This is a genomic window from Streptomyces sp. NPDC048057 (genome assembly GCF_040653095.1).
Taxonomy (GTDB): Bacteria; Actinomycetota; Actinomycetes; order Streptomycetales; family Streptomycetaceae; genus Streptomyces.
Window position 1 is genome coordinate 1 of record NZ_JBEZNF010000017.1, and the last position, 57,671, is coordinate 57,671.

Below are 57,671 nucleotides of genomic sequence, written 5' to 3' on the forward strand. Positions count from 1 at the left end.
CGCACGGAGCTGGGGCTGAGCTCGGTGGAGACCACCGAACTGCAGCTCGCCCTCAAGCAACGGTTCGGCGTGACGGTCGATCTGTGGGATGCAGGCCATCGGCGCGGGACCCTTCCCCATGTGGCCGGGCCTTCGCGGAGTGCTCAGAGCCGTTTCCTGAGCCAGCCCACTGACGGGCGCTCCACGTAACGGTGCACCAGCCAGGAGAGCAACAGCAGGACACCGATGGTCGTGAGCAGGGTCGCCCAGGGGCCCAGCGGTCCGTACAGCTTCCTGATCACGGCCCAGCCTAGCTCCTCGTGCAGCAGGTACAGCGGGTAGACCAGCGCCCCTGCAGGGGTCAGCCAGCGCCAGTTCACCCGGTCCAGCCTGCGCAGCGCGATGGCGAGGACGAGGAGATAGAAGCTGGTGACCAGGGCGAGGGCGACCCAGGGGTCGCGGTCGAAGCCACGGTTGTCCCGCAGGTTGACGGCGTGCTCCATCAGGTCGCTCTGCATGATCAGCCAGCTTCCGCCGAGCAACAGCCACAGCTTCAGATCAGGTCCGAAGCGGTACATCAGATACATGGCGATGCCCGCGACGAACAGTGCGGTGCTCATGGCGGGGGCGATGGTCGACATGATGGGCAGCCCGGTGGACTTCTGCTGGGCGAAGACCGAGAACAGCAGCCAGGACCAGGCGAAGACGTACACCCGCTGGTAGTTGACCTCCTTCCACAGGACGACGAGGAAGACCAGGTAGAAGCAGAGTTCGATCCACAGCGTCCAGTACGAGCCCACGACGTGCACGGCGTCCATGGGCACCTGGAACATGGTCAGGTTGGTCAGTGAATCGCTGATGGTGGGCGTGGCGCGATCGGTGCCGGGGCCGAGTCGCCACACGAGGAGGCCGACTACCACGGAGAACCAGTAGGCGGGGAAGAGCCGCAGGAAGCGGGCCTTGACGAACTGGCCCGGGGTGCGGTTCCACGCCGAGAGGCAGATGACGAAGCCGCTGATGATGAAGAACAGCTGGACCCCGTAGGAACCGTACTTGGTCACAGGGAACAGCTCGGGGAACAGATACCGGGGGTTCTCCCCCCAGTTGACGTCGGTGGCTTTGTCGATGCCGGTGAAGTGGAACAGGAGAACCGCCAGGGCGGCTATGACGCGGAGCCCGTCGAGGGCGTAGAGCCGGGCGGGACTCTCCCTGGTCTGGCGGTGGGGCTCCGGCGTTTTCGCAGGTGTCGCCGGGGCGGGTTCCGGGACGGTGTGGTGAGCGTCCGTGCCGGGTGTCCGTATTTCGCTAGGAGGCATGTCTGCTGCCATTTCGGGGCTGTGTGAGGACAGGGAGCTGCTGCGCGGGCGGTGGACCCAGGGACCGCGGGACCGAGACGTGGTCGAATGGGATCGCGGCGGCGGGGCCTGCCCCGCCGCCGGGCGGGCCCTTCACCCGGTGCGCTCGGCCAGCTCGCCGTCCTTCTCCTCGTACACCTCGCCCGTCTGCGGGCACTCCCAGACGCCCGGCTCGCCGTCCCGCTCCACCAAGCGCACGCCCGCGCGTCCGACCCAGCCGACCCGGCGGGCGGGCACGCCGACGACGAGGGCGAAGTCCGGCACGTCCTTGGTGACCACGGCGCCCGCGGCGACCATCGCCCAGCGGCCGATCTCCAGCGGGGCCACGCAGACCGAGCGCGCGCCGATGGACGCGCCATCAGCGATCTTCACGCCGACGGCCTCCCAGTCCCCGCCTCGCTTCTGCTGGAACCCGGGGTCGACCGAGCGGGGGTTGTGGTCGTTGGTGAGGACCACAGCGGGGCCGATGAAGACACCGTCACCGAGTTCCGCCGGCTCGTACACGAGGGCGTAGTTCTGCAGCTTGCAGTTATCACCCATACGGACACCCGTGCCCACGTATGCACCCCGCCCGATGACACAGCCCTCGCCGAGGCGGGCGTCCTCGCGGATCTGCGCGAGTTCCCAGACGCTGCTGCCCGCGCCGATCTCGGCGCTGCCGGCGACCTGGGCGGTGGGCTGGACCCTGTAGTTCACGTGAAGCCTTCCGGGTAGGGGACGGTGGCCGGGGCGCGCGGACGGCGCCCGCGCGCCCCGCGAGCATACGTCCCAGCCCCTGAGGTACCCCCACTCCGAGGTCGGCGGCCCCGGGGGCGCTCCACGGCAGCTCCCATGGGCGCAGGGGCCCGGTTTGACCCCTCCCATGGGCGCCCCGTAACCTTGACCGTCGGCGTGTCTGTACGCACGCCAGCTCCTGAGCACCTTCCTCCGGTGGCCGGCCCGGCCGCCGCCCGGAGAGGCCGCTCATCCATTCCGGACGGTCGCGGGCCCCGGCCCGTGCGAACGGCTGGCATCAGGGGCTTCCGTTCCGAGCGAGAGTGAGTTCCGCGTGTACGCCATCGTGCGCAGCGGTGGTCGCCAGCACAAGGTTGCTGTCGGCGACATCGTCGAGGTTGACAAGATTTCCACCGCCCTGGTTGGCGACACGGTAGAGCTCTCTACCCTGCTCGTTGTCGACGGCGACGCCGTGACCAGCGACCCGTGGGTGCTGGCCGGCATCAAGGTCCAGGCCGAGGTCGTGGACCACCACAAGGGCGCCAAGATCGACATCCTGCGCTACAAGAACAAGACCGGTTACCGCCGTCGCCAGGGCCACCGCCAGCAGTACACGGCGATCAAGGTCACCAGCATCCCCACGGCTGCGAAGTAAGGGACTGAGGAGAGATGGCACACAAGAAGGGCGCATCGTCCACCCGGAACGGTCGCGACTCCAACGCTCAGCGGCTCGGCGTGAAGCGCTTCGGCGGTCAGGTCGTCAACGCCGGTGAGATCCTGGTCCGCCAGCGCGGCACCCACTTCCACCCCGGCAAGGGCGTCGGCCGCGGCGGCGACGACACCCTGTTCGCGCTGCAGCCCGGTGCGGTCGAGTTCGGCCGTTTCCGTGGCCGCAAGGTCGTGAACATCGTTCCGGTCGCCTGATTCGATCCTTCTGATCGACGCGATCTTCGACGCGTTCCACGCGATCGATCTGATCGAGGCGCCGTAACACGGTTCTCTTCGCGAGGGCGGACCTCACTTCCCTTACCGGACCCGGGCATCCCGGAACCGTAGGGGAAGCGGGTCCGCCCTTCGCGTGTTACGAGTAAGCAGATCCCGGCAGTGAGCGGTGTGACCGCCCCTGCCCCCGAAACCGGCAGTGACCCTGGAGGACATCCCATGACCACCTTCGTGGACCGCGTCGAGCTGCACGTCGCCGCGGGTAACGGAGGCCACGGCTGTGCCTCCGTTCACCGTGAGAAGTTCAAGCCGCTCGGCGGACCCGACGGCGGCAACGGCGGACGCGGCGGCGACGTGATCCTCGTCGTCGACCAGTCCGTGACGACGCTGCTCGACTACCACCACAGCCCGCACCGCAAGGCCACCAACGGCCAGCCGGGCGAGGGCGGCAACCGCTCCGGCAAGGACGGCCAGGACCTGGTCCTGCCGGTGCCGGACGGCACGGTCGTGCTGGACGGGCAGGGCAACGTCCTGGCCGACCTCGTCGGCCACGGCACCACCTTCGTCGCCGGCCAGGGCGGTCGCGGCGGCCTCGGCAACGCGGCGCTCTCCTCCGCCCGCCGCAAGGCCCCCGGCTTCGCGCTGCTCGGCGAGCCCGGTGAGAGCCGTGACGTGGTCATGGAGCTGAAGACCGTCGCGGACGTGGCCCTCGTCGGCTACCCCTCCGCAGGGAAGTCCTCGCTGATCTCGGTGCTCTCCGCGGCCAAGCCGAAGATCGCGGACTACCCCTTCACCACGCTCGTGCCGAACCTCGGCGTGGTCACCGCCGGCTCCACCGTCTACACCGTCGCCGACGTCCCCGGACTGATCCCCGGCGCCAGCCGCGGCAAGGGCCTCGGCCTGGAGTTCCTGCGGCACGTGGAGCGCTGTTCCGTGCTCGTGCACGTCCTGGACACGGCGACGCTGGAGTCGGACCGCGACCCGCTCTCCGACCTCGACGTCATCGAGGAGGAGCTGCGGCAGTACGGCGGTCTGGACGACCGGCCGCGCCTGGTCGTGCTCAACAAGATCGACATCCCGGACGGCCAGGACCTCGCCGACCTGGTCCGCGCCGACCTCGAAGCCCGGGGCTACCAGGTCTTCGAGGTGTCCGCGGTGGCCCGCACGGGGCTCAAGGAGCTGTCGTACGCGCTCGCGGGCATCGTCGCAAAGGCGCGCGCCGCCAAGCCCCAGGAGGAGGCGACCCGGATCGTCATCCGTCCGAAGGCCGTCGACGACGCCGGCTTCACGGTCACCCGCGAGGACGGGGACCTGTACCGGGTGCGCGGCGAGAAGCCGGAGCGCTGGGTGCGCCAGACCGACTTCAGCAACGACGAGGCCGTCGGCTACCTCGCGGACCGGCTCGCCCGCCTCGGGGTGGAGGAGGAGCTGATGAAGGCCGGGGCCCGCGCGGGTGACGGCGTCGCCATCGGCCCCGAGGAGAACGCGGTCGTCTTCGACTGGGAGCCCACCGTCATGGCGGGCGCCGAGATGCTCGGCCGGCGCGGCGAGGACCACCGCTTCGACGCCCCGCGCCCGTCCGCGCAGCGGCGCCGGGACCGGGACGCGGAGCGGGACGACGCCCAGCGCGCCTACGACGACTTCGACCCCTTCCAGTAGCCAGTAGGCTGCGCGGGCAGCCGCGACGCCCGGTGGGCGCGCGGCGACCGTCGGTGAACACCCCGGGTCGGACGGCGACAGTCCGGCCCGGGGCGCATCGGGTACCGAGCCCGTTTCGTGACCGACGGGTGAAAGTTCCCGACCCGGAACGGAAACTCTCGGTGTCCGAAGAGCGTCTTACTATCAGGTCTCAAATCGTCGGCGGACGTTGTGATTCCGGGGTGCCGGCCGTGAGACAGTGCCGCTTCACCGCCCCAGGAAACCGAACGGAGCCTTGATGAAGATCTCCTTCCTCATACACACGGTCTACGGCATCGGCGGCACCATCCGCACCACGGTGAACCTCGCCGAGGAGCTGGCCGTCCGGCATGAGGTGGAGATCGTCTCGGCGTTCCGGCACCGCGACGTCCCGTTGTTCCCGATCGACCCGCGCGTCAAGCTCTCGTACCTGGTCGACACCCGCCCCAAGTCCCCGACGTACGAGAAGGGGCACCCGGACCACCAGAAGCCGGCCGAGCACTTCCCCCGGCACGAGGCCCGCTACAAGGAGTACAGCAAGCTCACCGACGAGCGGGTGCGCGCCCACTACGCCGAGTCGGACGCCGACGTCGTCATCGGCACCCGCCCCGGCCTCGTCGCCTACCTCGCCCAGTTCGCCCCTCAGAACGCGGTGCTCATCGGCCAGGAGCACATGACGTTCAACCACCACAAGGCGGCGCTGAAGGAGGAGCTGCGCCCGCACCTGGAGACGATGGACGCCTTCGTGACCGTCTCCGAGGGCGACGCCGCGGTGTGGCGCGAGCAGATGCCGCTGCCGGACACCCGACTGCTCTGCATTCCCAACAGCGTCCCCGGGCCCCTCCTCGCCCCCGCCGACCTCTCGCAGAAGCTGATCGTCGCGGCCGGCCGGCTCTCCAAGGAGAAGCAGTACGACGTGCTGCTGAAGGCCTTCGCCAAGGTCGTCGCCGTCCACCCCGACTGGTCCCTGCGGATCTGCGGCTGGGGCCCGGACCGGGACCGGATCCGCCGCGTGCTGCACCGGCTGCGGCTGCACGACAGCGTCCAGCTCATGGGTCCGCGCTCGCCGATCGAGCCCGAGTGGGTCAAGGGCTCCATCGCGGTCTCCACCTCCCGCCAGGAGTCCTTCGGCATGACGCTCGTCGAGGCGATGCGCTGCGGGCTGCCCCTGATCAGCACCGACTGCGACTACGGGCCCCGCGAGATCGTCAAGGACGGCGAGGACGGCCTGCTGGTCCCCGTCGGTGACGTCGCCGCCCTCGCCGCGTCCATGGTGAAGCTGATCGAGGACGAGTCGCTGCGCCGCACCATGGCCGAGGCCGCCCTGCGCAACTCCCGCCGTTACGACCCCGCCGCCGTCGCCAAGCAGTACGCGGACCTCTTCGCCGAACTCGGCGCCGGCTCCGCCCAGCGCAGCCGCTCCTTCCTCTCCTCGACCTCAGCTCTCCCCTCCCCGGAACCGTCCCCGACCCCGGTCGCGGACTGCGTCGCCGAGGCGGACGGCTCCCTGACCGTGACCGTCGTCTCCCCCGAGGCCGCCGCGCTCAAGCACCCCGGGCTCCAGCTGGTGTGGACGCACGACGGGGGAGCGGCCGAGGAGCGGGCGTACCCCCTCGCGCCGAACGGCACCTCCGTCGTCCCCGTCGGCGAGGACTTCGCGGACGGCGTGTGGACGTGCCACACCGACAGCCCCCTCACCGGCCGCCGCACCGAGGTCATCGCCCGCTCCGTCGACCAGCGCGGCGCGATGAACGTCGCCGAGCGGATGCGCACGGACTGCGGCGTGCGCCACCTCGTTCCGTACCGCCAGCAGTTCGAGCACCGGCTGGTGCTGCGCTCCTGGGTGCGCCCGGTGCACGTGGAGTCCGGTGACGTCACGGTCCTGGAGCGCCGGCTGAGCACCGTCGTCGAGCGCCGGCTGGCGCTCACCGGGCGGATCGTCGGCCCCGTCGAGCCCTCCGGCGAGCCCACCCTGGTGCTGCGCCGCGCGGGCACCGGCAGACCCTCGGCCACCGCGGACGCGGCTGCACCGGACGCCACCGACGCCTCGGGCGACGAGATCACCTTCCACGGCACCCGCGAGGGCACCCGCGGCTTCTCCGCCGTCATCGACTGCGAGTCCGTCGCCGCCCTCCAGCGCAGTGGCGACGAGCAGTGGGAGCTGTGGCTGCGCTTCGCCCCGGACCACGAGCCCGTGCAGGTCGCCAGGCTCCTTGACGACGTAGTCCAGAAGAGTGATGTCCGCGTCTACCCCGAGGTGCTGGTGCACAAGCAGCGCCCCCTGCTCTTCGCCCGTCGGGTGATCCGCCGGCTGCGGCGGCAGGACCAGCGACTGGTCAAGCTGCGACTCGCCTTCGACGACACGAACCGCCTCCTGATGAGGGTGCAGGACCGATGACCGGCCCCGCCCTCCGCCACTCCCATCGTCACTCTCCGTGCGCCCCGGCTCCACGAGCCCTCCACGAAAATGACGGCGCAGTTGTACACAGTGTGAAATCACAGTGTCTTCATAGTGTTTGTCGGGCCGTACTCACCTTGCGAGACGGTCACGCAGAGTGCGACCATCGCCCCGTTCCCCACTTCCTCCTAGGTAGGTCTCCCTGTGTCCGCACCGCGTGAAGCCAAGCCCCGTACCACGGCAGTCGTGCTCGCGGGTGGCACCGGCCAAAGAGTGGGACTCGCGATCCCGAAGCAGCTGCTGAAGATCGCGGGCAAGGCGGTCATCGAGCACACGCTGACGACCTTCGAGCAGGCCGACTCCGTCGACGAGGTCATCGTCCTGATGGCGCCCGGCTTCGTGCCGGACGTCGAGCGGATCGTCGCCAAGGCCGGCCTCACCAAGGTCCGCCGGGTCATCGAGGGCGGCGCGACCCGCAACGAGACCACCCGGCGCGCCATCGCCGCCCTCGGCGAGGGCCTCGCCGACGGCGAGGACCCGAACGTGCTCTTCCACGACGCCGTCCGTCCGCTGCTGTCCCAGCGGGTCATCCAGGACTGCGTCGACGCGCTCGACCGCTTCCAGGCCGTGGACGTCGCGATCCCGTCCGCGGACACCATCATCGTCACCCGCACCCACGGCGAGGACGGCGAGTTCATCACCGACGTGCCGGACCGTTCCCGGCTCCGCCGCGGCCAGACCCCGCAGGCGTTCAAGCTGTCCACCATCCGCCGGGCGTACGAGGTCGCCGCCGGCGACCCCAACTTCCAGGCCACCGACGACTGCTCCGTGGTGCTGAAGTACCTGCCGGACGTGCCGATCCACGTCGTCGCCGGCGACGAGTACAACATGAAGGTCACCCAGCCGGTCGACGTCTTCATCGCCGACAAGCTCTTCCAGCTCGCCTCCACCGCCGCCCCCGCCCAGGCCGACGAGGCCGCCTACCGGGAGCTGCTCGACGGCCGCACACTCGTCGTCTTCGGCGGCTCGTACGGCATCGGCGCCGACATCGCCGCACTGGCCGAGAAGTACGGCGCCAAGGTGTACGCCCTCGGCCGCTCCACCACCGGCACCCACGTGGAGAACCCGGAGCACGTCGACGACGCCCTCTCCCGCGCCTACGCCGAGACCGGTCGCATCGACCACGTCATCAACACCGCGGGCGTCCTGCGCATCGGCAAGCTGGCCGAGACCGACAACAGCACCATCCTGGAAGCCCTCCAGGTCAACTACCTGGCCCCGGTCCAGATCGCCCGCGCCTCCTACAAGTACCTGGCGGAGACCAAGGGGCAGCTGCTCCTGTACACCTCCTCCAGCTACACCCGCGGTCGCGCCGAGTACAGCCTGTACTCCTCCACCAAGGCCGCCATGGTGAACCTCACCCAGGCCCTCGCCGACGAGTGGGCCGCCGACGGCATCCGGGTCAACTGCGTCAACCCCGAGCGCACCGCGACCCCGATGCGCACCAAGGCGTTCGGCACCGAGCCGGCGGGCAGCCTGCTCTCCTCCGAGGCGGTCGCCCGGAGCTCGCTCGACGTCCTGCTGTCGGACCTGACCGGGCACGTCATCGACGTGCGCCAGCAGGACCCGACCCGCGGTGCGAGCGAGGCGTCCGGCTTCGAGCAGGCGCTCGCCGCGGTCCTCGACCGCGAGGGGGACATGTGACGCCTTACGACCCGGGGTGCGATAGGGAGCGGCGTCGCGGCGTCCGGCACGGCCACTCCCGGCGTTGCCGGAACGCCCCAGGGCCTGTCGGCGCCTTGCGATCGACCGCACCAGACGCCGCTCCTTACTCCACTCCCTATCGCACCCCGGGTCGTTAACCGCGTCCCCCGCCACCCCCGTCCTCCGCCTCATTTGCTTGTGCTCGTGTGAGATCGACCCGCACCGTTTGGAGCAGGTTCCCCGTGATTTCGACCGTCATTCGTTTGGTACGCGTCGGCAGCAAGTCCGAGTTGGTCGCAGCCCTCCTCATCGGACTCGGCTACCCCGCCGCCCTGCTCGGAGCGCTCCTGCCGAGCGTCCCGGTCTTCGTGGGCGCGGCCGCCGTGACCTACGCGGCGGACGCTTACCTGCACCACAGAGGCAGTTATCTGATCAACCGCCTCAACAAGGTCCGGGTCGGCCTCCCGATCCGCTTCCTGCTGCGCCAGCTCCTGGTCGTGCTGCTGCTCGCCCGCGAAGGGCTCGCCGAGACCTCGCTCTTCTACACCGCGGTCGCCGGCTTCCTCGTCTTCTACGGCCTCCAGGCCCCGCACGGCGCGCTGACGACCCTGATCAGGCTGCGCCGCACCCTGCCGGTCGTCACCCGCAACGTGGACCTGCACGGCGTACGGATCCCGGACGCCCCGCCGCGGCTGCTGATGCGCCGCTCCGCGGAGAAGATGCTCCACCTCGACCTGCCCGCCATGGTCGGCGTCCTGGTCGCCGCCGCCACCGGCACGTACCTCGTCGGATACGCCGGCGTCGCCCTCAGCGTCGCCTTCGGACTGCTCTACACCGCGGTCCTGGTGCCCTGTCTGCGCAACCGCCGCGTGCCGCCCGCCGCCACCGTGCTCAAGGCCGTCAACACCTGGCTGCGCGAGTACCGCCCCACCGTCGTCCTGTACTTCTCCGGCGGCAGCGAGTCCGCGTACCAGGTCAACATGTGGCTGGAGACCATGGAGCAGGTCGACGGCCGCCCGCTGATCCTGATGCGCGAGCGCGACCTGGTGCCCAAGCTGAACGTGACCACCGTGCCGGTGCTCTGCGTCCCCGGCGGCACCCACACCATGAACCTGGACCTGTCCACGGTCCGCGTCGCGCTCTACCCCGCCAACGTCGGCAAGAACATCCACATGCTGCGCCAGCCCGGCATGAAGCACGTCTTCATCGGCCACGGCGACAGCGACAAGCTCGCCAGCGTCAACCCGTTCAGCAAGGCGTACGACGAGGTGTGGACGGCCGGCCGCGCCGGCCGCGACCGGTACGCCCTCGCGGACGTCGGCGTGCGGGACGAGGACCTCGTCGAGGTCGGACGCCCCCAGCTCGCCCCCATCCAGACCTGGACGGGCACCCCGAAGAACCCCGTCCCGACCGTCCTGTACGCCCCCACCTGGGAGGGCTGGGACGACAACCCGGGCAACACCTCCCTGCTGCTCGCCGGCGAGAACATCGTCCGCCGGCTGCTGACCGCGGAGCAGCCGGTCCGCCTCGTCTACAAGCCGCACCCCTTCACCGGCATCCGCAAGAAGGAGGCCAAGGCCGTCCACGAGCGCATCGTGGCCATGGTGAAGAAGGCCGCGGCCGAGCGCGGCACCGACCCGCGCTGGGCCGCCGAGGTCGCCGCGTCCGCGTCGGACCGGGAGAAGGCGCGCACCGAGCTGTCCGCCGTCGAGGCGGAGCTGGCCGCGCTGACCAAGCCGGGGCGCGCCGGCGGCGACGAGGCCGAGCAGTCCCGCGTCTCGCTGGCCGACCCGGTGAAGCTGGCGCGCATCGCGGCGCTGCGGTCCGCGTGGAACGACGCGTACTGGCGCTCGGTCGGCTGGTGGGAGCATCGGATCGTGACCGGCCCCGAGCCGCGGCTGTACGACTGCTTCAACGAGGCCGACGCCATGGTCTCCGACATCTCCAGCGTCGTCTCCGACTTCATGGCCAGCGGCAAGCCCTACGCCGTGACGGACTCCGCGGGCGTCGGCACCGAGGAGTTCCAGCAGCAGAACACCGCGGCGCGGGCCGCGGTCGTCCTCACCAACGGCGCGCAGGACCTGGACAAGCTGCTGGCCGCGGTCGCCTCCCCGGGGCGGGACTCCCAGGCGGGCGCCCGGCGCGAGCTGAAGCAGTACCTCCTCGGGCCGGACCGCCCCACCTCGATGGAGCGCTTCAACGCGGCCGTACGGACGCTCCAGACCGTCGCCGAGGCCCGCAACCGGCGGGTGGAACAGCGCATCGGCGAGCAGGCGGGCGCACCGCTGCTGCCGGGCACCGCCGCCCGCGCGCCCCGCGACACCGGCGCCGAACGCGGCGAGGGCGCCGAGGGCGCCGAGGGCAGCGACACCGACGAGAACAACGGCGCGGAGGCGCGGCTGGCGCGCTGAGGCGCGGTCGTACGGATGTGCCCGGGGCCCGTGGGGAGTCACTCTCCACGGGCCCCGGGCGTTCCCGTGCGCGTCCGGCCGCGGTGCCCTGCCGTGCCCTGCCGTGTCCAGCGGATGAAATGCCGGGGCGCCGAGGTCGCGGCCTGGCATAGATTCGGGCTGTGACAGTGGCAAGACAGCAGGTAGTGCAGGCCCGCAGGATCGTCGTCAAGGTCGGTTCGTCCTCCCTGACCACCGCGTCGGGCGGACTCGACGCCGACCGGGTGGACGCCCTCGTCGACGTCCTCGCCAAGGTCCGCAGCGGTGGGGAGAAGGAGATCGTGCTGGTCTCCTCCGGGGCGATCGCCGCCGGGCTCGCCCCGCTCGGCCTCGCCCGCCGCCCCAAGGACCTCGCCCGACAGCAGGCCGCCGCCAGCGTCGGCCAGGGGCTGCTGGTGGCCCGGTACACCGCGTCCTTCGCGCGGTACGGCGTACGCGTCGGCCAGGTGCTGCTCACCGGCGACGACACCAGCCGCCGGGCCCACTACCGCAACGCCTACCGGACCCTGGACCAGCTCCTGGCCATGGGCGCGGTCCCGGTGATCAACGAGAACGACACCGTGGCCACGGACGAGATCCGGTTCGGCGACAACGACCGGCTCGCGGCCCTCGTCGCCCACCTCGTCCGTGCCGACCTGCTCGTCCTGCTGTCGGACGTGGACGGGCTCTACGACGGGGACCCGGCGAAGCCGGGCGCGACCCGGGTGGACGAGGTGCGCGGCCCCGCCGACATCGCGCACGTCCAGATCGGCAGCGCGGGCCGGGCGGGCGTCGGCACGGGCGGCATGGTCACCAAGGTGGAGGCGGCCCGGATCGCCACCGCCGCCGGGGTGCCCGTCGTCCTCACCTCCGCGGTCAGCGTCGCCGACGCCCTCGCCGGCCGCGCCACCGGCACGTACTTCCACCGCACCGGCCGGCGCTCCGCCGACCGGCTGCTGTGGCTCGCCCACGCCTCCACGCCGCGGGGCGCCCTGGTCCTGGACGACGGCGCGGTGCGGGCGGTCGTGGAGGGCCGCAAGTCGCTGCTGCCGGCCGGGATCGCGGCCGTCGAGGGCGAGTTCACCGCGGGGGACCCGGTGGAGCTGCGCGACGCGGCGGGCCGTCCCGTGGCCCGCGGGCTCGTCAACTTCGACGCCAAGGAGCTTCCCCGACTCCTCGGCCGTTCCACCCGCGACCTCGCACAGGAACTCGGTCCGGCATACGAGAGAGAGGTCGTACACAGGGACGATCTGGTCGTCCTGCACCCCTGAATCGGCTGAAACTGCCGTCAACCAACAGGGACCTTTACTAAAACCGCCCCACGTCCCGTCCGGGACTGGTCAACTTTGTTGGGGGGTCGGACGGGGGTCCCGCCGCGCGCCGGGGCGCGGCCAGGGCAGGGCACCAGGACACATGCAAACAGGAGGCCGCTGGTGACACGAGCGCGCCCAGGGGACTTGTCCCGAGGGAACGATGGCGTCCCCCGTCTGCGCGGGTTGGCGGGCGGGGAGCGGTCCGCGGCCCTCGACGCCGCAGCGGCCACGGTCACGGCCAGGGGCGTGGCCAAGGCCCGGTCCGAGCGGACCCTGACGAGCGTCGACGCGTCCGGGGGCGGCCCCCGCGACGACCAGCGCGACGAAGGCGGCGGCGGGGACGAGGGCAGCCAGTCGAAGCTGTGGCACATCACGCTCAGCGTCTCCGGGGCGACGGCACCGCTCACCGAGGTCCGACGCGGGCTGGAGCAGCTGGCGCACGACCATCCGTTCCTGCTGACCAGCCGGTACGCCAACGACCACGCCGAGATCCGCTACTGGGAAGAGGCCCGCGACCTGCACGACGCCGCCGCGGTGGCGCTGCGGCTGTGGGGCGAGCACCGCTCGTCGGCGAAGCTGCCCCCGTGGACGATCGTCGGCCTGGAGGTCATCGACCGCCAGACGTATCACCAGCGCATCGCGGAGGGCTACGGTCCGCCACCGGCGTCCCCGGTCGGCATCCACCCCTTCTAGCAGCTGTGCTCCTGGCTTCTTGCCAGCTCATGCGGGGTCCGTCGTGGATCGCACGGCCCCGTCGCGGTGCGGGGGCGGTCCGCGGGGGCGTCTCGGAGTGCGGGATGTGGGAGGGGTCGTTCCGCCCGGCGCACTACCCTGCGGGTATGACGACGTCATCGCCGCTCTCGCCGTACGACAACCTCTCCCCGGTCGCCCGGGCCGCCTACCGTGCCCGCGCCGCCGCGGCCGACATCGCGCCCCTGCCGCGTTCGGCGAAGGACGACGCGCTGCTGGCGATCGCGGACGCCCTGGAGGTCCGTGCCAACGAGATCGTTTCGGCCAATGCCGAGGACGTCGCCCGGGCCCGGGAGGCGGGCACCGGCGAGTCGATCGTCGACCGGCTGACCCTCACCCCCGAGCGGGTGCGGGCCATCGCGCACGACGTGCGGGACGTCGCGGCGCTGCCCGACCCGGTCGGCGAGGTGGTGCGCGGCTCCACCCTGCCGAACGGCATCGACCTGCGGCAGGTCCGCGTCCCCCTCGGCGTCGTCGGGATCATCTACGAGGCCCGGCCGAACGTCACCGTGGACGCCGCCGCCCTCTGCCTCAAGTCCGGGAACGCCGTCCTGCTGCGCGGCTCCTCCTCGGCGTACTCCTCCAACACCGCGCTGGTGCGGGTCATCCGCGACGCGGTCGGCGGCTCGGGGCTGCCGGCGGACGCGGTGCAGCTCGTCCCCGGCGAGTCGCGGGACTCCGTGCAGGAGCTGATGCGCGCCCGCGGGCTGGTGGACGTGCTGATCCCGCGCGGTGGCGCCGGGCTGATCCAGACCGTCGTGACGGAGTCCACCGTCCCGGTCATCGAGACGGGCACGGGCAACTGCCACGTGTACGTGGACGCGGACGCGGACCTCGACATGGCGGTGTCGATCCTGGTGAACTCCAAGGCGCAGCGGCCCAGCGTCTGCAACGCCGCCGAGTCCCTCCTGGTGCACCGGGACATCGCCGACGCCTTCCTGCCGCGGGCGCTGGACGCGCTGGCCGAGGCCGGGGTGACCGTCCACGGCGACGAGCGGGTGCTGGGGTACGCGGCCGACAGCAAGGCCACGGTCGTCGAGGCCACCCCGGACGACTGGGAGACCGAGTACCTCTCGTACGACATCGCGGCGGCCGTGGTGGACTCGCTGGACGCGGCGGTGGCCCACATCCGGCTGTGGTCCTCCGGCCACACCGAGGCGATCGTGACCTCCTCGCAGGCGGCGGCCCGACGGTTCACCCAACTGGTGGACTCGACCACGGTCGCGGTGAACGCCTCCACCCGCTTCACGGACGGCGGCCAGTTCGGCTTCGGCGCGGAGATCGGCATCTCGACACAGAAGCTGCACGCCCGGGGGCCGATGGGGCTGCCGGAGCTGACCTCCACGAAGTACATCGTGACCGGCGACGGCCACACCCGCTGACGGCCCCGGGGCGCTCCGGGCGCCCTCCGCCGCGGTCCGCCGGGCGGGGGAGCGGGGGCACCGGTACGGGTCCGGTACGGGTGGGTGTCGGCCACGGCCGCGGCGGACTTCTTCCGCCGTCTGCCCAAACCCATCGCCCAGGTCTACTCTGAAGGCGTGCCGGACGACGTGGGGGGCAGGCCGTTCCCGGACGGCTGGGAGCCTGACGACGACCGCGGAGGCGCGGACGAGGACTTCGCCTCCGTGGTGTTCGACGAGGACTTCGTCAGGTCGGCCAAGGTCCACGAGCCGACCGCCGTCGAGCGGCTGCTGGCCGCGGCCCAGGCCAGGGCGGAGGCCGAGGCGGCCCGCGCCGGCGCCGGGATGGGCGCCCCGGACGACGAGCACTACCCGGACGGGTACGCAGCGTACGACCGCCCCCGCGCCCCCGACGACGGCTGGTCCGCCAACTACAGCCCCTACGACGGCGCGCTGCGGCCCTACCGCAGCACCGCCCGCTGGCACCGGCCGGTCGCCTGGGTGCTGGCCCTGCTGATGGGGATCGGGATGGTCGCCCTGGCCTTCACCGCGGTCTACCGGGGCGCCGCCGGGAACCGCCAGGACCAGGTCCCGACGCCCGCGACGACCGGCGTCGACAGCACCCGGTCGAACCCCGCCCCGGGCGCCGGCACCCCCGGCCCGCCCGGCTCCGCCGCCGACCCGAACGCCCTGCGTGACCGCGTGGCCGTCTCCTCCGCGGCGCCCGACCGCCCCGCCACACCGCTCCCGACGGACCCGCGCACCCCCTGACCTGGACCGCGGGCCGAACGCCGGTGCACCATCGGTGCCGGGAGTGACGTACCGTCAAACTTTGCCCTGCGAAGGCGCGTTTACTGAACGGCCGGCAGACCTACCCTGAAAGTATGGCTGGGCGCGGAGACCCGCCCGGGGAGACCCCCGGAGGGACACCCGAGGGGCCTCCCGGCGACGGGGAGGACGAGTACCGATCCGTCGTCTTCGACGAATCGTTCGTACGCGCTGCGCGGCTCCAGGAGTACTCCGCGCGGGAGCGCCTGGGCAGCCCCGCCCGTGCCGTCCGCACCCTGCCGTCCTGGCACGGCACCCCCCGTCGCAACGGCGGCGCCCCCTCCGCCCTCGTCCTCGCGCTGCTGATCGCGATCGCCCTCGGCACCGTGATCTACCTGGGCGTACGCCACCCCCACCGCTCCCCGGCCAGCCAGCGGGCCGATCCCCTGCGGATCTCGATGATCCCGCTCGTCCCCTCCGGCCCCGTGCCCGGCGGGACCCCCGAGGAACTGTTCCGGCACAGTCCCGCCGCCCAGCACCGCATCGGCGCCTCCGGCATCACCCTGCCCGGTGCCCGTCGCACCGGGAGCTTCTCCGAGAGCGACGTGCTGGCCGCGCTCACCATCGCCAAGAACTACCTCGTGGTCTCCTCGCTCTATCCGGAGGTGCTCACGGGCGGGGCGGTCCGCCCGGTGCGGGTCCTGCTCGACCCCGACCAGTTCGAGCAGTTCGACCGGAGCATGGCCACCCCGGCGCCCGACGGCCACCACGCGGCCACGGGCTGGCTGGTCCGCTTCGACCCGGCGAAGGTCGCGCTGGCCGACCCCGGGGTCCGGGTCGAGGGCGCGCTCAGCTACTCCACGGCCGGCTCGGACACCCTGGAGGTGACCTCCAACCACTCCTTCACCTACGCCCTGCGCCCCGTCGAACCCCCCGGCGCGACCCCGCCCCCGGGCCCCGCGACGACGGCCGACCCGACGGGACCCTCCGCGGAGCCCCAGGCCGCCCCGGCAGGACAACAGGACCCGGGACGCCAGCCGGGCTCGGAGCTGGCGGGCTCGACGGGCGCAGGGCAGCGGGCGGATTCGGCGAACCGGGGCGCCTCCCTCTTCGTCGTACGCCGGGAGATACGGCTCCGTTTCGACCACGACGACCTGCCGCACCGCCGGGCCGAACTCCTCTCCAGCAACATCCAGGCGGGCCCCCAGAGCTGCACGCAAGACGGCTCCGGCACCCTGCGGCCCCTGCTCGCCGGCCAACGAGCGACCCTCGGGGTCCCGGCCGGGACGGATCCGTACACCACGGCCGAGCCGACGACGGCGCTCTGCGGCTCGCTCTCCCCGGCAGCCCAACCGTCCCCTTCACGCCCCTCGCGCCCTTGACGACGCCCCCACCGTCGCCCGGCCCGGCCCGGCCCGAAGCAGGCCCGCGGAGCGAAGCCAGAGCAGGGGCCGGGCGCCCCGGATCGATGGGAAGAGGGGGAGAGGGGAAGGGGAACGAGGGAGGGACGGGGCCGGGGTGAGGAGTGAGGAAGGGGGCCGTCAGCCTTGGCTGCCGGAGCCGCTGCCTCCCGAACCGCCAGTGTCCTTGCCTTCGGTGCCCTTGCCGCTGGTGTCCGAGCTGCCGGCGTCCTTGCTGCCCTCGGACGCTGCGCCGCGGCTGCCGTTGCCCGTGAACTTGTCGCGGAGCTTGCCGCCGAGGTCGCCCGCGCCGCCGGCTATGTCGCCGACCAGCTTCATCAGGGGATCCTTGCTGGTGCGCACCGTGTCGGCGTAGTGGGAGGCGGACTCGCGGAAGGAGTCCGTGACCGAGGTGTCCTTGTCCTCGTCCCGCTTGGGGTAGTGGCCGTCCATGATGCGCTGGAAGTCGCGGCTGTCGGCCCACTTCTTCAGCTCCGCGGCACGGACCGTGGTGAACGGGTGCGAGCGGGGCAGCACGTTCATGATCTTCAGCACGGAGTCGCGCAGGTCGCCGCCGGCCTCGTACTCCTCGGCCTGCTTGAGGAAGGCGTCCACGTTCATCTCGTGGAGGTGGTTGCCGCCAGCGATCTTCATCAGACCGCGCATGGACGCCTGGAGGTCCTGTCCCACCAACAGCCCCGCGCGGTCCGCGGACAGCTCCGACTTGCGGAACCACTCGCGCAGTGCCGTGACGATGGCCATGATCGCCACATTGCCCAGCGGCACCCAGGCGATCTTCAGCGCCAGGTTCGTCAGGAAGAGCAGGATCGTGCGGTACACCGAGTGGCCCGACAGGGCGTGGCCCACCTCGTGGCCGACGACGGCCCGCATCTCCTCTTCGTCCAGCAGCTCCACCAGGCCCGTGGTCACCACGATGATGGGCTCGTCCAGACCGATGCACATGGCATTGGGACGCGGGTCCTGCGTCACGTACATCGCGGGGACCTTCTCCAGGTCGAGGATGTAACAGGCGTCCCGCAACATGGCGTGCAGATGGGCGAACTGGGCGTCGCTCACCCGAACGGAATCGGAGAGGAAGAGGAGGCGCAGACTGCGCTCCGGCAGCAGTCCGCTCAGCGCCTTGAAGACGGTGTCGAAGCCGCTGAGCTTGCGCAGGGCGACCAGCGCCGAGCGGTCCGCGGGATGCTCGTACGCCCGGGAGGAGATGCCCGGGAAGCGCCGGCGCTGCCTGCTCGGCACGTTGTCTTGACTGCTTTCGGTCATTCCAGCCCCCTGTGTGAACCGATGGTGCGTGTGATGGTGCTCGTGTACGTCCGTGCGGATGCGACGGATGTGCGAACGGACGGCTCGCCCCCCTGACGACATCCAGCCTAGGCGCTGGCGTCCAGGGCTGCCGAAGCCTGTGGATAACTCCGGATCGCCGCTCCCCGAAGGGTGTTGGCCCCCCGGAACCCACCGGTCGCCCCGCCCGCTCCCCACCCGCCGGCACCGTCTGGACGGCACCGTGACAACGACAACGTCTGAGTCGGCGTGAGCGTGCCCGACCCGCCCGCATACGATGTGCCCGAAGTCTCTCCGCCCCGCAACCGATCGATTGGTCCCGCTGAAGATGAGCCTCACAAGCACCGCTGCCGACCTGGTCACCCTTGCCGAGGGTGGCGGCCACGAAAGCCTGAGCCCGCTCCTGATCGGCGCCTGCGCCCTCGCCGCGCTGCTCCTGTTGCTGTGGATCACGACCCGCTTCAACCGGGACCGCTGAGTCCCGACCGGGCCGTCCGCACGAACGTGCCAGTAGGCTCTGCACGCATGGGAGAGCAGGAAGTGGTCAACGGAGCCGGGCCCGGTGCCTCGGGCCCCGGCCCGGCCCGTCGTCGACTCGGCGTGATGGGCGGGACGTTCGACCCGATCCACCACGGTCACCTGGTGGCGGCCAGCGAGGTGGCCGCCCTGTTCCACCTCGACGAGGTGGTGTTCGTACCGACGGGTCAGCCGTGGCAGAAGACCCACAAGACCGTGTCCCCGCCAGAGGACCGCTACTTGATGACGGTCATCGCCACGGCGTCCAATCCCCAGTTCTCGGTGAGCCGGATCGACATCGACCGGCCAGGTCCGACGTACACCATCGACACGCTGCGGGACCTGCACGTCCTCAACGCGGACTCCGACCTCTTCTTCATCACCGGAGCCGACGCGCTCTCCCAGATCCTCGGTTGGCGGGACGCCACCGAGCTGTTCTCGCTCGCCCACTTCATCGGGGTGACGCGTCCGGGGCACGACCTGACGGACGACGGACTCCCCGAGGGCAAGGTCTCCCTGGTGGAGGTCCCCGCGCTGGCGATCTCCTCGACCGACTGCCGGGCCAGGGTCGCCCAGGGGGATCCGGTCTGGTACCTGGTGCCGGACGGTGTCGTGCGCTATATCGACAAGCGCCAGTTGTACCGCGGCGACTGAGCCGCGGAGAGGGGCCCCGGTGAACGACCAGCAGCAGCCGTACGACCCTTACTACCCACCTCCGCAGATCATCGGTTACGACGAGTACGGGCAGCCGGTCTATCAGCAGCCCCAGCAGCCCCCCGGGTACGACCCGTACGCCCAACAGCAGTACGGCTACGACCCCTACGCGCAGCAGCAACAGCCCCAGCAGCCCCACGACCAGCCGGTGCAGGGGCAGGCCCAGGGCCAGCCGTACGGCTACGACACCCACGGCACCCCCGACCCCTACGCCACCGGCAGCTACGACGCCGCCGGCTACGCCCCCGCCGCGTACGGATACGACACGGGCCAGCAGCCCGCCGTCGACACCACCCAGCAGTGGAGCATCCCCCGACAACAGTCCGCGCCCGACCAGGGCCCCGGGGCGCCCGCCGAGACCCCGCTCGCCGTGCCCGGCCAGCGCCGCGTCGAGGACGAGCCCGCGGGGGAGCGGGACTACCGCACCGAACAGTTCTCCTTCATCGAGGAGAACGGCGAGTCCGAAGACGTCATCGACTGGCTGAAGTTCACCGAGAGCCGCTCCGAGCGGCGCGAGGAGGCCAGGCGCCGCAGCCGGTTCCGGGCCATCGCGCTCGCCGTCGTCCTCGCGCTCTTCGCCGTCGGCGGCGTCGGCTACCTCTGGGCCGCGGGCAAGCTGCCGGGCCTGTCCGACGACGGCGGGAAGAGCACGGCCGGCGGCCCGCAGAAGCGCGACGTGATCGTGGTGCACCTGCACAACACCAAGAAGGAGGGCACGTCCACCGTGCTCCTCGTCGACAACGTCACCGCCGGCCGGGGCACCACGGTGCTGCTCCCGAACGCCCTCGGCGTCGCCGGCGAGGACGGCGCCGCCACCACCCTCGGCAAGTCCGTCGAGGAGGACGGCTCGGCCGGCACCCGCGAGGCCGTCGGCGCCCTGCTCGGTGCGAAGATCAGCGGTACGTGGCGGCTCGACACCCCCTTCCTGGAGAACCTGGTCGAACTCGTCGGCAGCATCGACCTGACGACGGACGCCGAGGTCCCCGGCGCCAAGAAGGGCGCCGCGCCGCTGGTGCCCAAGGGCGAGAACCAGACCCTGAACGGCCGCGCGGCCGTCGCGTACGCCACCCACCTCGGCCCCGGCGAGTCCGAGGCCCAGCAGCTCCAGCGCTTCGGCCAGGTCATGCTGGGCGTGCTGAAGAAGTTCCCGAGCGACGCGCAGTCCGCGACCGTCACCGTGGAGACCCTGGCGCAGATCCTCGACCCCTCCCTGACCGAGAAGGACCTCGGTGCCTCCCTCGCCAAGCTCGCCGACCACGCCAAGGGCGGCGACCACACCACGGCGCTGCTGCCCGTCCAGCCGGACGGCACCCTCAGCGAGCAGGCGTCCGTCGACGTCGTCAAGAACGTCCTGGGCGGCTCCGTCACCGCTCCCGAGCAGGGCGCGGCCGTCCGCGTGGGCATCAAGAACGCCACGGGAGGGGCCGCGGCCACCGAGAAGGCCCGGATCTCACTGGTGAACGCCGGCTACGCGGTCGTCGACGGCGGCAAGGCGGACACCGCAGCCGCGTCCCAGGTCACCTACGGTGACGAGGCGCGGAAGGCGGAGGCGGCGGAGATCGCCAAGACGCTGGGCCTGCCGGCCGGTGCGGTGAAGCAGGGCAAGGCGCCCCCCAACGCCGACGTCAGCGTCGTCCTCGGCAAGGACTTCCCCACGGGGTGATCCACCGCACCCGTCGACCTGTCGCCCGGCCCTGACCTGGCCCCTTTTTGAAGGGGCCGGGTCGGGCCCGCGGGGGCCGTCAACAAAGGGGGCAGGGGTTGTCAGCGGTCCGTGAGACCCTTGGGTGGTATCCGACCGTCGAAGAAAGCCAGCTTTGTGACCGCTACGGACCGCTCCATCGAGCTCGTCAACACCGCCGCGCAGGCCGCGGCCGACCGGCTCGCGCACGACATCATCGCGTACGACGTCAGTGACGTGCTGTCCATCACCGACGCCTTCCTCATCGCCTCCGCCCCCAACGACCGCCAGGTCAAGTCGATCGTCGACGAGATCGAGGAGCGGCTGCTGAAGGAGCTGGGGGCCAAGCCGGTGCGCCGCGAGGGCGACCGCGACGCCCGGTGGATCCTCCTCGACTACGTCGACATCGTGGTCCACGTCCAGCACAGCGAGGAGCGCGTCTACTACGCCCTGGAGCGGCTGTGGAAGGACTGCCCCGAGCTGCCCCTGCCCGAAGACGCCGTGAAGACCCGCGGCAAGGGCAAGGAGCACGCGGAGCTGACCGGCGGCACGGACGGTGAGTTGAGCTGAACGAGGACGCATACAAGCGCTCCGGCCGTCGCGTCGTCATGTGGCGGCACGGCCAGACCGCGTGGAACCTTGAGCGTCGCTTCCAGGGCACCACGGACATCGCCCTGACCGACACCGGCATCGCCCAGGCCCGTCGCGCGGCCCGGCTGCTCGCGTCGCTCAAGCCGGACGCGATCGTCGCCTCCGACCTGAAGCGGGCCGCGGCCACCGCCGCCGAGCTCTCCGAGGTGACGGGGCTGCCGGTCGCGCACGACGAAGCCCTGCGCGAGACGTACGCGGGCGTCTGGCAGGGCCTGACCCACCAGGAGATCATCGAGCGCCACCACGAGCAGTACGCGGCGTGGAAGCGCGGCGAGCCCGTGCGCAGGGGCGGCGGCGAGCTGGAGACCGAGGTCGCCGACCGTGCCGCGCCCGTCGTCCTGGAGCACGCCGAGAAGCTGCCCGAGGACGGCACCCTGGTCGTCGTCAGCCACGGCGGCACCATCCGCACCACCATCGGTCGCCTCCTGGGCCTGGACTCCCGGCACTGGGAGAGCCTCGGTGGCCTCTCCAACTGCTGCTGGTCCGTCCTCGGCGAGGGCGCGCGCGGCTGGCGGCTGCTGGAGCACAACGCCGGCACGCTGCCCGAGCCGGTCCTGGGCGACGACACCTGACCCGGACCGTTCGCCCGGCCCCGCTCCACCGGATTTCACTTTCCGGCTGGTCGCAGGCTAAAGTTCTTCTTGTTCGCAGCGCCGAGCGCGAAGAACGCCAGGGGCTATAGCTCAGTTGGTAGAGCGCCTGCATGGCATGCAGGAGGTCAGGAGTTCAATTCTCCTTAGCTCCACACCCCGAGATCCCGTCCTCCTTCGAGGGCGGGATCTCTCGTTGTCCCGGCCCGGCCCGGCCCGGCCCCCGTCCTCGTCCCGTGCCGGCCGTACGCCTCACAGCGCCCCCTGCTCGTCGAGCTTCCGGAGCCCGTCCAGCCGCTGCCCGCTCTCCTCGTCGCCCGCGGAGTACACCACCAGCCGGCACTCGGGCATGCCGTTGATCTCCATGGACACCGAGGACATCCGCATCACACCCACGGCGGGATGGCGGAACGTCTTGATCCGCGGCCCCGGCAGCACCACGTCCCCGCTGCGCCACAGCTCGGCGAAGTGGTCACTGGCCGTCGACAGCTCCCTGACGAACGAGTCCCAGGCGGGCTCGCCCACGTGCCGTCCGTACGCCCCGCGGAACTGCGCCACCATCAGCGGAAGCTCCACCTCCGGGTAGAGCACCGGGCACTGGTCCCACCCCGCCGCGACGAAGAGCGTCCACAGCACGTTCCCCCGGCCCTTGCCCACGAACAGCTCGCTCCGGAACAGCCGGTCGTAGCTCCGATTGCTCGCCAGGACGTCGTACCGGGCGTTGTAGACCACGCTGGGGCGGGAATCGAGGGCGTCGAGGATGCCCTGAACCTCGGGCCCCACTCCGGTGGGGTCCTCCCGCACCTTCTGCTCGTACGGCACCTGCGCCAGGTGGTACAGGTGCTGGCGCTCGGACGGGCCCAGCCGCAGCGTGCGCGCTATCGCGTCGAGGACCTGGGGCGACGCATTGATCGGCCTGCCCTGCTCCAGCCACGTGTACCACGTCACGCCGACGCCGGAGAGCTGGGCGACCTCCTCGCGGCGCAGTCCGGGCGTGCGCCGCCGGGCGCCGGGCGGCATGCCGACGTCCGCGGGCGTCACCCGGGCCCGCCGGCTGCGCAGGAAGGCGGCGAGCTCTGGCCGGCGGCGGCAGGAGCGTCTGCCGCGGTGCCGTCCCGAGCCGGTCGTCGCGTCCGCGCCGGCCGCGTCCGTGGTGCCGCCCGTGCCGTCGGCAGTCGTCATCGTCGTCACGTCCCCCATGGTCGACGCCGCTGGCGCACCGTGCCAGGTGCTGCCAGTACCAGTATCAGCGGGCTCTCAGTACCCGTACCGGACCGCCGGCAGGCTCCACCTCATGTCGACCACCTCCTCCCGCCCGCCGAACCCCGGCGACCTCCGTACGTCCAGTAAAGGGCCCGGCACTGACAAGCGCCCCGGCGGCCGGCCGGCCCTGCTGCTGGTGGCCCTGCTGGGCACGCAGTTCATGGCGCTGCTGGACACCTTCGTCGTCAGCACGGCGATCCCCACCATGCGCGCCGAACTCGGCGCGTCCGGCGCCGGTCTGCAACTCGTCGCCGCCGGCTACACCATCGCGTACGCCGTGTTCCTCGTCACCGGCGCCCGGTTGGGCGGCCTGCTCGGGCACCGGCGGATGTGGACCGGCGGGCTCGCCCTCTTCACGACCGCCTCCCTCGCCTGCGGACTCGCCGCCGACACCGGGCAATTGATCGGCTTCCGACTGGTCCAGGGCGTGGGAGCGGCCCTGCTGATCCCCCAGGTGCTCAGCCTGATCCAACGCAACTTCACCGGCGAGGCACGCGCGCGCGTGCTCGGGGCGTACTCCGCGGTGCTCGCCCTCGGCGCGGTCTCCGGGCTGGTGGTCGGCGGGGTCCTGGTCAGTGCGGACCTGTTCGGACTGGCGTGGCGCCCGGTTTTCCTGGTGAACGTCCCCATCGGCGCTGCGCTGTTGCTGCTGGGGCTGCGGGTGCTGCCGCGCGACCCCGGCGACCGGTCCGCGCGCGGCCTCGACCTGCCGGGACTCGTCCTGCTCGCCCTCGCCGTCTGCCTGTTGACGGTGCCCCTGGTGCTCGGCCACGAGACGGGCTGGCCCGCGTGGACCTGGATCGGGATCGCGGCGTCCACCGTCGTCTTCGGCGCCTTCCTCGCGTACGAGTCACAGCTCGCCCGGCGCGGCGGCGCCCCGCTGATCGCCCCTCGCGTCCTGAGGATCCCGGGCATGGGTCCGGCCGCCTTCAGCATCGCCGTCGCGATGGCCGCGAACGCGGGCTTCGTCTTCGCCGCCGCGCTCCACGTACAGGACGGACTCGGGTACGAACCCCTGCGCGCCGGGCTCCTGTTCGCGCCGACGGCCCTGGCCTTCGGCCTGGCGGGACTCACCTGGCAGCGCTGGCCGGCGCGGCTCCAACCGGCGCTGGTCCCCGCCGGGTTCGCCCTCGCGGGGCTCTCCACGGCCGTCTGCGGGCTTCTGTGGCGGAACGGGGAGGACGTGGCCTCCTGCTGCTGCCCGCGCTCGTCGGCCTCGGTGCGGGCCTGGCGGCGGCCTTCAGCCCGGTGCTCTCCGGTGCGTTGGCGACCGTACGCCAGGAGGACGCGTCCGACGCCAGTGGACTGTTGGTGACCGTCACCCAACTGGGACAGGTCCTGGGAGTGGCCGTCTTCGGCACGCTGTTCCTCAGCCAGCGGACGGCTACCGGAGCCGAAGGGTCCGCCGAGGGCTGGTGGTGGTGTTCGCTCGCGCTGGCCTTCGTGTCGGTCCTGGGGGCCGCGGCCCATCTCGTGCGCGAACGCCGCTGACCTGTCAGCCCTGGTCGTGGCAGAATCGGACGGCCGGAGGGGACACCGGCCGGAACGGGAAGGAGTGCACGATGTCCGCCAGTACGAGCCAGGACGATGGAGCCCTGCTCGCCGCGGTGGACGGGCGTGCCCTCCTCAGTTGCCCGTCCTGTGGATCGGCGCATGTCGCCCAGGTCCTCGGCGACAATGGTGGAGTCTCTTTCGTGTGCACGTCCTGCGGCCACTGCTGGAGCTGACTGATGGGGGCACACAGGCGTAAATGCGACTGGTGCGGCAGCGGTACGCCCATCGTTCGCGACATGGACCCGATCAACCCCGACTACCAGTACTGGTGCGAGGAATGCGCGCGGGCGCTGATCATAAAAGGCGACCCGATCGAGACGTACCGGGAGCTGGAAGGCGAGCCGATCTACGGCCGCCTGCTGGACGAACACTGCACGCTGAAGCGCTTCTACTCGTTCGCCACGGCATAGCTGCGGCCGGCGCCGAGCCCGGGGACGGTACCCCGGGCAGGGCGCCGGAAACGGATTTGGTGAAGCGCCCTGATGAGCGTTAATGTTGTCGACGTCGCCGCGACACGGAGAACGAAACCGGCCGGGCGACATCTCGCAAGGGGCTATAGCTCAGTTGGTAGAGCGCCTGCATGGCATGCAGGAGGTCAGGAGTTCAATTCTCCTTAGCTCCACAACCTCCGTCTCGACGAGGGACGGAAACCAAAGATCCCGCCAGGACCCGTCGGTCCGGCGGGATTCTTGTTTGGCCCTGCTCAGGCCCGCCCTGTCTGAGGGCGCTCAGCGCGGGTCGCTGCCCAGCGCCCTGCGGTGCGCGACGGGCAGCGCAGGGCGCGACGCCCCGTCCGACTCCGGCGGGGCCGTCTGCTCGATGCGCATCGCCAGCGCGGGGCAGCGGCGCACGGCGCGCTGCGCGCGCCCCCGCAGATGCACCGGCACCACGGCGTCCGCCACCGAGGGGAACCCGTCCGGGTTGATCCCGATCAGCTCCGGCACGACGTCCGCACACAGGCCGTGCCCCTGACACAACGTCCAGTCGATGACGATCCTCTCGCCGCTCTGCCCCTGCTCCGCCACGTCCCCGTAGTCCGGCAGCGGCAGCGGCAGCACGCCCTGCGTCTCCCGTCCGCACCCGCCGTACAGCACGTGGGCGGCCAGGTCGTCGGTGAACGCGGACAGCGTGGAGGCGAAGAAGCGGGCCGAGCCGTCCGGGTGCTTGCACGCCCCCCGCCCCCGGACCGCCCGGGTGACCTCGCGCAGGGCCTCCAACGCGGTCGGACCGCCGCCGTTGATCACGTCCGCCAGCCCGCCGGCCGCGGCGGGCAGGCCCAGCCGGCACGGCCCGCACTGGCCGGCCGTCTCCGCCGCAAGCCAGTGCGCGACCCGCAGCGCCTCGCCCAGCGGGCAGGTGTCCGACCCGATGGGCAAGATCGCGCCCGCGCCGAGCGAGCCGCCCACGGACGCCAGGGACTCGCGCGAGACCACCGCCTCGTGGACCGCGGCGGTGCCGATCCACTCTCCGTGGTAGCCGCCGGTCAGCACCCCCTCGGGCTCCGGCGGGGCGCCCGCGAGCTGGAGCACGTAGCGCAGCGGCACTCCTGTGGGCACCTCCACGACCATCGGCCGCGCCACCGCACCGGAGATCGTCAACAGGACCGTGCCCGGCTCCGTCGCGGTGCCGGTGCGGCGGTAACGGTGCGCCCCGATCCGGGCGGCGACCGCGAGCTGAGCGAACGTTTCGGCGTTGGAGAGCAGCGTCGGCGCGCCCCCCACGCCGCTCTCGGCGGCCCGCACCCGACGGCCCGGCGGTAGGGCGGGACCGCCGTTGATCGCCCGGATCACCGCGGACGCTTCGCCGGAGACCATGCGCTCCGGGTTCCGTACGACCCGGGCGCGCATCTGGTGTCCGCGACGGTCCGACAGGCCGCGCTCGGCGAGCGCCGCCCGGATCGAGATCTCGGTGGAGTCGCGGGTGACCGCGACGACCAGGGTGCGGGCCCCCAGCGCCTCGGCGGCCAGCAGCGCCCCGTCGAGGACCAGGTGCGGCGAACGGTTCAGCAGGACGGTGTCCTTGCGGCAGGCCGGCTCGCCCTCGCTGCCGTTGACCACGACGACGGGCCGCGCCCCGCGTCGGATCGCGGACGCGGCCACCGCGCGCAGCTTCCGGCCGAAGGGGAAGCCCGCGCCGCCCCGGCCGCGCAGGGATATCTCCTCGGTCAGCCGGGCCAGCAGTTCGCCGGTGACCGGTTCGAGGGGGCCGTGCACCTTCAGGTGCAGGCCGAGGTCCAGCCGCTCGACGAGGTCGAAGCCCTGGGTGAGCTGGGGGAGGCCGACGACGCGGACCTCGGGGACGTCGGGGAGGGGGTGGTTCACGGTCGGTCTCCAGCGGGCGCGCCCCAGGGCTCGCCCGCCCGCGGCGGGTGGGGCCCGGGCGGGGCACCGGCGGTGTCGATGTCGTACGGGGAGGGCGGGGTGGTCGGTACGCCCGGGGCCTGGTCGGCATACGGGGCCGGGGTGCCATGGCCGTACGGAAGGGGCTGCTGGGGCGGAGCGGTCGGCGGTACGGGGGCGGGGCCCGGTACGTACGACGGCGGCACGGGTGGGGCAGGCGGAGGGGAAGGCGTGCGCCATGCCTCGGGCCCGTACGGCTGCTCGGGTACGCCGGGCAGTTCGTCCGTCATCGGCACGCGCTCGGCCAAGGGCGCCGTTCCACCGGACCCGCGCGCGCGGGAGACCGCCCTGTAGGCGGCGGACATTCCGGTGCCGGAGAGGGAACCGGCCCCGAGGTCCCTGCTGTGCTCGACAGGCTCGGCAGCAGGGGGCGGTGGTGCCTCGTACAACTGCGGGAACGGCGGCGCGAGGCGCGGCTGCTGCTGGTGCCTGCCCACAGTCGCGCGCTCGGGGCGCCACGGTGCCGTCTGCCGTACGTCCTGGGGCGCGGTCGGAGGAGTGCGGGATCGATCGACGCCAGCCATAGGTGCCGGCGGCGCTTCTTTTGTTCCGGTGTCCCGACCGCCGTCCGTCAGCGCGGCGATCCGGGCGGCCAGCCGGCGCTGGGCGGGTCGCGGCAGCAGCCGCAGGGAGAGGGCGCCCGCGACGCCGATCAGCGCCGCACCGTACGCCGCCACCACCCAGGTCGGCGCGGGGCGTCCCGCGAACAACCCGTGCACCAGGGCGAAGCACCAGCCGGGATAGGCCAGCACGTGCAGGGACCGCCAGCGTCCCGCGACCCGGACGTTGCCGGCGAGGGCGCTGCGCAGCGCCCCGGTGGCCCCCGTGACCACCATGAGGACCCCCGCGAGCGCGCCGAAGCCGATCAGGCCCTCCGTACTGGTCACGCCGAGCCCGAAGGGCACCAGCGCGCCGAGCAGCGGCACGTGCCCGAGCGACACCTTCACAGCGGCGTGCAGCAGCAGGAAACCGAGCGCTCCCACCGCGGTCGCCCGGTGCACGGCCTGGGCGACGAGGCGGTGGCGCGGCGAGAGCAGCAGCCGGTCGGTGGCGAGCAGCCCCCAGGCGATGGACGCGGTCAGCGCCACCAGGGACAGGACGCCGGTGGTGGAGTCCAGCGCCGCGCGGACGTCGTCGCCGCTGCCGACGGCGAGCAGTGGCAGGCACACGGCCGCGGCCACCAACAGCCCGCCCCGCACCGCGCGGCTGGGCCCCGCACGAGGCACCGGCGACGAACGGCTCTTGCGGTGGGGCTTCATGGGCGGCTCCGAGGGGGCGGGAAGTGCGGTCCCGGTGGTCGCATGCTAGGTCGACGCATACTGAGCGGTTCGGGGTTTGCCGGTATCGAGGAGGCGGGCGCTGTCAATGCCCGTTGGCCTTGCCCTGGATAGGGGCGATACGCGTGGTAAGAGCGGCGCTCGACCGCCGTGCTCCGGTCGCCGCATTTCGATCTCCATGCCGTTGGATACGGCGGCGGCCTCCGCTCGTCTCGATATCCCTTCCGTCGTCTCGATCACCGGACCCGGCGACGGGTTCCGTGCGACACCGCGCGCCCCGTACCCGCGCGCGTCCGCCAGGCCCGCTGCGGTACCCTGGCGCCATGCGTGCCGTACGCCTTCTGCTTAGCGAGCCGCGCTGATCAGTCCCGACGGATGAAGAATCCGGTCGGAATCGGCGCGGCGTCCCCTCCTGTGCGAGGGGTCCTTTTGTTTGTGGGCCACTCGACGGTGGGCCACGAGCCCTTCCCGACCGCAAGCAGAGACGATCGATGGAGCTTTGAGGACCATGAGCGAGATGAATTCCGCCGCTTCTGCCGCATCTGCTGCGCAGGTGGCCGCGCCGCACCGGTACACGGCAGCCATGGCCGCCGACATCGAGGCACGCTGGCAGGACGTCTGGGAGGCGGAGGGCACCTACGAGACGCCGAACCCCAGCGGTGACCTGGCGGGCGACTCCGAGGTGGTCGCCCGGCCGCGCAAGTTCATCATGGACATGTTCCCGTACCCGTCCGGCGCCGGTCTGCACGTCGGGCACCCGCTGGGCTACATCGCCACCGACGCGTACGCCCGCTACCAGCGCATGACGGGCCACAACGTCCTGCACACCCTGGGCTTCGACGCCTTCGGCCTGCCCGCCGAGCAGCACGCCATCGCCACCGGCACGCACCCCCGGGTCTCCACCGAAGCCGCCATGGAGAACATGAAGCGGCAGCTGCGCCGGCTGGGCCTGGGGCACGACCAGCGCCGGTCGATCGCGACGATCGACCCCTCGTACTACCGCTGGACCCAGTGGATCTTCCTCCAGATCTTCAACTCGTGGTACGACGAGGAGGCGGGCCGGGCCCGGCCGATCGCCGAGCTGGTCGCCCAGTTCGAGGCGGGGCGCGCCGTGCCCGGCACCCCGCGCGCGTGGGGCGAGCTGAGCGCGGCGGAGCGCGCGGAGGTCCTGGGCGGGTTCCGACTGGCGTACGCGTCGGACTCCCCAGTCAACTGGTGCCCCGGTCTGGGCACCGTGCTGGCCAACGAGGAGGTCACCGCCGACGGTCGGTCCGAGCGCGGCAACTTCCCCGTCTTCAAGGCCAACCTGCGCCAGTGGAACATGCGGATCACCGCCTACGCGGACCGGCTGCTGGACGACCTGGACGCGCTGGACTGGCCGGACGCCATCAAGCTGCAGCAGCGCAATTGGATCGGCCGCTCCGAGGGCGCCCGCCTGGACTTCGCGGTCGACGGCCACGAGGACGCGGCGGTCACGGTCTTCACCACCCGCCCCGACACCCTGTTCGGCGCCACCTACATGGTCCTGGCGCCCGAGCACGACCTGATCGACTCCATCCTGCCCGCCGAGTGGCCCCAGGGCGTCAAGGACGCCTGGACGGGCGGCGCCGCGACCCCGGCCGACGCCGTGGCCGCGTACCGCAAGCAGGCGCAGAACAAGAGCGACGTCGAGCGGCAGACCGAGCACAAGGACAAGACCGGCGTCTTCACCGGTGCGTACGCGGTCAACCCGGTGTCGGGTACCCGCGTCCCCGTCTTCGTCGCCGACTACGTCCTGATGGGCTACGGCACCGGCGCGATCATGGCCGTCCCCGGACAGGACGAGCGGGACTGGGAGTTCGCGGAGGCGTTCGAGCTGCCGATCATCCGCACCGTACGGCCGCCGGAGGGCTGGGAGGGCGAGGCGTACACCGGCCAGGGGCCGGCGATCAACTCCGCCAACGACAGGATCTCCCTGGACGGCCTGGACGTCGCCGAGGCCAAGGCCAAGATGATCGGCTGGCTGCGCGAGGAGGGCATCGGCGAGGGCACGGTCACCTACCGGCTGCGCGACTGGCTGTTCAGCCGGCAGCGCTACTGGGGCGAGCCGTTCCCCATCGTCTACGACGAGGACGGCGTCGCGCACCCGCTGCCCGATTCGATGCTGCCGCTGGAACTGCCGGAGGTGGACGACTACTCGCCGCGCACCTTCGACCCGGACGACGCCGACACCGAGCCCGAGACTCCGCTGTCGCGCAACGAGGACTGGGTGAACGTCACCCTGGACCTGGGCGACGGCCCCCGCCGGTACCGCCGCGAGACCAACACCATGCCCAACTGGGCGGGTTCGTGCTGGTACGAGCTGCGCTACCTGGACCCGGACAACGACCGCGAGCTGGTCGCGCCCGACATCGAGCGGTACTGGATGGGGCCGACCGAGGAGAAGCCGCACGGCGGCGTCGACCTGTACGTGGGCGGTCAGGAGCACGCCGTACTGCACCTGCTGTACGCGCGGTTCTGGTCCAAGGTGCTGTTCGACCTGGGTCACGTCTCCTCCGTGGAGCCGTTCCACCGGCTGTTCAACCAGGGCATGATCCAGGCATACGTCTACCGGGACGCCCGCGGGTTCCCGGTGCCGGCCACTGAGGTGGAGGAGCAGGACGGCGGCTTCTTCCACGAGGGCGAGCGCGTGAAGCGCGAGCTGGGCAAGATGGGCAAGTCCCTGAAGAACGCCGTCACTCCGGACGAGATCTGCGCCGAGTACGGGGCGGACACGCTGCGACTGTACGAGATGGCGATGGGTCCGCTGGACGTGTCGCGGCCGTGGGACACCCGTGCCGTCGTCGGGCAGTACCGACTGCTCCAGCGGCTGTGGCGGAACGTCGTCGACGAGGCGACCGGCGAGGTCGCGGTCGCGGACGCCGGCACGGCCGACGAGGCGACGCTGCGGGCGCTGCACAAGGCCATCGACGGGGTCGGCCAGGACATGGCGGGGCTGCGCTTCAACACCGCCATCGCCAAGATCACCGAGCTGAACAACCACCTGACCAAGGCGGGTCGGGCCGTGCCGCGGGACGTGGTCGAGCGGCTGGTGCTGCTGGTCGCGCCGCTGGCGCCGCACGTCGCCGAGGAGCTGTGGCGGCGGCTGGGCCACACCGACTCGGTGGTGCACCGGCCCTTCCCGGTGGCCGATCCGGCGTATGTCGTGGACGAGGCCGTGACCTGCGTGGTGCAGATCAAGGGCAAGGTCAAGGCGCGTCTGGAGGTGCCGCCTTCGATCTCGGAGCAGGAGCTGGAGGCGCTGGCGCTGGCGGACCCGGCGGTGGTGGCGGCGCTGGACGGCGCGGGCATCCGGAAGGTGATCGTCCGGGCGCCGAAGCTGGTCAACATCGTCCCCGCGTGACACCGCCCCCGTCGTACCTGCGTAGGGCCGTCCCCGTCGTCCCTGCGTAACGCCGTCGTCGCGGAACGCATCACGGGTGGCATCGCCGTTGGGCGTCCTCGTCCTCGTGCGGTGCCGTCCTCGGGGTTACTCCGGGGTCTTCTCGGGGGCCAACCAGGGGTCTTCCCAAGGGCAGGCTGAGGGTTCTGCTGGAACCCGCGGCCTGCCCGTTCCGTTTACCGTTGGAAGGACCACAACCGATGTCGAAGGGCCGCCCATGGAAGCCGTGATCTTGATTCTGGCGCTGCTCTTCTTCGCCTTCGTCGGTTTGGGGGCTTATGTCACGGTCAAGGCCGTGGGCGCGGCGAAGCGGGGCGTGGAGCGCACCGTCACGCAGGCGCGGCGCACGGTCGAGGAGACCACCCTGCGGGCCAAGAGCCTCGGTCAGGTCGGGGTCGCGGGGGAGCTGGCCCAGCTCCGGCTGTCGCTGCGGACTTCGATGCGGGCCACGCAGGACGCGCTGCGGGCGGGCGTGGCGGAGGACTCGGGACTCTCGGAGTCCCTCGCCCTCTTCGAGCGGCTCAGCGTGCACGGACACGAGCTGGACGACGAGCTCAAGCGGCTGGAGCGGGAGCCCGACCGGAGCACCGTGGCGGCGCGGCTGCCGGAGCTGCGGGAGCGGATGGAGCGGATCGTGCACTCGGCGGAGTCGCTGCGGTGGGCCGCGCGTGATCGTGCGCAGAAGTTCGCCGAGGACGACCTCGACGTGCTGAGCACGCAGATCGACATGGAGGCGGGTGCGCTGCGGCACTGGACCGAGAGTTCTGCCCCCGAGGCTGCCTCGGGCTCGCCCTCCGGGCGTTCCTGGGCGGAGGACGATTCGAGCCAGCCGGCGCAGCCGACTGCTGGCGCGGGGGCCGGCGAACAGGCAGGGTCTGGTGCTGGTGCTGGTGCTGGTGCTGGTGCTGGTGCTGGTGCTGGTGCTGGTCGCGAGGAGCGGGAGGCCGGGGCCGAGCCGCCGGCGATCACCGCGCGGGATCCGCGGCAGGAGCACTATCCCTGGCAGAAGACGGCCCGCCCCGAGACCACCAACTGATGCCACAACTGCCGCCGCCGGCCGTGGTGCTGCGACCGCGGGGCACTGTGGTGCGCCGCGGTCGGAACCCCGCGCGTGGGCCGAGGGGCCTGAGGGGCCGGACTGCCGTCCCGCGCCCCTGACCGGTAACCTCCGGGGCATGTCCCCCCATGTCGCGATCGTCACCGATTCAACGGCCTACCTGCCGCCGCCGGCCGTGGAGCACCACGGCATCGTGACGGTGCCGCTGACGGTGGTCCTGGACGATCAGGCGCTGGAGGAGGGCACGGAGATCTCGGCGCGCTCGCTCGCCGCCGCCCTCCAGAAGCGACGTCCGGTGACCACGTCCCGGCCGAACCCGGAGGTGTTCGCCGAGACGTACCGCGCGTGCGCGGCGGCAGGCGCGACCGGCATCGTCTCCCTCCATCTGTCGGCGGAGCTCTCGGGTACGTACGACGCGGCCGTGCTCGCCGCCAAGGACGCTCCGGTGCCGGTGCGGGTGGTGGACACCGGCATGGTGGCGATGGCCCTCGGGTTCTGCGCGCTGGCCGCGGCGGAGACCGCGGAGTGCGGCGGCACGCTCGACGAGGCGGTGGCCGCGGCGGAGAAGCGGGCCGCCGGCACCGCCGCGTACTTCTACGTCGACACCCTGGACTTCCTTCGGCGCGGTGGTCGGATCGGGGCGGCGCAGGCGCTGCTGGGTTCGGCGCTCGCGGTGAAGCCGCTCCTCCAACTCGACGGCGGTCGCATCGAGATGCTGGAGAAGGTGCGGACGGCGTCGAAGGCGATCGCCCGGCTGGAGGAACTGGCCGTCGAGTGCGCGGGGGCGGGGAGCGTGGACATCGCGGTGCACCACCTGGCCGCTTCGGAGCGGGCCGCCGCGCTGGCCGAGCGGCTGCGGGAACGGGTGCCGGGGCTGGCGGAGCTGCACGTCAGCGAGGTGGGCGCGGTGATCGGGGCGCACACGGGGCCGGGGCTGTTGGGAGCGGTGGTCTCACCGCACTGAGCTGCCCCGGGGTGGCTGGTGGGGCGTGGCGTGAGGGGTTGCGGTGCCGCGCCGGATTGTTCGGCTTGTGGGGCGGGATTCTGCACTGATGGTCCCCGTACGGGTGACGGAGTTTTCCACAACACGGTGGTTATCCACGGAATTTGGGTGAGTTCAGCGGGTTCTGTCGAAGGTGCCTACGGTCGTACGCATGGCACTTCGATCACGCTCTGTTACGAGTGGACCCGGCCGGGGCCCGACGTCCGACGGCCGCGTTCGTCCACGGCGCCGACCGGTCACGGTCCCTGCCCGGGACCCCGCTCAGGACCCCGCGTCGGGGTCGGACGCGGGCGCGAGCGTGGATACGGACTGGGGCTCGGGGACGAGTCCGGCCACCGTCCGTGTCGTCGGCTCGGGCCGCCTGGGCGCCGGTCGAGGGGCGGGGCCGGGCCGGGGCCGTCGGGTGGTCCGCCCGCCGCGGTTGCGCGTGAGACGTCATGCGCCAGATCCCGCTGCTGTCGGGCACGCCCGCGCGAGGGCGGACGCGTTTCTGCTCGGCGGCGGTCCTCGTGGTGATTCGGCGCGCACCGGACTGACGGACGAAGGGCCGGCCACCGGCGCGGACTTCGGTCCTCGCCCGGGGGCCCGGCCTGCGGGCGAGCCGGGGCGGGGCGATGCGCTGCGCGGCGCCGGGCTTGCGTTGCGGGACCGGTTACCGGTCTGGTTGCAGCTCAGATGTGGGCTTGAGCCGAGATCCCTCGCCGCGCTGACGGTCGTGTTGGTGGTGGCAGCGGCGTTCGCGGCGTACCACTTCTGGCTGGGCAGGCCCGAGACGGTTCGCGCTCCCGAACTGGTTCAGCAGGGCGCGCCTTTGGCGAGGCCGCTCGAGTCGTCCGAGCTACCCGCGCCCGGGGCGTCATCACCGACCGGTGCGGGGCCGGGCGGGCGGATCGTGGTGGACGTGAGCGGCAAGGTGCGGCGGCCCGGGGTGCTCAAGTTGCCCGCGGGCTCGCGGGTCACCGACGCCCTCACGGCTGCGGGAGGCCCCAAAGAAGGCGCTGATCTGACCGGGCTCAACCGCGCACGGGTGCTGATGGACGGAGAGCAGGTCGTGGTCGGGGTACCGCTGCCGCCGGGCGCGGCCCCGCCTGGCGGGGCGCCCGGTGATGCTGCGGGAGCTGCGGCGGGTGCCGCTGCCCCGGGGACGCGGCCGCCCGGCCCGGTGAGCCTGAGCACCGCGACCGTGCAGCAGCTCGACACCCTGCCCGGCGTCGGCCCCGTGCTCGCCCAGCACATCGTCGACTACCGCACGCAGCACGGCGGATTCCGGTCCGTCGACGAGCTGCGCGAGGTCGACGGAATCGGCGCCCGACGTTTTGCCGACCTCAAGCCCCTCGTACGGCCATGAGGCGCCCAGCGGTCCACGCCGCGTCCGGACACCGACTGGGGGCGTCCCACCCCCGTTGGGAGGGCCCGGCCGATCTGCGCCTGGTGCTGCCGGCGGTGGCAGCCTGGGGCGCCTCGGCCCTGGCCGTCGGTGCGCCCGAGCGGTGGACGGCGCCGAGCGCGGCGCTCTGTCTCGCGGCGGCAGCCGTGCTGCTCGTGCCGATGGCCGCCGGTTGGCTCCGGACCGGGGGCAGCAGGACTTGCGCCAGTCAGGCACCCGTCCGCCCGGCGCGCCCCCAAGAGCCGGTCCGCACCGAGACGTTCGACCGGATCGGGCACGAGGCCGGAGGTCTCCATGCCGAACAGCCCTCGTGGCGTCTGTGGTTGCGACCGGGCCGAGGCGCCGGCCGGTGGCACGGGCAGCATGCGACCGCGCTTGCGGCGGTCCTGTTGTGCGCGGGCGCGGGCATTGCCGCAGCCGGGCTGCACAGCGCTGACCTGCGCCGTGGGCCAGTGCCCGGGCTCGCGGAGCGGTACGCCCACGCCACTGTGGAACTGTCTTTGACCGCCGACCCGAGGCCCACCCGCCCCCGCGGGAGCGGCGACGGTGGCGGGCCGTCCGTCCGACCGCTCGCCATCGAAGCCGAGGCGCTACGAGTCGTCGGGACCGGTGGGGCGTCCGAAGCCGTCCGTACGCCGGTGCTGGTTCTGGTGCGACCACAAGGGGCGCCCCAGGCCCTCGCGCGCTGGCGGGAGCTGCTGCCGTCGACCCGGCTGAAGGTCTCGGCGCGGCTCGCTCCGCCGATGGATGGCGAGACCCGGTTCGCGGCCGTGATCGCGATCGGCGCGGACCGGCCGCCCGAGGTCATCGGCGCCCCGTCCGTCGTGCAGCGCACCGCGGGCGGGCTGCGTGCCGGACTGCGGGCGGCGACCGAAGGACTCCCCGCGGACGCCCGCGCGCTGGTTCCCGGACTCACCGTCGGGGACACCGCACGGATCACCCCCGAGCTGCGGGCGGCGTTCGAGGCGACCGACCTCACGCATCTGCTGGCCGTCTCGGGGAGCAACCTCACCATCGTGCTGATGCTGCTGATCGGGCCGCCGAGCAGGGCGGGCCGCGCGGAGCGGGGCGGCCTCGCCCCTCGGCTGGGGATCCCGCTCCGTCAGACGGCGCTCGTCGGCGGGGGACTGACGCTGGCGTTCGTCGTGGTGTGCCGACCCGAACCGAGCGTGCTGCGGGCGGCGGTTTGCGGTGCCATCACCCTGCTCGCCGTCGGCACGGGGCGCCGACGGTCGCTCCTGCCCGCCCTCGCCGGTGCCGTGCTGCTACTGGTGCTCTACGACCCCTGGCTGGCCCGGAGCTACGGCTTCGCGCTCTCCGTCCTCGCCACCGGTGCGCTGCTGGTCGTCGCCCCGGGGTGGAGCGCGGCCCTGGTGCGCAAGGGCGTGCGGCCGAGGCTCGCCGAGGTGCTGGCCGCGGCCGGGGCGGCACAGGCCGTGTGCGCCCCGGTGGTCGTGGTCTTCGCCGCGAAGGTCAGCCTGACGGCCATCCCCTGCAATCTGGCCGCCGAGTTCGCGGTCGCCCCGGTGACCGTCCTCGGCTTCGCCGCCCTCGCCACCGCCACGGTGTCGATGCCCGCGGCCGAAGTGCTCGCCGCGGGCGCAGGGTGGCCCGCCGAATGGATCGCGGCGGTCGCCCGCACGGGCGCCGGGCTGCCAGGAGCGCAGGTGGACTGGCCGGGCGGCTGGCGCGGCGGGCTGCTGCTGGCCGCCACCACGGGCCTCGCCGTCCCGCTCGTCCGCCGCCTGCCCCGACGGCCCTGGGTGGCCGTGGCCGGCGCCCTGCTGCTCCTGTGCGCCCTGGTCCGCCCCGCTCCACTGACCCGCGTCCTCACCGGTTGGCCGCCGCCGGACTGGTCGTTCGCGATGTGCGACGTGGGGCAGGGGGACGCGGGGGTGCTGGCGGCCGGCGCGGGCTCCGCGGTGGTGGTGGACGTCGGCCCCGACCCCGAAGCCGTCGATCGCTGCCTGCGCGAACTGGGCGTCACCAGCGTCCCCCTGGTCGTGCTGACCCACTTCCACGCCGACCACGTGCGGGGGCTTCCCGGAGTCCTCCGGGGCCGGGCGGTCGGCGCCGTGCAGACCACCACCTTCCACGAACCGCACGAGCAGAGCGCTTTCGTGCGCCGCACGGCTGAGCAGGCCGGTGTGCCCCTGCTCCCCGCGGCCCGAGGGGAGCGGCGCACTGTCGGCCGGCTCAGCTGGCAGGTCCTGTGGCCCGCCGCGCCCACCGCAGCCGCGGGGTCGCCCGAGGGCCCCAACGACGCGAGCGTCACCCTCCTCGTCCGCGTCGCCGCCGGCCCCACCCTGCTGTTGCTCGGAGACCTCGAACCACCCGCCCAGCGCGGCCTGTTGCTGGCCCAGCCCGTCATGCCCCGGGTCGACGTCGTCAAGGTCGCCCACCACGGCTCCGCCCATCAGGACCCCGGCCTGTTGCGCGCGCTGCGCCCCTCCCTCGCGCTGATCTCCGTCGGCCGGGACAACGGCTACGGCCATCCCGCGCCCCGTACGGTCCGTGCGCTGCGGGCCGGGGGAGCGGTCGTGCTGCGCACCGACGAGCACGGCCCGATCGCGGTGACGGGCGAGGGCCCCGGCCTGCGCGCGACCCTGCGCGGCCCGCGCCGTGGCAGGACGCGGGCGCTCCGCCGCCGGACGGAGACACCGCTCGGTCGCTGGTCCCCATGGGATCGGACCTTGGGACCAAGCCGGAAGGCAGACGCTGCGGCGCGAGCCGGGGCGGGGTCACACTGTCCCCATGGACGCTTATCTCGCTCGGTTGGGGATGGACCGCCCGCGGCACGCAGACGTCGCGCACTTGAGCGAGTTGCAGCTGCGCCACCTACGGAGCGTTCCGTTCGAGAACCTCTCGGTGCACCTCGACGAGGAGATCGTGCTGGAGGAGAAGCTGCTGCTCGACAAGATCGTGGGAGCGGGGCGCGGCGGCTTCTGCTACGAACTCAACGGCGCCTTCGCCGTGTTGCTGAAGGACCTCGGGTACGCCGTGACCCACCTCCAGGCGCGGGTCTTCGACGAGGACGGACGGCTGGGGATTCCCCACGACCACCTCGTGCTGCTGGTGGAGACGGAGGGCGCTGCCGGGCGCTGGCTCGTGGACGTCGGCTTCGGGGACCACACCCACCACCCCCTCGCCTTCGACCTGCGCGAGGACCAGTCGGACCCGGCCGGGACGTTCCGGCTCGTCGAGACGGGGGACCACGGGGACCTCGACCTGTACCGGGACGGGAAACCGCAGTTCCGCATCGAGACCCGGCCGCGCGTGCTGGCGGACTTCGCGGCGGGCGCCTGGTGGCACAGCACCTCGCCCCGGTCCCACTTCACCCGGTCCCTGGTCTGCTCCCGGCTCACCGAGGACGGGCGGATCACCCTCAGCGGTCACACCCTGGTCACCACCGCGCACGGCGAGCGGCACACGGAGGAGCTGCCCGACGACGCCGCTGTCCTTGCGGCGTACCGCGACCGCTTCGGGATCCAGCTGGACCGGCTGCCCGTCGATCCGCGCGACACGCGCCGCTGACCTGTCCCGGCGTCGCCCGTCGCGCCCCGGCAGGGGCGTCAGCGGGGCGCTTCGAGCCAGCCCTCGTACTCGGCGGCGAAGTCATCGAGGGCCGCGGGGTCGAGGCGGGCCGCGGGGTCCTCCACCACGACCAGCCACTGGGCGTCCTCGGCGTCGTCCTCGCCCGCCAGGGCGTCCCGTACGAGCTGGGGCTCGTTGGCCACGCCGAAGCGGTCGGCCAGTTCCTGCGCCACCTCCTCGGCGGCGTCGCGGTCCGGCAGCACCAGCACGTGTCGTCCATCGTTCACCTGGTCATTGTCCGTCACCCGCCCCGACCCCCGACCCCGACCCCCGACCCCGACCCCGACCCCGACCCCGACCCCCGACCCCGACCCCGACCCCGACCGCCATCAGTCCGGCGGCCCGGTCCGCAGCAGGCCCCGCCCCGGGCCGCCTCGCGCCCGCTCGTGCTCCGCCACCCGGGGCGGGGTTGTCGGTGCACCGTGGGATGCTGGAGCGCGATGGCCACCAGGAAGAACTCGACAGACGACCCGCTCGCTCCGGTCACCCTCGCGGTGGGGCAGGAGGACCTGCTCCTCGACCGTGCGGTGCAGCAGGTGGTGGCGGCGGCGCGGGCCGCCGACGCCGACACGGACGTGCGCGACCTCACCGCCGACCAGCTCCAGCCCGGCACCCTGGCCGAGCTGACGAGCCCGTCGCTCTTCGCCGAGCGCAAGGTCGTGATCGTGCGGAACGCCCAGGACCTCTCCGCCGACACGATCAAGGACGTCAAGGGCTACCTCGGCGCGCCCGTCGAGGAGATCACCCTGGTCCTGCTGCACCCCGGCGGGGCCAAGGGCAAGGGGCTGCTGGACGCGGCCCGCAAGGCGGGGGCCCGGGAGGTCGCCTGCCCCAAGACGACGAAGCCGGCGGAGCGGCTGACGTTCGTGCGGTCCGAGTTCCGCACGCTCGGGCGGTCCGCGACGCCCGAGGCGTGCCAGTCCCTCGTCGACGCCATCGGCAGCGACCTGCGGGAGCTGGCGAGCGCCGTCTCCCAGCTCGTGGCGGACGTCGAGGGCACGATCGACGAGGCCGTCGTCGGCCGCTACTACACCGGCCGCGCCGAGGCGTCCAGCTTCACGGTCGCCGACCGTGCCGTGGAGGGCAGGGCGGCGGAAGCGCTGGAGGCCCTGCGCTGGTCGCTGTCGACGGGCGTGGCCCCCGTGCTGATCACCAGCGCGCTCGCCCAGGGCGTACGAGCCATCGGCAAGCTCTCCTCCGCCCGCGGCGGACGCCCCGCCGACCTGGCGCGGGAGCTGGGGATGCCGCCGTGGAAGATCGACCGGGTGCGGCAGCAGATGCGCGGCTGGACGCCGGACGGCGTGGCCGTCGCGCTGCGCGCCGTCGCGGAGGCGGACGCCGGGGTGAAGGGCGGCGGCGACGACCCGGAGTACGCGCTGGAGAAGGCCGTCGTCACCATCGCCCGCGCGGCCCGCTCCGGCCGCGGCACCCGAGCCTAGGGCCTCACACGGACCCCATGCCGAAGGCCCCGAGCGGGGAGCTCGGGGCCTTCGGCTACTGCTGGGTGGGCCCGCACCTGCGTGGCGAACGCAGGACCAAGTGCGGGTCCGAGACGTCGACGGGGAGCGGATGAGAGAGGGCCCGCTCGGATCCGTCGACGATCAAGTCTTCCGGTCGCCGTCCACGAGGGACGTCACCGGAGGTGGTGCCTGGGTGATCAGCCCTGCAGGGTGGCAGTCTTCGACGCCAGCGCCGACTTCTTGTTGGCGGCGGCGTTCTTGTGGATGACGCCCTTCGAGACGGCCTTGTCGAGCTTGCGGCACGCCTCACGCGTGGCCGCGGTGGCCTTCTCGACGTCGCCGGCGGCGACGGCCTCGCGGGCCTTGCGGATCGCGGTCTTGAGCGAGGACTTGACGGCCTTGTTGCGCAGGCGCGCCTTCTCGTTCGTCTTGTTCCGCTTGATCTGGGACTTGATGTTCGCCACGAAAGAGCCTTTTCAGGTTCGATTGATCTTCGATGAGCGCGTCCCCTGCACCGCGCGGTGCGAACGACCCCCGCGGTTGACCCTCGGGAGCGCCCGCCCGTCGGGCACGAGACACAGCTGACCACGTTACCAGCCGGCTTCCGAGCGGCCCAAACCGGGCGCAGTCCCGTACGCGTGGGACCATGGAGGCTACGTATCGATCCGCCATCGCCCGAGACGAGACGCCAGGCGTCGCCGGGGCGTCTCAAGAATCAGGACCCTGCGTGCCCGCGACTCCTCCCAACGTGCCCGAGCCGAGCCGTACCGACCCGGCGCTGATCCGCAACTTCTGCATCATCGCGCACATCGACCACGGCAAGTCGACGCTTGCCGACCGGATGCTCCAGCTGACCGGGGTGGTCGAGCAGCGGCAGATGCGTGCTCAGTACCTCGACCGCATGGACATCGAGCGCGAACGCGGCATCACGATCAAGTCCCAGGCCGTCCGTCTGCCGTGGGCGCCCACCGAGGGCGAGGGCCAGGGCCAGACGCACATCCTGAACATGATCGACACCCCGGGGCACGTGGACTTCACCTACGAGGTCTCCCGCTCCCTGGCCGCCTGCGAGGGCACGGTCCTGCTGGTGGACGCCGCCCAGGGCATCGAGGCGCAGACCCTCGCCAACCTCTACCTGGCGATGGAGAACGACCTCGCGATCGTCCCCGTCCTCAACAAGATCGACTTGCCGGCCGCCCAGCCGGAGAAGTTCGCCGAGGAGCTGGCGAACCTGGTCGGCTGCGACCCGGACGACGTGCTGAAGGTCTCCGCCAAGACCGGTCTGGGCGTCGAGGCGCTGCTGGACCGCGTGGTCCGCGAGGTGCCCGCGCCGGTCGGCGTCGCCGATGCCCCCGCCCGCGCGATGATCTTCGACTCGGTCTACGACTCCTACCGCGGCGTCGTCACCTACGTCCGGGTCGTCGACGGCCAGCTCGGCAAGCGCGAGCGCATCCGCATGATGTCCACCGGCGCCACCCACGAACTCCTGGAGATCGGCACCAACTCGCCCGAGATGCTCCCGGCCGACGGCCTCGGCGTCGGCGAGGTGGGCTATCTGATCACCGGTGTGAAGGACGTCCGCCAGTCCAAGGTCGGCGACACCATCACCCAGCAGCACAAGGGCGCCGAGGAGGCCCTCGGCGGCTACAAGGACCCCAAGCCGATGGTGTTCTCCGGCCTCTACCCGCTGGACGGCTCGGACTACCCCGAGCTGCGCGACGCCCTCGACAAGCTCCAGCTCAACGACGCCGCCCTGGTCTACGAGCCGGAGACCTCCGCCGCCCTCGGCTTCGGCTTCCGCGTCGGCTTCCTCGGCCTGCTGCACCTGGACGTGATCCGCGAGCGCCTGGAGCGCGAGTTCGGGCTCGACCTGATCGCGACCGCGCCGAACGTGGTGTACCGCGTCCTGATGGAGGACGGCACCGAGCACACGGTCACGAACCCGAGCGAGTTCCCCGAGGGCAAGATCGACGAGGTGTACGAGCCCGTCGTGAGGGCCACGATCCTCGCCCCCAGCGAGTTCATCGGCTCGATCATGGAGCTCTGCCAGAGCCGCCGCGGCACGCTGCTCGGCATGGACTACCTGTCCGAGGACCGGGTGGAGATCCGCTACACCCTCCCCCTCGCGGAGATCGTCTTCGACTTCTTCGACCAGCTGAAGTCCAAGACCCGCGGTTACGCCTCGCTGGACTACGAGCCCACCGGTGAGCAGTCGGCCCAGCTCGTGAAGGTCGACATCCTGCTGCACGGCGACAAGGTCGACGCCTTCTCCGCCATCACGCACCGGGACCAGGCGTACGCGTACGGGGTGCGGCTGGTCGCCAAGCTGAGGGAGCTGATCCCGCGGCAGGCGTTCGAGGTGCCCATCCAGGCCGCCATCGGCTCCCGCGTCATCGCCCGCGAGACCATCCGGGCCATCCGCAAGGACGTCCTCGCCAAGTGCTACGGCGGTGACATCTCCCGGAAGCGGAAGCTGCTGGAGAAGCAGAAGGAGGGCAAGAAGCGGATGAAGATGGTCGGCAGCGTCGAGGTGCCGCAGGAGGCGTTCATCGCGGTCCTCTCCAGTGACGACAGCGGCGGCAAGGGCAAGAAGTAGCCGCCCCGGCGGGTCGCGGACGGCACCTTCGAGCACCTTCGCCGTCCGCGTCCCGTGCCCCGCAGGCACCACTTGCACCCCGGGCGTCCCGCGCACCCGTTCGGCGTCACCGTGAAGCCGTCGGCTCCATCCCCTTACGCAGGGGCTATGGCGCGTTCTAATGTGAGCGCGGCTCGATAGTTACTCGCCAGTTAAATACAGCCGTCGTGCGTAAAACACAGCCCGTCGTGCACGGTCGTGCAGTGCTCGTGCAGCGCTGCCGGTGCCGAGCTGCCGACCGCCCGGAGGACGTCTTGAGCGATACCCAGACCATGATCGAGAACCGCCCGCCCTCGGTGGCGACCCTGTTCACCGAGCGCGTGGACGCGACGCCGGACGCCGAGGCATACCGCTATCCGCTCCCCTCGGCGACGGCCGACGGCCCCTCCGAGTGGGCGTCGCTGAGCTGGCGGGAGACCGCGGACCGGGTGTACGCGATCGCCGCCGGCCTGGTCGCGCTCGGCGTCCGCCCCGAGGACCGGGTCGCCGTCCTGTCCACGACCAGGATCGAGTGGATCCTGGCCGACCTGGGCGTGATGTGCGCGGGCGGTGCGACGACGACGGTCTATCCCTCCACGAACGCCGAGGAGACGGCGTACATCCTCGCCGACTCAGGCAGCCGGGTGCTGGTCGCCGAGGACGCCTCCCAGCTCGCCAAGGCCCTCGCCCACCGCGCCGACCTCCCCGAGCTCCAGCACGTCGTCGTCGTCGATGCCGAGGGCATCGACGCCGTCACGGAAGGCGACGGGGCCGCCGACGACTTCGTCCTCACCCTCGACGACCTCGAAGAGCGCGGCCGGGCCCACCTGGAGGCCCAGCCCTCGGCCGTCAAGGACCGGATCGACGCGATCACCGCCACCCAGCTCGCGACGCTGATCTACACCTCCGGCACCACCGGCCGCCCCAAGGGCGTCCGGCTGCCGCACGACAACTGGTCGTACATGGCCAAGGCCATCGCCGCGACCGGGCTGATCAGCCGGGACGACGTGCAGTACCTGTGGCTGCCGCTCGCCCACGTCTTCGGCAAGGTGCTGACCTCCGGGCAGATAGAGGTCGGCCACGTCACCGCGGTCGACGGCCGCATCGACAAGATCGTGGAGAACCTGCCGGTCGTCCAGCCCACCTACATGGCGGCCGTCCCCCGGATCTTCGAGAAGGTCTACAACGGCGTCTCGGCCAAGGCGCGCGCCGGCGGCCCCGCCAAGTACAAGATCTTCCAGTGGGCGGCCGGCGTCGCCCGCGAGTACGCCAAGGTCACCCAGGACAACTTCCGGCGCACCGGCACCGCCTCCGCCCCCTTCGGGCTGAGCGCCCAGCACAAGCTCGCCGACGCCCTCGTGTACGGGAAGCTGCGCGAGGCGTTCGGCGGCCGGCTGCGCGCCGCGGTCTCCGGCTCGGCCGCCCTCTCGCCCGAGATCGGCTACTTCTTCGCCGGCGCCGGCGTCCACGTCCTGGAGGGGTACGGACTGACCGAGTCCAGCGCCGCGTCCTTCGTGAACCCCGGCGAGGCGTACCGCACCGGCACCGTCGGCAAGCCGCTGCCCGGCACGGAGGTGCGGATCGCGGAGGACGGCGAGATCCTGCTGCGCGGCCCCGGCATCATGGACGGCTACCACGGCCTGCCGGAGAAGACCGCGGAGGTCCTGGAGGAGGACGGCTGGTTCCACACCGGTGACATCGGGGAGCTGTCCAACGACGGCTACCTCACCATCACCGACCGCAAGAAGGACCTGATCAAGACCTCGGGCGGCAAGTACATCGCGCCGACGGAGGTGGAGATCCAGTTCAAGGCGACCTGTCCGCTGGTCTCCAACGTGGTCGTCGTCGGCGCCGGCCGCAACTACTGCAGCGCCCTGATCGCCCTCGACGAGGCGGCGCTCCTCGGGTGGGCCGCGGAGAACGGCCTGGAGGGCAAGGCGTACGCGGAGGTGGTGGCCGATCCCGCCACCACGAAGCTGATCCAGGGGTACGTGGACCAGCTCAACGAGGGCCTCCAGCGCTGGCAGACCGTGAAGAAGTTCCGGATCCTGCCGCGCGACCTGGACGTCGAGCACGGCGACCTCACGCCCAGCCTCAAGCTGAAGCGGCCGGCCGTCGAGCGCGAGTTCCAGGGCCTGATCGACGAGATGTACGCGGGCCAGAACGAGCAGTAGCCGCCCGCAGCCGGGCCGGGCCGGGCCGGGCCGCGCCACCAGCACCAGGACGGGCCGGCCCGGCGCAGGCTGGCCCGCCGCCGCCGCCGCCGCCGCCGTCGGCAGCCCGGCCCGGCTCCGGACCGGTCCGGGGTGTCGGACAATGGGACCCATGCCTTCCGTACTGCCCGACGGCGAGCCCGTGCCCGACGACGGGACGCTGCCCGCGTCCGCGCTCGCCGGGGCCGCCGACCGCCCCCTCGCCTTCTACCTGCACGTGCCGTACTGCGCCACGCGCTGCGGGTACTGCGACTTCAACACCTACACGGCGACGGAGCTGCGCGGATCCGGCGGAGTGCTCGCCTCCAGGGAGAACTACGCGGCGACCCTCGCCGAAGAGGTACGGCTGGCGCGCAAGGTCCTCGGCGACGACCCGCGCCCGGTGCGCACCCTCTTCGTCGGCGGCGGCACCCCCACCCTGCTCGCCGCTGCCGACCTGGTGGCGATGGTGGACGCGGTGCGCAGCGAGTTCGGGCTCGCGGACGACGCCGAGGTCACCACCGAGGCGAACCCGGAGTCCGTGGACGCCGCCTATCTGGCGGAGCTGCGGGCCGGCGGCTTCAACCGCATCTCCTTCGGCATGCAGAGCGCCCGCCAGCACGTCCTGAAGGTGCTGGACCGCACCCACACCCCCGGCCGCCCCGAAGCGTGCGTCGCCGAGGCCCGCGCCGCCGGCTTCGACCACGTGAACCTCGACCTGATCTACGGCACCCCCGGCGAGTTGGACGACGACTGGCGGGCGTCCCTGGAGGCGGCCGTCGGCGCCGGGCCCGACCACGTCTCGGCGTACGCCCTGATCGTCGAGGAGGGCACCCAGCTCGCCCGCCGCATCCGCCGCGGCGAGGTGCCCATGACCGACGACGACGTCCACGCCGACCGCTACCTGATCGCCGACGAGCTGCTGTCCGGCGCCGGCTACTCCTGGTACGAGGTCTCGAACTGGTCGACCACGGACGCCGGCCGGTGCCTGCACAACGAGCTGTACTGGCGCGGCGCCGACTGGTGGGGCGCGGGCCCCGGCGCCCACAGCCACGTCGGCGGGGTCCGCTGGTGGAACGTGAAGCACCCGGGCGCGTACGCCGCCGCCCTCGCCGAGGGCCGTTCGCCCGGCGCCGGCCGCGAGGTGCTGACCGCGGAGGACCGCCGGGTCGAACGCGTCCTGCTGGAGCTGCGGCTGCGCGGAGGCGTCCCGCTCTCCCTGCTGCGCCCCGCCGGGCTCGGCGCGGCGGCGCAGGCACGCGCGGACGGCCTGCTGGAGCCCGGGCCGTACGAGGAGGGGCGCGCGGTCCTCACCCTGCGCGGGCGCCTGCTGGCGGACGGCGTCGTCCGCGACCTCGTCGACTAGGCCCGGTCTTTCGGATCTTGCTGGGCTCGCGTGCCCCGGCACCGCTCCCCCTGGGCCTTCGGCCCGGGAGGTACCCCCACGCCGCGTTCTCGTCGGTCACCGACGGCCCCCTTCGCCCGGAAGGCGTGGGGGGACCCCCATGCATCCAGCCTGATCCGAAGGAAAGGACCTGCCCGACCGAACCGCAGAAGATCCCCGGGCCCGGTAGCCGTGGGCCGTCGGGGGCGCGGCCGAGCCGGGGGACCCATCACCTACGATCCCGTGTCATGGCGATGTTCGTGCACATGACCTCGGCGGCGAACGCGGCGCGCATCCGACGGTCGGGGATCCGGGCGGTCAGCCACGGACAGGGCGGCGCGCGGGGCGTCTACTGCTTCCCGGTGCTGCCGTCGTACGCCCTTACCCACCAGTGGCTGCGGGAGCTGGCCCGCTTCGGCAGCCGGGGCGGTCTGGTGGCCGTCCACGTGCGGCTCGACGACGCCGAGGACGTGCTGGTCGGCCGCTATGCCGACCGGATGCGGGACGCCCAGGCAACCGTCCCCGCGGCACAAGCGGTGCGGCGGATCGCGACGCTCGACGATCCGCGCGGGTGGGAGGTGTTCGTCCCGCGGGCCATCCGGCCGCGCGAAGTGCACCGGGTCCGCGCCGTGCCGCAGGTGGCGGGCTGGCGGTACGTGCCGGGCGCGCACGGCGCGCGCCCCTGCACCTGCGTCGGGTGCCGCGTACGCGGCGGGTACGGGGCGCGGCGCCTGCGCGAGCGGTTGCCGCACCCGCTGGACGGTCCGTCGCCGCCCGTCAAGGTGCTGCTCGCCCGGGTCGCAGCCGCAGACCCGGGGGATCCGGCCGCGCTGCGGGACGCGCTGTACTGGTTCGGCACGCGTCGGCGCGGCCCGCTCGCCCGGTTGAGCCGCCTCGCCGCCCACCCCGCCCCCGAGGTGCGGGAGGGGCTGGTGTGGGCCGTCTTCCGCTGGTCCACCCCGGGGGTCGCCGAACTGCTGGACGGTCTCGCCGATGACCCGCACCCGAGCGTCCGGGAGGCGGTGGAAGAAGTCCGAGCCCTGCAATGACCACCTCCCGGACCGCGACGGAGGGGGCCGGCCGCGTCACTCGCCCGTGACGAAGTCGATCAGCTCCTCCACCCGCCCCAGCAGCTCCGGCTCCAGGTCCTTGTAGGAGCGGACCCGGGAGAGGATGTGCTGCCAGGCCGCGCCGGTGTTCTCCGGCCAGCCGAGCGCGCGGCACACGCCCGTCTTCCAGTCCTGCCCGCGCGGCACCTCGGGCCAGCCGCGGATGCCGAGCGCCGACGGCTTCACGGCGCCCCACACGTCGACGTACGGGTGCCCCACCACCAGCACGTGCGGATCGGTCACCGAGGCCGCGATCCGGGACTCCTTCGAGCCGGGCACCAGATGGTCGACCAGCACCCCGAGGCGGGCGTCCGGCGCCGGGCGGAATTCGGCCACGATCGCCGGCAGGTCGTCGATGCCCTCCAGGTACTCCACGACGACCCCTTCGATCCGCAGGTCGTCGCCCCACACCCGCTCCACCAGCTCGGCGTCGTGCCGGCCCTCCACGTAGATGCGGCCGGCCCGCGCCACCCGGGCCCGTGCCCCCGGGACCGCCACCGACCCCGAGGCCGTGCGCGCCGGCCGCGCCGGAGCGCCGGCCCCCGGCCGCACCAGCGTGACCACCTGCCCGTCCAGCAGGAAGCCTCGCGGCTCCATGGGGAAGACCCGGTGCTTGCCGAAACGGTCCTCCAGAGTCACCGTGCCCGCCTCGCAGCGCACCACCGCGCCGCAGAAGCCCGTGCTGACCTCCTCCACCACCAGGTCGGGGGCAGAGGGGTCGGCCGCCACCTCCGGCGCCGGCGCCGGCTTCTTCTTCCAAGGAGGTGTCAGATCAGGGCTGTAGCTGCGCATTCGCCCGACGCTACGACACCCCGAACCGCTCCGCCAGCGCGGCCCGCTGGGCCCGTACGAACGCCGCGTCCACCACTGCGCCATGCCCCGGCACGTACGCCGCGTCCGCGCCGCCGAGCGCCAACAGCCGGTCCAGCGCGGCCGGCCAGCGCGCCCCGATCGCGTCCGGTCCCGCCTGCGGCTCGCCCGACTCCTCCACCAGATCGCCGCAGAACACCACTTCGGGCTCGCCCGGCACCAACACCGCCAGGTCGTGGCCGGTGTGCCCGGGGCCGACGTTCGCCAGCAGCACCTGCCGCCCCCCGAGGTCCAGCGTGCGCTCCCCGGAGACCAGGTGGGTCGGCGCCACCAGCACCTCGGCCGCGGCAGCCGCCTCGTCCTCCGGCACCCCGTGGCGCACGGCGTCCGAGCACAGCACCTCCGCCTCCCGCCGCAGCAGCGCGTCCATGCCGACCGCGCCGAACACCTCGGCGCCCGCGAAGGCCGCCGTTCCCATCACGTGATCGAAATGGGGGTGGCTCAGTGCGATGTGCGTCACCCTGCGGCCGGACAGCAGCGCCTCGACCTGGGCGCGCAGCTCGGCGCCCTCGCGGAGGGTGGACCCGGTGTCGTACAGCAGTGCGCCGTCCCGACCCACGACCAGGCCGCACGTGGCGTCCCACCCCGGCAGCCGGCGCCGCCCCACCCCGTCCGCCAGCCGCTCCCAGCCGAGGTCTTCCCAAGTGACGTTCATACGGCGACGCTACTGCCAGGGTCCTTGAGGGCGGCACCGGCCGGGAACCGACCAGGACGGGGCCCGCGCACGGTAGCGTGACCGGTCGCCCTTGCTACGGCCGTACCCGGCAGCCGTACACTGGCACGGGAAAATCCTGGCACTCGGACCCGGGGAGTGCCAGGCGGTCACCGAGGCACGACCTAGAGACACCAGCTGGAGGTGCGCACGATGCTGAGCGAACGCAGACTCAAGGTCCTGCGCGCCATCGTCCAGGACTACGTGGGCACCGAGGAGCCCGTCGGCTCCAAGGCGCTCACCGAACGGCACCAGCTCGGGGTCTCCCCGGCCACCGTGCGCAACGACATGGCGGTGCTGGAGGACGAGGGCTTCATCGCCCAGCCCTACACCAGCGCCGGGCGCATCCCCACCGACAAGGGGTACCGCCTCTTCGTCGACCGGCTCGCCGGGGTCAAGCCGCTGTCGGCCCCCGAGCGGCGCGCCATCCAGGGCTTCCTGGAGGGCGCCGTCGACCTCGACGACGTCGTGGGGCGCACGGTGCGGCTGCTGGCGCAGCTGACCCGGCAGGTCGCCGTCGTGCAGTACCCCTCGCTGAATCGCTCCACCGTCCGGCACGTGGAGCTGCTGTCCCTGGCGCCCGCCCGGCTGATGCTCGTGCTGATCACGGACACCGGCCGCGTCGAGCAGCGGGTCATCGACTGCCCCGCGCCCTTCGGCGAGGCGTCCGTCGCCGATCTGCGGGCCCGGCTGAACAGCCGGGTGGTGGGTCGGCGGTTCGCGGACATCCCGCAGCTGGTGCAGGACCTCCCCGAGTCGTTCGACGAACCGGACGACCAGGGCACGGTCGCCACCGTGCTCTCCACCCTCCTCGAAACCCTCGTCGAGGAGACCGAGGAACGGCTGGTGATCGGCGGCACCGCCAATCTCACCCGCTTCGGACACGACTTCCCGCTCACCATCCGGCCGGTGCTCGAAGCCCTTGAGGAGCACGTGGTGCTGCTCAAACTGCTCGGCGAGGCCACGGAGTCGGGCGGAATGGGCATGACCGTGCGCATCGGTCACGAGAACGCCCACGAGGGCCTCAACGCAACGTCCGTCGTTTCCGTCGGTTACGGTTCGGGCGGCGAGGCAGTTGCCAAACTCGGCGTGGTCGGACCGACCCGCATGGACTACCCCGGAACGATGGGAGCGGTACGCGCAGTGGCACGTTACGTCGGACAGATCCTGGCGGAGTCGTAAGTGGCCACGGACTACTACGCCGTACTGGGCGTACGCCGCGACGCGTCGCAGGACGAGATCAAGAAGGCATTCCGCCGCCTCGCCCGCGAGCTGCACCCGGACGTGAATCCGGACCCGAAGACCCAGGAGCGGTTCAAGGAGATCAACGCCGCTTACGAGGTGCTGTCGGACCCGCAGAAGAAGCAGGTCTACGACCTCGGCGGCGACCCGCTGTCCCAGGCCGGCGGCGCCGGTGGCGCGGGCGGCTTCGGCGCGGGCGGCTTCGGGAACTTCTCCGACATCATGGACGCCTTCTTCGGCACCGCGTCCCAGCGCGGGCCGCGCTCGCGCACCCGGCGCGGCCAGGACGCCATGATCCGGCTGGAGATCGAGCTCAACGAAGCCGCCTTCGGCACGACGAAGGACATCCAGGTCGACACCGCCGTGGTGTGCACCACCTGCTCCGGCGAGGGCGCAGCGCCCGGCACGTCCGCGCAGACCTGCGACATGTGCCGCGGCCGTGGCGAGGTCTCCCAGGTCACCCGCTCCTTCCTGGGCCAGGTCATGACCTCCCGGCCCTGTCCGCAGTGCCAGGGCTTCGGGACCGTGGTCCCCACCCCCTGCCCGGAGTGCGCCGGCGACGGCCGCACCCGTTCGCGGCGCACCCTGACGGTGAAGATCCCCGCCGGTGTCGACAACGGCACCAGGATCCAGCTCGCCGGCGAGGGCGAGGTCGGTCCCGGCGGCGGCCCCGCGGGCGATCTGTACGTCGAGATCCACGAGCTGCCGCACTCGGTGTTCCAGCGCCGGGGCGACGACCTGCACTGCACCGTGACCATCCCCATGACGGCGGGCGCGCTCGGCACCAAGGTGCCGTTGGAGACCCTGGACGGCATGGAGGAGGTCGACATCCGGCCCGGCACCCAGTCCGGCCAGTCGATCCCGCTGCACGGCCGCGGCGTCACGCACCTGCGCGGCGGCGGACGCGGCGACCTCATCGTGCACGTCGAGGTCACCACGCCCAGCAAGCTCGAACCCGAGCAGGAGCGGCTGCTGCGCGAGTTGGCGAAGCTGCGCGGCGAGGAGCGGCCCCAGGGGCAGTTCCAGCCGGGCCAGCAGGGGCTGTTCTCCCGGCTGAAGGACGCCTTCAACGGCAGGTGACGGCCGGGTGTGCCGACCGGCGTGACGCGCCGGTCGGCGGTGCCCCCTGGCGTACGCCCCGCACCGTGCGCGGACGCGTGCGGACGCCCTGAGGGGCCGGGGGCAAACGCCGCAGCGGGGTCGATTCGTGGCGGGCCGGCCCGCGGTGGCACGATGCAGGCATGTCCTCCTCGCCCGCCACCCCGCGAACCCCGTCCGATCTCTGCCACCACCCCCTGGTGCAGGCCCCGATGGCGGGCGGCGCCTCCGGGCCCCTGCTCGCGGCGGCCGTCTCCGAGGCGGGCGGGCTCGGCTTCCTCGCGGCCGGTTACAAGACCACCGGCGGGATGTACCAGGAGGTCAAGGAGATCCGGGCGCTGACCTCCCGGCCGTTCGGCGTGAACCTCTTCATGCCGCAGACCCGGGCCGCCGACCCCAGCGCCGTCGAGGTCTACCGACAGCAGCTCGCCGGCGAGGCCACCTGGTACGAGACCGAGCTCGGCGACCCGGAGACCGGCTGGGACGACGGCTACGAGGCCAAGCTGGCGATCCTGCGCGACGACCCGGTGCCGGTGGTCTCCTTCACCTTCGGCTGCCCGACCCCCGAGGTCCTCGCCTCCTTCCGCGCGGTCGGCACGTTCACCGTCGTCACCGTCACCACCCCCGACGAGGCGCAGGCCGCCGCCCGCGCCGGTGCGGACGCGCTCTGCGTCCAGGGGATCGAGGCCGGTGGACACCAGGGCACCCACCGGGACGACCCCGCGGCCGACGGCAGTTCGGTCGGGCTGCTGACCCTGCTCGCGCTGGTGCGCTCGGCCGTGGACCTGCCCCTCATCGCGGCCGGCGGGCTGATGCGCGGCAGCCAGATCGCGGCCGTGCTCGCCGCGGGGGCGTCCGCGGCGCAGCTCGGCACCGCGTTCCTGGCCTGCCCCGAGTCCGGCGCGCACCCGCTGCACAAGCAGGCCCTGACCAACCCGCTGTTCGCCCGGACCGAACTCACCCGCGCCTTCACCGGGCGGCCGGCCCGCGGGCTCGTCAACCGCTTCCTGCGCGAACACGGCCCGTACGCCCCCTCCGCTTACCCCGAGGTGAACCATCTGACCAGCCCCGTGCGGAAGGCCGCCGCGGCGGCGGGGGACGCCCAGGGCATGGCGCTGTGGGCCGGCCAGGGCCACCGGCTGGCCCGCGCGCTGCCCGCGGCCGAGCTGGTCGACACCCTCGTCGCCGAGATCGCCGAGGTCACCGCGGCCGGCGAGCGCTTCACCCACCCGGAGGAGTCCCGGTGACCGCACCCGTCTTCGTCGTCGACTCCCTCGAAGGCGTCCGGCCCGGCGCCGTCCTCACGCTGGAGGGGCCCGAGGGCCGCCACGCCGTGTCCGTGAAGCGTCTGACGGCCGGCGAACAGGTCGTCCTCACCGACGGCCGCGGCCGGGGCGCGGCCGGCGTCGTGCTGCGCACCGAGGGCAAGGACCGGCTCGTGGTGGAGCCGGTCGCCTTCCCCGAGGAGCCCGAGCCCGCGCCCCGCATCACCGTCGTCCAGGCGCTGCCCAAGGGCGACCGGGGCGAAGTCGCCGTCGAGACCATGACGGAGACCGGCGTCGACGCGGTCGTGCCGTGGGCCGCCGCCCGCTGCATCACCCAGTGGCGCGGCGAGCGGGCGGCGAAGTCGCTGGCGAAGTGGCGCGCCACCGCCCGCGAGGCGGGCAAGCAGTCGCGCCGGCTGCGCTTCCCCGAGGTCGCGGAGGCGGCCACCACCCGGCAGGTGGCGGCGCTGCTCGCGGACGCGGACTTCGCGGCCGTGCTCCACGAGGAGGGGGCGCAGCCGCTGGCGACGGCAGCGCTGCCGGCCGAGGGGTCCATCGTCGTGGTGGTCGGCCCGGAGGGCGGGGTGTCCCCGGACGAGCTGGCGGTCTTCGAAGCGGCGGGGGCGCGGCCGTACCGGCTGGGCCGCAGCGTCCTGCGGACGTCGACGGCGGGTACGGCGGCGACGGCGCTCCTGCTGGCGCGTACGGGCCGCTGGTCCTGACGGGCCCCGCCGGCCTCGTGCGCCCGGGCGGCACGCGCTCGCCCCGCCCGGGCGATACGCCAGACCCACCCGCCGTAGCCCTGCGGGCACGCTCGTCTCTGCGGACCGTGGTGGGTCGTTCGCGCAGCTGCGCCCCCTACGCCCAGAGGGCGTGGGGGGGACCTCCAGCGCCCCTGTTTCGCTTCCCCCGTCACTTAAGTGCGGGCTGAGGGCAGGGTGTTCAGGGGCGCGGGGAACCGCGCGAGCAACCACAATGCACCCGCAGAGACCGATGGCTCCCGCAGGGTTACGGCGGGTACGTCCAGGGGCGCGACAAGCCACAGCCCAGTCGCAGGGGCACCGCGAAGGTGTCCGGGCCCCGGGGGAGGCGGGCCGCTCCAGTGTTCGGGTACTCCGAACGGGTGATCTCTGGCCGCAACCGACCTACCGCTCCCCGCCCCTCGGTGCCACTCTTCCGAGCATGCCGGGTATGAGACGCAGAACGACGGTGCGGGCCGCCACGGCCGGCTTGGCGGGCGCGGCGCTGGTGGTGCTGACCGCGTGCGAGCCGACCGCGCACGAACTCTCCGCCAACTCCGTCTCGCTGACGACCGACCAGACCGCGACCAGCACGCTGGAGCGGATCGGCTTCGACGTGCGCTGGTTCAGCTGCACCACCACGGTCGAGCGCGCGGAGGGGAAGAACGGCGACGGGGACGTACGGGGCGACGGCGCCACCAAGCCGGCGCCCGGCGGGGTCACCGAGCCCGCCACCGTCGCCTGCGAGGGCAAGACCCGCAAGGGCCAGCCCATCACCCTCAAGGGCAAGGTGACGGACGAGATCGCCGGCGCGTGCGTACGCGGCGACCTCGACGCCCGGGTCGACGGACAGCTCGTCTTCGAGGCGCGCTACCTCGGGAACTGTGCGGGCGGACCGTCCGGCACCACCACCCGCGACGCGTCCACCCGCCGGCCCGCCGCGGACGAACGCGCCCGCCCCACCGTCACCGTCACGGTCACCGAGACCGTCACGGCGACCCCGCGGAAGTGACGGATACGATGGCGGGCGCAGCACACCAGCGACGACCCGAGGAGGAGCCGGCATGGCCGGAGAGGCCCAGGCGGACTGCCTGTTCTGCAAGATCGTCGCGGGGGAGGTGCCCGCCACCCTGGTGCGGGAGACCGACACCGTCGTCGCGTTCCGGGACATCAATCCGCAGGCGCCCACGCACGTCCTGGTGATCCCCAAGGCGCACTACCCGGACGCCGCGTCGCTCGCCGCCGGGGCGCCGCAGATCGCCGCCGACGTGCTGCGGGAGGCGGGCGAGGTCGCCGCCGAGGAGAAGCTGGACGGCACCGGGTACCGCGTCGTGTTCAACACCGGCTCCGGCGCCGGACAGACCGTCTTCCACGCGCACGCCCACCTCCTCGGCGGACGCGGCCTCGCGTGGCCCCCCGGATAGGACCGGCCAGCACGTGTCCGTACGAGAACTCGTGGTCCTCGGCACTGCGAGCCAGGTCCCCACGCGCCACCGCAACCACAACGGCTACCTGCTGCGCTGGGACTCCGACGGCATCCTGTTCGACCCCGGCGAGGGCACCCAGCGGCAGATGCTGCGCGCCGGGGTCGCCGCGCACGACATCGACCGGATCTGCATCACGCACTTCCACGGCGACCACTCCCTCGGACTCGCCGGGGTCATCCAGCGCATCAACCTCGACCGGGTCCCGCACGAGGTCACCGCGCACTACCCGGCGAGCGGTCAGCGGTTCTTCGAGCGGCTGCGGTACGCCACGGCGTACCGCGAGACCGTCTCGCTGACCGAGGCCCCGCACGCGGCGGACGGGGTGCTCGCGCGCACCCCCGCATACACCCTCCACACGCACCGGCTCTCGCACCCCGTGGAGTCGTACGGCTACCGCCTCGTCGAGCCGGACGGCCGGCGCATGCTGCCGCAGAAGCTGGCCGAGCACGGCATCCGCGGGCCGGCCGTGGGGCTGCTCCAGCGGACGGGCGAAGTCGACGGCGTCACCCTGGACGAGGTGAGCGAGCACCGCCCCGGGCAGCGCTTCGCCTTCATCATGGACACCCGGCTGTGCGACGGCGTGTACGCCCTCGCGGACGGCTGCGACCTGCTGGTCATCGAGTCCACCTTCCTCGACGAGGACGAGCGCCTGGCCGCCGACCACGGGCACCTGACGGCCGGACAGGCGGCCCGGGTGGCGCGGGACGCCGGCGTGCGCCACCTGGTGCTCACCCACTTCTCGCAGCGCTACCCCGACGCCGAGGAGTTCGAGCGACAGGCGCGGGCCGCCGGGTACGAGGGCGAACTCACCGTCGCCCACGACCTGCTGCGCGTGCCCGTGCCCAAACGCACCACCTGACCCTCCAGTACCTGCACCATCAGCACCACCTGCACCAACGCGAGCGAGGACCCGACCGTGCCGTTGCCCAAAGCCGAACTCCACCTCCACATCGAAGGCACCCTCGAACCGGAACTCGCCTTCGCGCTCGCCGCGCGCAACGGCGTCGCCCTGCCCTACCGGGACACCGAAGAGCTGCGCCGCGCGTACCTCTTCGAGGACCTCCAGTCCTTCCTCGACCTGTACTACGGCCTGATGGCGGTGCTCCACACCGAGGACGACTTCGCCGAACTCGCCGACGCCTACCTCGCCCGCGCCGCCGCGCAGGGCGTGCGCCACGCCGAGATCTTCTTCGACCCGCAGGCGCACACGGCGCGCGGCGTGCCCATCGGCACCGTCATCGAGGGCCTGGCCCGCGCGCTGGACGCCGGCGAGGAGCGGCACGGCGTCTCCACCCGGCTGATCATGTGCTTCCTGCGCGACCGGCCCGCCGCCGAGGCGATGGAGACCCTTGAGGCGGCCCGGCCGTACCTGGACCGCATCACGGCCGTCGGCCTGGACTCGGCGGAGGTGGGACACCCGCCGTCGAAGTTCCGCGAGGTGTACGAGGCCGCCGCCGCCCTCGGGCTGCGCAAGGTCGCGCACGCGGGGGAGGAGGGCCCGCCCGCGTACGTCCTCGAAGCGCTGGACGTGCTCGGCGTGGAGCGCGTGGACCACGGGCTGCGCTGCATGGAGGACGCGGAGCTGGTGGCGCGGCTGGTCCGCGAGCGGATGCCGCTGACGCTCTGCCCGCTGTCGAACGTACGGCTGCGGGCGATCGACACCCTGGAGGCGCACCCGCTGCCGCGGATGATGGACGCCGGCCTGCTGTGCACCGTGAACTCCGACGACCCCGCCTACTTCGGCGGCTACGTCGGCGACACCTTCCACGCGGTGCACGAGGCGCTGGGGCTGGACGCCGAGCGGCTGCGCGAACTGGCGCGCAACTCCTTCGTCGCGGCCTTCCTGGACGACGACGAGGAGCGCAGGGCCCGGCTGATCGCCGAGGTCGACGCGTACGACTTCGCCGCCGGAGCGGCCGGGTGACCGGGCGGACGCAGCGCTGACCCGGTGCCCAACGACCCGTTGACGGGCCTCAGTTCACCTACCTAGCCTCGATTCCCGAATGTGTACGCGAGCGGGTGGGAGGGCGGCGCATGCTCCGGGATCTGAGGGTCAGCGACGTGCGGATCACCCCGGTCCTCGTCGCCGATCCACCGCTGTTGAACGTCCAGGGCGTGCACCAGCCGTACACGCCGCGCTTGATCGTCGAGGTCGGCACCGTCGACGGGGTCGACGGCGTCGGCGAGACCTACGGGGACGCGGCGTATCTGGAACTGGCCGCCCAACTGGCCGAAGCGCTGCCCGGCCACCGGGTCACGG

General features: G+C 72.5%; 46 protein-coding genes, 2 tRNA genes and 2 pseudogenes (1 of these 50 running past the window's edge). 40 read left to right on the top strand and 10 right to left on the bottom strand.

From position 1 onward, the window contains the following. Positions 1–143: 143 nt before the first annotated feature. A complete protein-coding gene (locus AB0E05_RS20740; RefSeq protein ID WP_361965494.1) occupies positions 144–1,295 on the bottom strand; it encodes an acyltransferase in 1,152 nt (383 codons plus the stop codon). Between the two features lie 132 nt (positions 1,296–1,427). After that, the gene (locus AB0E05_RS20745) at positions 1,428–2,030 is read right to left on the bottom strand and encodes an acyltransferase (RefSeq protein WP_361965496.1); all 603 of its coding nucleotides are present in this window, start codon (positions 2,028–2,030) and stop codon (positions 1,428–1,430) included. 352 nt (positions 2,031–2,382) lie between these two features. On the opposite strand from AB0E05_RS20745, the gene rplU reads away from it, so the two are divergent. The 11 genes from rplU to AB0E05_RS20800 all read left to right on the top strand — a co-directional run bounded on the left by rplU (position 2,383) and on the right by AB0E05_RS20800 (position 16,811). Beyond that, positions 2,383–2,703: a 50S ribosomal protein L21 gene (rplU, locus tag AB0E05_RS20750; protein WP_361965498.1), complete on the top strand. Its 321-nt coding sequence runs from the start codon at positions 2,383–2,385 to the stop codon at positions 2,701–2,703. 14 nt (positions 2,704–2,717) lie between these two features. Next, a complete protein-coding gene (gene rpmA, locus AB0E05_RS20755; RefSeq protein WP_361532186.1) occupies positions 2,718–2,972 on the top strand; it encodes a 50S ribosomal protein L27 in 255 nt (84 codons plus the stop codon). Between the two features lie 237 nt (positions 2,973–3,209). Beyond that, the gene (gene obgE / locus AB0E05_RS20760) at positions 3,210–4,649 is read left to right on the top strand and encodes a GTPase ObgE (protein WP_361965500.1); all 1,440 of its coding nucleotides are present in this window, start codon (positions 3,210–3,212) and stop codon (positions 4,647–4,649) included. Positions 4,650–4,926: 277 nt separating this feature from the next. Then, a complete protein-coding gene (locus AB0E05_RS20765; RefSeq protein WP_361965502.1) occupies positions 4,927–7,065 on the top strand; it encodes a glycosyltransferase family 4 protein in 2,139 nt (712 codons plus the stop codon). A gap of 204 nt (positions 7,066–7,269) precedes the next feature. Next, the gene (locus AB0E05_RS20770; RefSeq protein ID WP_361965504.1) at positions 7,270–8,769 is read left to right on the top strand and encodes a bifunctional cytidylyltransferase/SDR family oxidoreductase; all 1,500 of its coding nucleotides are present in this window, start codon (positions 7,270–7,272) and stop codon (positions 8,767–8,769) included. 242 nt (positions 8,770–9,011) lie between these two features. Next, the gene (locus AB0E05_RS20775; RefSeq protein WP_361965505.1) at positions 9,012–11,180 is read left to right on the top strand and encodes a hypothetical protein; all 2,169 of its coding nucleotides are present in this window, start codon (positions 9,012–9,014) and stop codon (positions 11,178–11,180) included. A 161-nt stretch (positions 11,181–11,341) separates the two neighbouring features. Then, on the top strand, positions 11,342–12,469 hold the full coding sequence (gene proB / locus AB0E05_RS20780; protein WP_361965507.1) for a glutamate 5-kinase: 1,128 nt from the start codon (positions 11,342–11,344) through the stop codon (positions 12,467–12,469). 186 nt (positions 12,470–12,655) lie between these two features. Continuing rightward, a complete protein-coding gene (locus AB0E05_RS20785; RefSeq protein WP_361965509.1) occupies positions 12,656–13,204 on the top strand; it encodes a hypothetical protein in 549 nt (182 codons plus the stop codon). Between the two features lie 146 nt (positions 13,205–13,350). Beyond that, positions 13,351–14,643 carry a glutamate-5-semialdehyde dehydrogenase gene (locus AB0E05_RS20790; protein ID WP_361965511.1) on the top strand — a complete coding sequence of 431 codons (1,293 nt, stop codon included), beginning with the start codon at positions 13,351–13,353 and terminating at the stop codon, positions 14,641–14,643. 156 nt (positions 14,644–14,799) lie between these two features. Beyond that, a complete protein-coding gene (locus AB0E05_RS20795; RefSeq protein WP_361965513.1) occupies positions 14,800–15,432 on the top strand; it encodes a hypothetical protein in 633 nt (210 codons plus the stop codon). Positions 15,433–15,545: 113 nt separating this feature from the next. Further along, positions 15,546–16,811 carry a hypothetical protein gene (locus AB0E05_RS20800; RefSeq protein ID WP_361965515.1) on the top strand — a complete coding sequence of 422 codons (1,266 nt, stop codon included), beginning with the start codon at positions 15,546–15,548 and terminating at the stop codon, positions 16,809–16,811. Positions 16,812–16,970: 159 nt separating this feature from the next. Here the strand turns inward: AB0E05_RS20800 and AB0E05_RS20805 are convergent, their stop codons facing one another. Beyond that, positions 16,971–18,113 carry a M48 family metallopeptidase gene (locus AB0E05_RS20805; RefSeq protein WP_361965517.1) on the bottom strand — a complete coding sequence of 381 codons (1,143 nt, stop codon included), beginning with the start codon at positions 18,111–18,113 and terminating at the stop codon, positions 16,971–16,973. Positions 18,114–18,459: 346 nt separating this feature from the next. Here AB0E05_RS20805 and AB0E05_RS20810 point away from each other — a divergent pair, with 346 nt between their 5' ends. The 6 genes from AB0E05_RS20810 (at position 18,460) to AB0E05_RS20835 (ending at position 22,438) form a co-directional block, all read left to right on the top strand. Then, the gene (locus AB0E05_RS20810; RefSeq protein ID WP_361532156.1) at positions 18,460–18,609 is read left to right on the top strand and encodes a hypothetical protein; all 150 of its coding nucleotides are present in this window, start codon (positions 18,460–18,462) and stop codon (positions 18,607–18,609) included. 47 nt (positions 18,610–18,656) lie between these two features. Continuing rightward, entirely contained in the window at positions 18,657–19,301 is a 645-nt protein-coding gene (gene nadD, locus AB0E05_RS20815) for a nicotinate-nucleotide adenylyltransferase (RefSeq protein WP_361965519.1), read from the top strand. 19 nt (positions 19,302–19,320) lie between these two features. Then, positions 19,321–21,024: an LCP family protein gene (locus tag AB0E05_RS20820; protein WP_361965521.1), complete on the top strand. Its 1,704-nt coding sequence runs from the start codon at positions 19,321–19,323 to the stop codon at positions 21,022–21,024. A gap of 156 nt (positions 21,025–21,180) precedes the next feature. After that, entirely contained in the window at positions 21,181–21,612 is a 432-nt protein-coding gene (rsfS, locus tag AB0E05_RS20825; protein ID WP_361965523.1) for a ribosome silencing factor, read from the top strand. 38 nt (positions 21,613–21,650) lie between these two features. Further along, the gene (locus tag AB0E05_RS20830; RefSeq protein WP_361965525.1) at positions 21,651–22,265 is read left to right on the top strand and encodes a histidine phosphatase family protein; all 615 of its coding nucleotides are present in this window, start codon (positions 21,651–21,653) and stop codon (positions 22,263–22,265) included. A 100-nt stretch (positions 22,266–22,365) separates the two neighbouring features. After that, positions 22,366–22,438: transfer RNA gene (locus AB0E05_RS20835), tRNA-Ala, on the top strand. A gap of 97 nt (positions 22,439–22,535) precedes the next feature. Here AB0E05_RS20835 and AB0E05_RS20840 read toward each other — a convergent pair. Further along, positions 22,536–23,465 carry a helix-turn-helix transcriptional regulator gene (locus AB0E05_RS20840; RefSeq protein WP_361965806.1) on the bottom strand — a complete coding sequence of 310 codons (930 nt, stop codon included), beginning with the start codon at positions 23,463–23,465 and terminating at the stop codon, positions 22,536–22,538. 112 nt (positions 23,466–23,577) lie between these two features. Here AB0E05_RS20840 and AB0E05_RS20845 point away from each other — a divergent pair. The 3 genes and pseudogenes from AB0E05_RS20845 to AB0E05_RS20855 all read left to right on the top strand — a co-directional run bounded on the left by AB0E05_RS20845 (position 23,578) and on the right by AB0E05_RS20855 (position 25,722). Next, positions 23,578–25,037: pseudogene (locus AB0E05_RS20845) on the top strand (MFS transporter). 239 nt (positions 25,038–25,276) lie between these two features. After that, on the top strand, positions 25,277–25,510 hold the full coding sequence (locus tag AB0E05_RS20850; protein WP_328400676.1) for a hypothetical protein: 234 nt from the start codon (positions 25,277–25,279) through the stop codon (positions 25,508–25,510). A 139-nt stretch (positions 25,511–25,649) separates the two neighbouring features. Next, positions 25,650–25,722 (top strand) — tRNA-Ala (locus AB0E05_RS20855). Positions 25,723–25,828: 106 nt separating this feature from the next. Here the strand turns inward: AB0E05_RS20855 and AB0E05_RS20860 are convergent. Both AB0E05_RS20860 and AB0E05_RS20865 read right to left on the bottom strand, forming a co-directional pair. Next, positions 25,829–27,421: an NADH-ubiquinone oxidoreductase-F iron-sulfur binding region domain-containing protein gene (locus AB0E05_RS20860; protein ID WP_361965527.1), complete on the bottom strand. Its 1,593-nt coding sequence runs from the start codon at positions 27,419–27,421 to the stop codon at positions 25,829–25,831. Next, entirely contained in the window at positions 27,418–28,758 is a 1,341-nt protein-coding gene (locus tag AB0E05_RS20865; RefSeq protein ID WP_361965529.1) for a hypothetical protein, read from the bottom strand. The genes AB0E05_RS20860 and AB0E05_RS20865 overlap by 4 nt, the downstream gene beginning before the upstream one ends. Before the next feature lie 526 nt (positions 28,759–29,284). Here AB0E05_RS20865 and leuS point away from each other — a divergent pair. The 6 genes and pseudogenes from leuS (at position 29,285) to AB0E05_RS20895 (ending at position 39,178) form a co-directional block, all read left to right on the top strand. Then, positions 29,285–32,158 carry a leucine--tRNA ligase gene (gene leuS, locus AB0E05_RS20870; RefSeq protein ID WP_361965531.1) on the top strand — a complete coding sequence of 958 codons (2,874 nt, stop codon included), beginning with the start codon at positions 29,285–29,287 and terminating at the stop codon, positions 32,156–32,158. 256 nt (positions 32,159–32,414) lie between these two features. Further along, entirely contained in the window at positions 32,415–33,233 is an 819-nt protein-coding gene (locus AB0E05_RS20875; RefSeq protein WP_361965533.1) for a hypothetical protein, read from the top strand. Between the two features lie 139 nt (positions 33,234–33,372). Continuing rightward, positions 33,373–34,218 (top strand): DegV family protein, encoded by an 846-nt coding sequence (locus tag AB0E05_RS20880; protein ID WP_361965535.1) that lies wholly within the window; start codon positions 33,373–33,375, stop codon positions 34,216–34,218. Positions 34,219–34,408: 190 nt separating this feature from the next. Beyond that, positions 34,409–35,605: a helix-hairpin-helix domain-containing protein gene (locus tag AB0E05_RS20885; protein WP_361965537.1), complete on the top strand. Its 1,197-nt coding sequence runs from the start codon at positions 34,409–34,411 to the stop codon at positions 35,603–35,605. Next, a pseudogene (locus AB0E05_RS20890) lies at positions 35,602–38,247 on the top strand (ComEC/Rec2 family competence protein); the annotation flags it as partial. The gene AB0E05_RS20885 and the pseudogene AB0E05_RS20890, both read left to right, overlap by 4 nt. Positions 38,248–38,398: 151 nt before the next feature. Then, entirely contained in the window at positions 38,399–39,178 is a 780-nt protein-coding gene (locus tag AB0E05_RS20895; RefSeq protein ID WP_361965539.1) for an arylamine N-acetyltransferase, read from the top strand. Between the two features lie 38 nt (positions 39,179–39,216). Here AB0E05_RS20895 and AB0E05_RS20900 read toward each other — a convergent pair whose 3' ends face one another. After that, the gene (locus AB0E05_RS20900; RefSeq protein ID WP_361965541.1) at positions 39,217–39,465 is read right to left on the bottom strand and encodes a hypothetical protein; all 249 of its coding nucleotides are present in this window, start codon (positions 39,463–39,465) and stop codon (positions 39,217–39,219) included. 213 nt (positions 39,466–39,678) lie between these two features. On the opposite strand from AB0E05_RS20900, the gene holA reads away from it, so the two are divergent. After that, positions 39,679–40,677, top strand: coding sequence for a DNA polymerase III subunit delta (gene holA / locus AB0E05_RS20905; protein WP_361965808.1), 999 nt, complete (start codon positions 39,679–39,681; stop codon positions 40,675–40,677). A 218-nt stretch (positions 40,678–40,895) separates the two neighbouring features. Here the strand turns inward: holA and rpsT are convergent, their stop codons facing one another. Then, positions 40,896–41,162 (bottom strand): 30S ribosomal protein S20, encoded by a 267-nt coding sequence (gene rpsT, locus AB0E05_RS20910; RefSeq protein ID WP_361965543.1) that lies wholly within the window; start codon positions 41,160–41,162, stop codon positions 40,896–40,898. Positions 41,163–41,425: 263 nt separating this feature from the next. On the opposite strand from rpsT, the gene lepA reads away from it, so the two are divergent. From lepA to AB0E05_RS20930, 4 genes are all read left to right on the top strand, one after another. Further along, positions 41,426–43,294: a translation elongation factor 4 gene (gene lepA / locus AB0E05_RS20915; protein WP_361965545.1), complete on the top strand. Its 1,869-nt coding sequence runs from the start codon at positions 41,426–41,428 to the stop codon at positions 43,292–43,294. A gap of 293 nt (positions 43,295–43,587) precedes the next feature. Then, on the top strand, positions 43,588–45,486 hold the full coding sequence (locus tag AB0E05_RS20920) for a long-chain fatty acid--CoA ligase (RefSeq protein ID WP_361965547.1): 1,899 nt from the start codon (positions 43,588–43,590) through the stop codon (positions 45,484–45,486). Positions 45,487–45,637: 151 nt separating this feature from the next. Further along, complete coding sequence (hemW, locus tag AB0E05_RS20925) at positions 45,638–46,870, top strand: radical SAM family heme chaperone HemW (RefSeq protein WP_361965549.1); 1,233 nt, start codon at positions 45,638–45,640, stop codon at positions 46,868–46,870. Between the two features lie 266 nt (positions 46,871–47,136). Continuing rightward, positions 47,137–47,937, top strand: coding sequence for a HEAT repeat domain-containing protein (locus AB0E05_RS20930; protein ID WP_361965551.1), 801 nt, complete (start codon positions 47,137–47,139; stop codon positions 47,935–47,937). A 36-nt stretch (positions 47,938–47,973) separates the two neighbouring features. Here AB0E05_RS20930 and AB0E05_RS20935 read toward each other — a convergent pair whose 3' ends face one another. Continuing rightward, positions 47,974–48,789, bottom strand: a complete 816-nt coding sequence (locus AB0E05_RS20935) for a DUF3097 domain-containing protein (RefSeq protein WP_361965553.1) — start codon at positions 48,787–48,789, stop codon at positions 47,974–47,976. Positions 48,790–48,799: 10 nt separating this feature from the next. Beyond that, on the bottom strand, positions 48,800–49,522 hold the full coding sequence (locus tag AB0E05_RS20940; protein WP_361965555.1) for an MBL fold metallo-hydrolase: 723 nt from the start codon (positions 49,520–49,522) through the stop codon (positions 48,800–48,802). A gap of 210 nt (positions 49,523–49,732) precedes the next feature. Here AB0E05_RS20940 and hrcA point away from each other — a divergent pair, with 210 nt between their 5' ends. The 9 genes from hrcA to AB0E05_RS20985 form a co-directional block, all read left to right on the top strand. Then, complete coding sequence (hrcA, locus tag AB0E05_RS20945; RefSeq protein ID WP_361965557.1) at positions 49,733–50,761, top strand: heat-inducible transcriptional repressor HrcA; 1,029 nt, start codon at positions 49,733–49,735, stop codon at positions 50,759–50,761. Next, entirely contained in the window at positions 50,762–51,901 is a 1,140-nt protein-coding gene (gene dnaJ / locus AB0E05_RS20950; protein ID WP_361965559.1) for a molecular chaperone DnaJ, read from the top strand. A gap of 161 nt (positions 51,902–52,062) precedes the next feature. After that, entirely contained in the window at positions 52,063–53,166 is a 1,104-nt protein-coding gene (locus AB0E05_RS20955) for a nitronate monooxygenase (protein WP_361965561.1), read from the top strand. Continuing rightward, entirely contained in the window at positions 53,163–53,906 is a 744-nt protein-coding gene (locus tag AB0E05_RS20960) for a 16S rRNA (uracil(1498)-N(3))-methyltransferase (RefSeq protein ID WP_361965563.1), read from the top strand. Before AB0E05_RS20955 ends, AB0E05_RS20960 begins: the two co-directional genes overlap by 4 nt. Positions 53,907–54,375: 469 nt before the next feature. Next, complete coding sequence (locus AB0E05_RS20965) at positions 54,376–54,936, top strand: hypothetical protein (protein WP_361965565.1); 561 nt, start codon at positions 54,376–54,378, stop codon at positions 54,934–54,936. Positions 54,937–54,988: 52 nt separating this feature from the next. Next, a complete protein-coding gene (locus AB0E05_RS20970; protein ID WP_361965567.1) occupies positions 54,989–55,348 on the top strand; it encodes a histidine triad nucleotide-binding protein in 360 nt (119 codons plus the stop codon). A gap of 13 nt (positions 55,349–55,361) precedes the next feature. Next, on the top strand, positions 55,362–56,270 hold the full coding sequence (locus tag AB0E05_RS20975) for a ribonuclease Z (RefSeq protein WP_361965569.1): 909 nt from the start codon (positions 55,362–55,364) through the stop codon (positions 56,268–56,270). A 57-nt stretch (positions 56,271–56,327) separates the two neighbouring features. Then, positions 56,328–57,335, top strand: coding sequence for an adenosine deaminase (locus AB0E05_RS20980; RefSeq protein ID WP_361965571.1), 1,008 nt, complete (start codon positions 56,328–56,330; stop codon positions 57,333–57,335). 110 nt (positions 57,336–57,445) lie between these two features. Beyond that, positions 57,446–57,671, top strand: partial view of an enolase C-terminal domain-like protein gene (locus AB0E05_RS20985; RefSeq protein ID WP_361965573.1) — the start only. 1,070 nt of this gene lie beyond the right edge of the window; only the first 226 of its 1,296 coding nucleotides appear in the window; its start codon is at positions 57,446–57,448; the stop codon falls past the right edge of the window.

What these genes read in the sequence shown, in the direction of transcription:
- leuS (WP_361965531.1), top strand. Translation starts at nt 29,285, where the DNA reads ATGAGCGAGATGAATTCCGCCGCTTCTGCCGCATCTGCTGCGCAGGTG.
- hrcA (WP_361965557.1), top strand. Translation starts at nt 49,733, where the DNA reads ATGCTGAGCGAACGCAGACTCAAGGTCCTGCGCGCCATCGTCCAGGAC.
- AB0E05_RS20875 (WP_361965533.1), top strand. Translation starts at nt 32,415, where the DNA reads ATGGAAGCCGTGATCTTGATTCTGGCGCTGCTCTTCTTCGCCTTCGTC.
- AB0E05_RS20970 (WP_361965567.1), top strand. Translation starts at nt 54,989, where the DNA reads ATGGCCGGAGAGGCCCAGGCGGACTGCCTGTTCTGCAAGATCGTCGCG.
- AB0E05_RS20840 (WP_361965806.1), bottom strand. Translation starts at nt 23,465, where the DNA reads ATGACGACTGCCGACGGCACGGGCGGCACCACGGACGCGGCCGGCGCG.
- AB0E05_RS20805 (WP_361965517.1), bottom strand. Translation starts at nt 18,113, where the DNA reads ATGACCGAAAGCAGTCAAGACAACGTGCCGAGCAGGCAGCGCCGGCGC.
- AB0E05_RS20885 (WP_361965537.1), top strand. Translation starts at nt 34,409, where the DNA reads ATGGCACTTCGATCACGCTCTGTTACGAGTGGACCCGGCCGGGGCCCG.
- AB0E05_RS20935 (WP_361965553.1), bottom strand. Translation starts at nt 48,789, where the DNA reads ATGCGCAGCTACAGCCCTGATCTGACACCTCCTTGGAAGAAGAAGCCG.
- obgE (WP_361965500.1), top strand. Translation starts at nt 3,210, where the DNA reads ATGACCACCTTCGTGGACCGCGTCGAGCTGCACGTCGCCGCGGGTAAC.
- AB0E05_RS20880 (WP_361965535.1), top strand. Translation starts at nt 33,373, where the DNA reads ATGTCCCCCCATGTCGCGATCGTCACCGATTCAACGGCCTACCTGCCG.
- AB0E05_RS20930 (WP_361965551.1), top strand. Translation starts at nt 47,137, where the DNA reads ATGGCGATGTTCGTGCACATGACCTCGGCGGCGAACGCGGCGCGCATC.
- AB0E05_RS20800 (WP_361965515.1), top strand. Translation starts at nt 15,546, where the DNA reads ATGGCTGGGCGCGGAGACCCGCCCGGGGAGACCCCCGGAGGGACACCC.
- AB0E05_RS20765 (WP_361965502.1), top strand. Translation starts at nt 4,927, where the DNA reads ATGAAGATCTCCTTCCTCATACACACGGTCTACGGCATCGGCGGCACC.
- AB0E05_RS20790 (WP_361965511.1), top strand. Translation starts at nt 13,351, where the DNA reads ATGACGACGTCATCGCCGCTCTCGCCGTACGACAACCTCTCCCCGGTC.
- AB0E05_RS20940 (WP_361965555.1), bottom strand. Translation starts at nt 49,522, where the DNA reads ATGAACGTCACTTGGGAAGACCTCGGCTGGGAGCGGCTGGCGGACGGG.
- rpmA (WP_361532186.1), top strand. Translation starts at nt 2,718, where the DNA reads ATGGCACACAAGAAGGGCGCATCGTCCACCCGGAACGGTCGCGACTCC.
- AB0E05_RS20740 (WP_361965494.1), bottom strand. Translation starts at nt 1,295, where the DNA reads ATGCCTCCTAGCGAAATACGGACACCCGGCACGGACGCTCACCACACC.
- nadD (WP_361965519.1), top strand. Translation starts at nt 18,657, where the DNA reads ATGGGAGAGCAGGAAGTGGTCAACGGAGCCGGGCCCGGTGCCTCGGGC.
- hemW (WP_361965549.1), top strand. Translation starts at nt 45,638, where the DNA reads ATGCCTTCCGTACTGCCCGACGGCGAGCCCGTGCCCGACGACGGGACG.
- AB0E05_RS20810 (WP_361532156.1), top strand. Translation starts at nt 18,460, where the DNA reads ATGAGCCTCACAAGCACCGCTGCCGACCTGGTCACCCTTGCCGAGGGT.
- holA (WP_361965808.1), top strand. Translation starts at nt 39,679, where the DNA reads ATGGCCACCAGGAAGAACTCGACAGACGACCCGCTCGCTCCGGTCACC.
- AB0E05_RS20865 (WP_361965529.1), bottom strand. Translation starts at nt 28,758, where the DNA reads ATGAAGCCCCACCGCAAGAGCCGTTCGTCGCCGGTGCCTCGTGCGGGG.
- AB0E05_RS20895 (WP_361965539.1), top strand. Translation starts at nt 38,399, where the DNA reads ATGGACGCTTATCTCGCTCGGTTGGGGATGGACCGCCCGCGGCACGCA.
- AB0E05_RS20965 (WP_361965565.1), top strand. Translation starts at nt 54,376, where the DNA reads ATGAGACGCAGAACGACGGTGCGGGCCGCCACGGCCGGCTTGGCGGGC.
- AB0E05_RS20830 (WP_361965525.1), top strand. Translation starts at nt 21,651, where the DNA reads ATGTGGCGGCACGGCCAGACCGCGTGGAACCTTGAGCGTCGCTTCCAG.
- AB0E05_RS20850 (WP_328400676.1), top strand. Translation starts at nt 25,277, where the DNA reads ATGGGGGCACACAGGCGTAAATGCGACTGGTGCGGCAGCGGTACGCCC.
- AB0E05_RS20955 (WP_361965561.1), top strand. Translation starts at nt 52,063, where the DNA reads ATGTCCTCCTCGCCCGCCACCCCGCGAACCCCGTCCGATCTCTGCCAC.